Source organism: Streptomyces sp. NPDC056373 (genome assembly GCF_042262425.1).
In the GTDB taxonomy this organism is placed as follows: Bacteria; Actinomycetota; Actinomycetes; order Streptomycetales; family Streptomycetaceae; genus Streptomyces.
Genome location: NZ_JBHJPX010000003.1, coordinates 402,277 through 458,723, shown reverse-complemented (window position 1 = coordinate 458,723; position 56,447 = coordinate 402,277). Strand labels below are relative to the sequence as shown.

Genomic DNA, 56,447 nt, shown 5'->3' with positions numbered 1-56,447 from the left:
CACTCTCGTTGACACCCTCGCCGGGCGGGTGGTGGGCTCGTCGGGCCGGTCGAGCACATCTGGAGGGGGCCTGTGGGACTGCGGCGTGGGAAGCGGACCGTGGCCCTCGCGGTCGCCGTCGTCGCCGGGAGCCTCGTCGCCCCGCCCGCCGCCATGGCGGCTCCCTCTCCCCCGGGCACGGCCGCGGCGCCCGCCCCCGACACCGCCGGAGAGGATCTCTCCGTCTGGCCGCGCCCGCAGTCGCTGCGCGCGAACGGCGCCCCGGTCGCGGTGCCGGACGAGGTCGCCCTGGTCACCGACGGGCAGGTGGACCCTCCCCCAAGCTCTCGGCTTCGCTCGAGCAGGGGGGACCCCCATGCGGTCGAGACACTGCGCGGGCTGCTGCGAGAGGCCGGGGCGCGCCGGATCACGGACACGCCCGGCCCGGGCGCCCTGGTCGTGCACGCGCGTACGGAGCCCGCCCGCCGGGGCGACCGCCACGCCCTGCCCTCCGGGGGCTACGAGCTGTCCGTGGGCCAGGGCGGCGTCTCCCTCACCGGCACCGGCGAGGACGGTCTCTTCCACGCCGTCCAGACGCTGCGGCAGCTCCTGCGGCCCGGGGGCACGATCGCGTCGGCCGTCGTCCGCGACTGGCCCGGCACCGCCGTACGCGGCATCACCGAGGGCTTCTACGGCACCGCCTGGACGCACGGGCAGCGGCTGGCGCAGCTCGACTTCATGGGGCGCACCAAGCAGAACCGCTATCTGTACGCCCCCGGCGAGGACCTCTACCGGCAGGCCCGCTGGCGTGAGCCCTACCCGGCGCAGCAGCGGGCCCGGTTCCGGGAGCTGGCCGAGCGGGCGCGACGCAACCACGTCTCGCTGGGCTGGGCGGTGGCCCCCGGCCAGGCGATGTGCTTCGCCTCGGACGCCGACGTGCGGGCGCTGACGCGCAAGCTGGACGCGATGTGGGCACTGGGCTTCCGGGCGTTCCAGCTCCAGTTCCAGGACGTCAGCTACAGCGAGTGGCACTGCGGGGAGGACGCCGACCGGTTCGGCTCGGGCCCCGAGGCGGCGGCGCGGGCGCAGGCCCGGGTGGCGAACGCGGTGGCCCGGCACCTGGCGCGGCACCACCCCGGCGCGGCGGGTCTGTCCCTGATGCCCACCGAGTACTACGAGGACGGCACGACCGACTACCGGCGGGTACTGGCGAGCGAACTGGCCGCGCCCGTCGAGGTGGCGTGGACCGGCGTCGGGGTGGTGCCCCGCACCATCACGGGCGCCGAACTGGCCGACGCGCGCAAGGCGTTCGGGCATCCGCTGGTCACCATGGACAACTACCCGGTCAACGACTACGACCCCGGCCGCCTCTTCCTCGGCCCCTACCGGGGCCGTGAGCCGGCCGTCGCGACCGGTTCGGCCGCCCTGCTCGCCAACGCGATGCAGCAGCCGGAGGCGTCGCGCATCCCGCTGTTCACCGCCGCCGACTACGCCTGGAACCCGCGCGCCTACCGGCCCGGCGAGTCCTGGCGCGCCGCGATCGCCGACCTCGCGGGCGGGGACCGGAGCCGCGAGCAGGCCCTGGCCGCGCTCGCCGGCAACGACGCCTCGTCGGTGCTGGACGACGGGGAGTCGGCGTATCTGCGCCCGCTGACCGAGGCGTACTGGGCGTCCCGCACGGCGGTCGGCACCGCGACCGACCGCGAGGCCACCCGGCGGCTGCGCGAGGCCTTCACCGTGCTGCGCGAGCTGCCCCGGCGGCTGTCGGGAACCGGCCTCGGCTCGGAGGCCGCCCCCTGGGCGCGGCAGCTGGCGTCGTACGGCGAGGCGGGCACGGCCGCGCTCGGCATGCTGGACGCGCAGCGCGCCGGGGACGCGGCGGCGGCCTGGAGCGCGTACCGCAGGCTCGGCGCGCTGCGGGCCCGGCTGGGGTCGGCGCCGGTCGAGGTCGGCACGGACGTGCTGGACCCCTTCCTGCGCCGGGCTCAGAAGTCGTACGCGGCCTGGTCGGGCATCCATCACGAGCCGCCCCGCAATCCCGGCGACGGCCGTACCCTGCGCTTCCCGCGGGCGCGGGCGCTGACCGCCGTGACGGCCCTGACGGAGCCGGGCACCGAGGGCGTCGTCGAGGTGCACACGCCGGGGCGGGGCTGGCGGGAGGCGGGCCGGCTGGACGGGTCCGGGGCGACCGAACTGCGGCCGGCGGAACGCGCCGACGCCCTGCGGGTCACCGGCCCCGCCCCGTCCCGCGTCCACCACCTCATCCCCTGGTTCGGCGAGTCCCCCGCCACCTCCCTCGCTCTGCCCCGCGACCGGGCGGACGTCGAGACCGGCCGGACCGGGCGGCTGACCGCCCGGCTCGGGTCGCTGCGCCCCGCGGACGCCCGCGGAAGGCTCACCGCCGAGGCGCCCGAGGGCGTGCGGGTACGGGTGCCGAAGGGCGAACTGGCCGTGCGGCGCGGCACGACGGTGGAAATCCCGGTCGAGGTGACCGTGGAGCGCGGCGCCCCGATGCGGTCGTACGAGGTCCGGCTGGGGTTCGCGGGAGCGGACCGCACGCTCACCGTCCGTGCCGTCCCGCCCACCGGCGGCCCCGACCTGGCCCGCTCGGGCACCGCCCGCTCCTCGGGCGACGAGACGCCCGGCTTCCCCGCGTCGGCGGCGAACGACGGCGATCCGCGGACCCGCTGGTCCTCGCCGGTCGACGACGGCGCCTGGTGGCAGGTGGAGCTGGCCCGCCCGGCGCGGCTCGGCCGGGTCGCGCTGCACTGGCAGGACGCCCATCCCGCGGCGTACCGCGTCCAGGTCTCCGCGGACGGCCGCCGCTGGCGCACCGCCGCCACGGTGCGGGACAGCCGGGGCGGCCGGGAGAGCGTCCCGATGGACGAACGGGACGTGCGTTTCGTACGCGTGCAGGGTGACGAGCGGGCGACGCAGTACGGGTATTCGCTGTGGTCGGCGGAGGCGTACGCCGTCTCGGAGTGAGCATGCCGGGGTCCGGCGGAGGAGTTCCCCGCCGATCACTATTCACTCAGTACATGTACTCAGTGCATAATGATCGGCATGAGCACCCGCCACATCCTGCTGGGCCTGCTCGCGACGGGTCCCAGCCATGGCTACGACCTCAAGCGGCGCCACGACGAACGCTTCCCGCAGGCCCGCCCGCTGGCCTACGGGCAGGTCTACACGACCCTGCAGCGCCTCGTGCGGGACGGCCTCGCAGAGGTCGACGGCACCGGTTCGGACGGCGGTCCGGAGCGCACGGCGTACCGGACGACCGACGAGGGGGCCCTGGAACTGGCCCGGTGGGCCGGGGAGATCGCCCCGCCCGCTCCCTTCGTGGCGAACGAGATCTTCGCCAAGGTCGTGGTCGCGATCCTCTCCGGCGGTGACCCGGCCCGGTACCTCAGCGCCCAGCGCGCCGCGCACATGGAGCGGATGCGGGAGCTCACGGCGGTCAAGGCCGCCCGGGGAGCCGATCTCGCGACCGTGCTCTCGGCGGACTACGCCCTCAACCACCTCGACGCCGACCTCCGCTGGATGAACACCACGGCGGCCCGGCTCACCACCCTGACCGCGGAGGTCGACGCAGCATGAGCAGACCCGTGCCCCTTCTCACGGCCGCCGGTCTCACCAAGGCGCACGGCCGGACCCCCGCCCTGCGGGGCGCGTCGGTCGAGCTGCGCGCCGGCGAGATCCTCGCGGTGACCGGCGCGAGCGGCAGCGGAAAGTCGACGCTGCTGCACTGCCTGGCCGGCATCGTCCGCCCGGACACCGGCTCGGTGACCTACGACGGCCGGCGGCTGGAGGACCTGCCCGAGCAGCGGCTGAGCGAGCTGCGGCGCACCGAGTTCGGCGTGGTGTTCCAGTTCGGGCAGCTCATCCCCGAGCTGACGGTCCTGGACAACGCCGCCCTGCCCCTGCTGCTGGCGGGCAACGGCCGGGCCGAGGCGCGGGCCCGGGCCGGGGAGTGGCTGGAGCGGTTCGGGGTGCGGGGCCAGGAGGACCTGCGGCCGGGCGAGCTGAGCGGCGGACAGGCGCAGCGTGCCGCGCTGGCCCGGGCCCTGGTCACCGGGCCGAGGGTGGTCTTCGCCGACGAGCCGACGGGCGCGCTGGACTCCCTGGCCGGTGAGCAGGTCATGACGGCCCTGGTCCACACGGCCCGCGAGTCGGGCACGACCGTCCTGCTGATCACCCACGACGCCCAGGTGGCCGCGTACGCGGACCGAGAGGTCCAGCTGCGGGACGGCGCCGTGGTGGCGCTGGGGGTGACGGCATGACCTCGCTGAGAGCCGATCTGCGGCTGGCCTGGGACCTCACCCGGGGTTCCGACCGCGGCGAGTGGTGGCGCGTGGCCCTGACGGCGACCGGCGCGGCGCTCGCGACCGGGTTCGCCCTGGCCGCCGTCGCCCTGGCGTCGCTGCGCGGCCAGTACGACGTGCCCGTTGCCGCGGGTCTGCTGGACCAGCCCGGCACGCGGTCCGGCGTGATCGTCAGCCTGATCCTGCTCGTGCCGGTGCTCGGGTTCCTCGGGCAGTGCGCCCGCATCGGGGCGGTGCACCGCGACCGCCGGCTGGCGGGGCTGCGGCTGGCCGGGGCGGCACCCTGGCAGGTGCGGCGGATCGCCGCGCTGGAGACCGGCCTGGCCTGCCTGCTGGGCTCGGCGGTCGCCACCGTCTTCTCCGTGCTGCTCCTGCTGCGCCTGTGGGACCGGCCGACCCTCCTGGCCTGGGCGGGGATCGCCCTGGTCGCGGCCGGTGTGCCGCTGCTGGGCGCGGCGGCGGGCGCGCTGGCGTTGCGCCGGGTGGTGGCCTCGCCCCTCGGCTGGGTCCGCCGGACCGGGCCGCGCACCGGGCGGGGCCCCGGACTGCTGTTCCTGGCGGGGGTCGTGCTGGTCGGGGTGGTGACGCTGGTCGCCGTGCTCGGCGCGTCCTCGGCCGCCCCCCACCGGCCCTACGCCGGGCCGCCGCTGATCATGGTGGGCGTGGTGCTCGCGGTCGGCGCGGGCGCGGTGTGGCTCTCCGGGGCCGTGGCCAAGGTGACCGGACGGGTCCTCGCGGCCCGGGCCCGGTCGGCGGCGGCGCTGATCGCGGCGGAGCGGCTGCGCACGGACCCGTGGGCCGCTGCCCGTACCCACGCGGCGGTGCTGCTGGTGACGGTCGTCGGGGGCGGTTTCATGGGCGTACGCGCGGTGCTCCTCGACGAGGTGCGCTCCGGCAAGCAGCTCGCCGAGAGTGCGGACTACTACATCACCGGCCTCGATCTCACCGCCGTCGCCATCGTGGTCGCTCTCGCGATCACGCTGTCGGGCCTCGCCGTCGGCACCGCCGAGTCCCTGGCCACCCGCCGCCGCGGTCTGGCCGCGCAGGTCGCCGCCGGGGTGCCGCACGCGGTGCTCGGCCGGGCCCTGCTGCTGGAGACCGCGCTGCCGCTGGCACCGGCGGTGCTGCTCGCGGGCCTGGGCGGGACGGCCGTCGCCGCCTGGTACGCGCTGCTCGGCCACAGCCCGTTCCCCTGGGCGGCGGCCCTGGTGCCGGTTGCCGTGTACGCCGCCTGCCTGCTCGCCGCGGCGACCTCGCTGCCGCTGCTGGGCCGCTCGGTGCGGCCGGGGGAACTCCGGTACGCGTGACGCGGGACGGGTGAGGCGGCCCATGACCGGCCGGCCCCGGGGGAACAGGGGACCCCCGGGGCCGGCTCACCGCTCGTTCGGCAACACGAAGGCCCGGATCTCGTCAGGCGGAAATGCCGTCGATCCGGGCCATGGCGTCCTCCGCGCCGTACGGCTGCAAGTACGGCAGCCAGCGCGGGTCCCTGTGGCCGGTCCCGATGATGCGCCAGGCCAGGCCGGACGGCGGAGCGGGTTTGTGACGCAGCCGCCAGCCGATCTCGAACAGGTGCCGATCCGCCTTCACGTGGTTGCAGCGGCGGCAGGACGCCACCACGTTGTCCCAGACGTGCTTGCCCCCGCGGCTGCGCGGGATGACGTGGTCGACGCTGGTTGCGACGCCACCGCAGTACATGCACCGGCCCCCGTCGCGGGCGAAGAGCGCCCGGCGGGTCAGAGGAACGGGCCCCCGATAGGGAACCCGGACGAATCGCTTGAGCCGGACCACGCTGGGTGCGGGGACTGTGACGGTCGCGCTGTGCAGATAGGCGCCGGACTCCTCGAGGCAGACGGCCTTGTTCTCGAGGACGAGGACGAGCGCGCGGCGGAGCGGTACGACACCTAGCGGCTCGTACGACGCGTTGAGGACCAGGACATGCGGCACGGATGCCTCCTTGGACGCCGGCGGCGCGTGGCTCGCGCCGGGACGATTCGTAGCCAGTCTCCCCTCATGCCTGGTGGAAGCGCCACCATGTCCCCGTAACGGGCTGGGAGTGTTTTCGACCACATCCCATTCATCCCCCGGATCATGACCTGTTCAAGCCCAGGTGAGCACGGTCTCTCCTTCACACATCCCGCGGGAGCACACACAATGCCCCGTTAGTGTGGTGGTTCTGCCCCTTCGGTGACCCTGCCGTGACCTTGACCCCTGACCCACCGCACCGGGGCGGACCGCTGCACCTGGAGGTACCTGCCGTGTCCCTGTCCCTCGCGGACGCCGTCCTGATGGCCGCCGACCCGTCACCGTCGCCGACCCCCTCTCAGACCCCGTCGCAGAGAGTGCCTTCGCTCCAGGACGCCCAGGAGAGCGCGACGAACGCCGCCGGCTGGGTGGAGCAGAACTGGTCGACGTGGCTCGCGATCGGGTTGCAGGTCCTGCTGATCGTGGTGATAGCGGTGGTGCTGCGCGTCGCGGTACGCCGGGCGATCACCAAGCTCATAGACAGGATGAGCCGCACCGAGCAGACGGTGGACAGCACACCCCTGGGCGGCCTGCTGGTCAACCTGGAACGGCGCCGTCAGCGCTCCCAGGCGATCGGCTCGGTGCTGCGCTCGGTCGCCAGCTTCCTGATCGTGGGCACCGCGGCCCTGATGATCCTCTCCGCGTTCAACATCAACCTCGCCCCGCTGCTGGCGTCGGCCGGTGTCGCCGGTGTCGCGATCGGCTTCGGTGCCCGCAACCTCGTCACGGACTTCCTGTCCGGTGTCTTCATGATCCTGGAGGACCAGTACGGCGTCGGCGACACGATCGACGCCGGCGTCGCCTCCGGCGAGGTGATCGAGGTCGGCCTGCGGGTGACCAAGCTGCGCGGCGACGGCGGCGAGATCTGGTACGTCCGCAACGGCGAGGTCAAGCGCATCGGCAACCTCTCGCAGGGCTGGGCCACGGCCAACGTCGACGTCACCGTCCACGCCGGCGAGGACCTGGACAGGGTGAAGGCCACGCTGGACGAGGTCGCCGAGAAGATGAGCGCCGAGGAGCCCTGGAACGAGCTGCTGTGGGGCCCGATCGAGGTCCTCGGCCTGGACAGCGTGCTGCTGGACTCCATGGTCGTGCGGGTCACCGCCAAGACCATGCCCGGCAAGTCCCTGACCGTGGAGCGCGAGCTGCGCTGGCGGGTCAAGCGGGCCTTCGACGCGGCGGACATCCGGATCGTCGGCGGCGCCACGGCCCCGGCGGAGGAGCAGCCCGCCGACCCGACGGCGGGCATGGCCGCGCCGTCGGTGTACGCGAACGCGTCGTCCCCGCAGTCCGCGGCGGCGTCCCCGCTCGCGCCGCCGACGCCGGCGCCGACGAGCACCACGAAGTAGCAGCACCCCGACGTACACAGAGGGCGGTGTCCGGTTCTGCCGGACACCGCCCTTCCGCATGTCCGGATGACGGCAGGCCGTCCCCTATTGACGCCCGCGGGGCGCCCGGCCTACCTTCCTCCCACCGATAGGAAACTTTCCTAACAGTGACCCGAGGCGGTGGCCTCCCGATGGACTTCACCGCCTGATCACTGAGAAGCTGAGCAGCCGAAGGGCAGGTGTGGACACGCATGGCAGGAACCGCCGGCACGCCGGGCACCCCGCGCGTCCTGCGCGCCATGAACGACCGGGCCGCCCTGGACCTGCTGCTGGAGCACGGGCCGCTGTCCCGCACCCGGATCGGCAAGCTCACCGGCCTGTCCAAGCCGACCGCCTCCCAGCTGCTGGCCCGCCTGGAGGCGGCGGGCCTCGTCCTGGCCACCGGCACCACCGAAGGCCGCCCCGGTCCCAGCGCCCAGCTCTACGAGGTCAACCCGGCGGCCGGTCACGCCGCCGGACTCGACGTCACCCCCCAGCGGATCCTCGCCGCGGTCGCCGACATCACCGGCCGCACGATCGGCCGCCACGAGCTGCCCACCCCCGGCAGGCGCACCGGCACCCCGGTCGTCCAGCAGGTCACCGACGCCCTGGACGGCGCGGTGAAGGCGGCCGGTCTCGCCCGGGACGACATCCACCGCCTCGTCATCGGCACCCCCGGCGCCTTCGACCCCACCACGGGCCGGCTGCGCTACGCCTCCCACCTCCCGGGCTGGCACTCCCCCACCCTGCTGGACGAGCTGGCCGCCGCCCTGCCGATGCCCTTCGAGTACGAGAACGACGTCAACCTGGTCGCGCTCGCCGAGCAGCGCCTCGGGGCGGCCCGGGGCCACGCGGACTTCGTGCTGCTGTGGAACCAGGAGGGCCTGGGCGCCGCCCTGGTGCTCGGCGGCCGGCTGCACCGCGGCTGGACCGGCGGCGCCGGCGAGGTCGGCTTCCTGCCGGTGCCGGGCACACCCCTGGTCCGCCAGGTCACCAAGGCCAACAGCGGCGGCTACCAGGAGCTGGCCGGTTCCCAGGCCGTCCCGCGCCTGGCCCGCGAGCTCGGCATCGAGGACGTCCCGCCCGGGCCGTACGCCGAGGCCGCCGCCGAGCTGGTGGCCAGGGCGGCGCAGGCGGACGACGACGCCCACCGGCAGCTCCTGCGGACCTACGCGACCCGGCTGGCCACCGGTCTGGCCTCCCTGGTGTCGGTCCTCGACCCCGAGCTCGTCGTGCTGAGCGGCGCGGCCCTCGCCTCGGGCGGCGAGCCGCTGCGCGCCCTCGTCCAGGCCGAACTGGAAGAGCTGGCCGCGTCCCGCCCGCGTCTGGTCGTGGGCGACGTCCGTGAACACCCCGTGCTGCGCGGCGCGCTGGAGAGCGCGCTCGCGACCACCCGCGACGAGGTCTTCGACACCTCCCGCTGAACCGGCCGGGCTGCCGACCTTCAGGCCGCCCCCCTCTGAACCAGCCCCACCCCCCTCTGCACCACGCCCCACCCTCCTCCCCCGGTAATCCCTTCTTTCCCCCGTGCCTCAGGGAGCTCTGCCATGCCCGGAACATCCAGAAAAGCGACTTTCGCGCTCGTCGCCTCCGCCTCCATCGCCCTCCTCGCCACGGCCTGCACCGGCCGGCCGGACGCGGGCGCGAGCGACGACGCGTCCAAGGAGACGACCCTCACCTTCTGGCACGCCTGGAGCGCGCCCTCGGAGGTGAAGGCCGTCAAGGACCTGATCTCCGGATTCGAGAAGGCGCACCCCGACATCCACGTCGACGTCGTCGGCAACATGACGGACGACAAGATGAACCAGGCCCTGCGCACCGGCGGTGCCAAGGCCCCGGACGTGATCTCGTCGTTCACCACGAACAGCGTCGGGAAGTTCTGCTCCTCGGGCGCGCTGGTGGATCTCGACCCGTTCTTCGAGAAGTCGGGCATCGACCCGGAGAAGACCTTCCCGAAGGCGATGAACGAGTACACCCGGTTCGACGGCAACCGCTGCGCGGTCCCCCTGCTGGGCGACGCGTACGGCCTCTACTACAACAAGACGGCGTTCAAGAAGGCCGGCATCACCGCCCCGCCGAAGACCTGGTCGGAATTCGCCACGGACGCCGAGAAGCTGACGATCCCCCGGGGCGACACCTACAAGCAGCTCGGCTTCATGCCGGACTACCACGGCTGGGAGACCACCACCGAGCACTACCTCGGCCAGTTCTCCCCCACGTACTTCGACAAGGACGGCAAGTCGAACGTCGCCAAGGACCCCGCTTTCGCCCAGGCCTTCACGGTCCAGAAAAAGCTGGTCGACGAACTGGGCGGCTACCGGAAGCTGGAGACCTACCGCTCCGAGCTCGGCGACGAATGGGGCCCCAAGCACCCCTTCCACACCGGCCAGGTCGCCATGCAACTCGACGGCGAGTGGCGCCTGGGCATGGCCCTCGCCACCAAGCCGAAGTTCGACATCGGCGTCGCCCCGCTGCCCGTCCCCGACGACCAGGCCGACCAGTACGGCAAGGGCTACATCACCGGCACCATCGCCGGCATCGCGGCGACCAGCAAGAAGCAGAACGCCGCCTGGGAGCTGGTGAAGTACATCAGCACGAACACGGACGCGGTGGTGAACTTCTCCAACGCCATCCACAACGTGCCCTCGACGCTCGCGGCCCTGAAGTCCCCGAAGCTGACGTACGACCCGCGCTTCAAGACGTTCCTGGAGATCGCGGCGAACCCGGACTCCACCACGGCCCCCGCCTCCGTCAACGGCGGTGTCTACCTCACCACGATCCAGCAGTTCGGCTACGACTACGAGAGCGGCAAGGCGACCGACCTGAAGAAGGGCCTTCAGCAGACCGCCCGGCAGATCGACACGGACATCGCGCAGGCGAAGTGACCATGGCCACCTACACGTTGCGGGCGAAACACCGCCGCTCGACCCTGCGCACCCTCGCCTTCCTCTCCCCCTGGCTGATCGGCTTCACGGTCTTCTTCGCCTATCCCCTGCTCTCCACCGTCTACTTCTCCTTCATGCACTACGACGGCTTCAGGCCGCCCGTGTGGAGCGGCACCAAGAACTGGGTGTACGTCTTCGAGCACTACCCCCTCTTCTGGCCCGCCCTGCGCAACACCCTGTGGCTGGTCGTCGTCATGGTCACGCTCCGGGTCGCCTTCGGCCTGGGCGTGGGCCTGCTCATCACCAGGATCAAGACGGCCACGGGCGTCTTCCGCACCCTCTTCTACCTGCCGTACCTGGCCCCGCCCGTCGCGGCCACGATGGCCTTCGCGTTCCTCCTCAACCCCGGTACGGGCCCGGTCGACGCGATCCTGGAGAAGGCCGGCCTGCCCACCCCCGGCTGGTTCAACGACCCCACCTGGTCGAAACCGGCCCTGACCCTGCTGGCCCTGTGGGGCATCGGCGACCTGATGGTCATCTTCATGGCGGCCCTGCTCGACGTGCCGAAGGAGCAGTACGAGGCGGCGGAACTGGACGGCGCGGGCTCCTGGCAGCGCTTCCGCCACGTCACGCTCCCGAACATCTCGCCGATCGTCATGTTCGCGGTCGTCACGGGCGTCATCCAGACGATGCAGTACTACACCCAGCCACTGATCGCCGGAAAGGTCGCCTCGGGCGTGATCCAGGGCGCGGGAACGCTGTTCGAGCCCGGTTACCCCGACAAGTCGACCCTCACCCTCCCCCAACTCGTCTACAACCTGGGCTTCCAGCGCTTCGACTACGGCTCGGCCTGTGTGGTCGCCCTGGTCCTCTTCGCCCTCTCCATGGCCTTCACGGCCCTCCTGATGCGCCGCCGGGGCGGCCTGATCCAGGCAGGTGAACGATGACACAGGTGCTCGACAAGCCCCTGGAGCTGAAGACAGCCCCGTCGCCGGCGGAACGCACGGCCCACCGCAGGGCCCTGCTGGAGTGGATCGCGGTCCATTCCCTCGGCGTCGCGGCGGCCCTCTTCTTCACGCTCCCGTTCGTCTTCGTCCTCCTCACCTCCCTCATGAGCGACAGCCAGGCACTCAGCCGCGACCTGGTCCCGCACACCTGGGAGTGGGGCAACTACGCCCAGGTCTTCGACACCCCCGGCTTCCTCACCTGGTGGAAGAACACCCTCATCTACGCGGGCCTGGGCACGGTCCTCACGGTCGTCTCCTCGATCCCCGTGGCCTACGCCCTGGCCAAGTTCCGCTTCCGCGGCCGCAACCTGGCCCTGATGCTGGTCATCTCGATGATGATGCTGCCACCGCAGGTGATCGTCATCCCGATGTACCTGTTCTGGGCGAAGCAGCTCGACCTGTCCGGCACCCTCTGGCCGCTGATCATCCCCATGGCGTTCGGCGACGCGTTCTCCATCTTCCTCCTCCGCCAGTTCCTCACGACGATCCCCGACGAGTACGTGGACGCGGCCAAGGTGGACGGCTGCGGCGACCTGCGCACGCTGCTGAAGGTCGTTCTGCCGATGGCCAAGCCGGGCATTGCCGCAGTGGCCCTCTTCCAGTTCTTCTACGCGTGGAACGACTACTTCGGCCCCCAGATCTACGCCTCGGAGAACCCGGGCGCCTGGACGCTCTCCTACGGCCTGGAGTCCTTCAAGGGCGCCCACCACACCGACTGGAACCTCACCATGGCCGCCACCGTGCTGGTCATGGCCCCCGTGATCCTCGTGTTCTTCTTCGCCCAGAAGGCGTTCGTCGAGGGCGTCACGCTCACCGGAGTAAAGGGTTAGACATGAAACTCACCGTGGTCGGCGGAGGCTCGACCTACACGCCCGAACTCGTGGACGGCTTCGCCCGCCTGAGGGACACCCTGCCCGTCGAGGAACTGGTCCTCATGGACCCGGCCCGGGACCGCCTCGACCTGGTCGGCGGCCTGGCAAGGCGCATCTTCACCCGCCAGGACCACGCGGGCCGCATCACCACGACGACCGACCTCGACGAGGCGGTGGACGGCGCGGACGCGGTCCTCCTCCAATTGCGCGTCGGCGGCCAGGCCGCCCGTCAGCAGGACGAGACCTGGCCCCTGGAATGCGGCTGCGTGGGCCAGGAGACCACCGGAGCCGGCGGCCTGGCCAAGGCGCTGCGCACGGTCCCGGTCGTCCTGGACATCGCGGACCGCGTCCGCCGCACCAACCCCCACGCCTGGATCATCGACTTCACGAACCCGGTGGGCATCGTGACCCGGGCCCTGCTCCAGGCGGGCCACAAGGCGGTGGGCCTGTGCAACGTGGCGATCGGCCTCCAGCGCAAGTTCGCGGCCCTGCTGTCGGTCGAGGCCTCCGCGATCCACCTGGACCACGTCGGCCTCAACCACCTCACCTGGGAGACGGCCGTACGCCTCGGCGGCCCGGAGGGCGAGGACGTCCTGCCGAAACTGCTGGGCGAGCACGGCGACACGATCGCAGCCGACCTCCGCCTGCCCCGCCCGCTGCTGGACACCCTGGGCGTGATCCCCTCCTACTACCTGCGCTACTACTACGCGCACGACGAGGTCGTACGGGAATTGGGCACGAAGCCGTCCCGGGCGGCCGAAGTGGCCGCGATGGAGCGGCAACTGCTCACGATGTACGCCGATCCGGCCCTGGACGAAAAACCGGAGCTGCTCGCCAGGCGGGGCGGCGCCTTCTACTCGGAGGCGGCGGTGGACCTGGCGGCGGCCCTGCTGGGCGGCGGCGGTTCGCCGTACCAGGTGGTGAACACGTACAACCGGGGCACGCTCCCCTTCCTCCCCGACGACGCGGTGATCGAGGTCCAGGCGGCCGTGGGGGCCAAGGGCGCGACCCCGCTCCCCGTCCCACCCGTGGACCCGCTCTACGCGGGCCTGATGGCCGGCGTCACGGCCTACGAGGACCTGGCCCTCCAGGCCGCCCTGCACGGCGGCAGGGACCGCGTCTTCCGCGCCCTCCTCTCCCACCCCCTGGTCGGCCAGTACGCGTACGCCGAGACGCTCACCGACCGGCTGATCGCACACAACCGGGAGCACCTCGCGTGGGCCTGAGCACACGAGTCCTCGCCATCGACGCGGGCAACAGCAAGACGGACGTCGCGATCGTGACGGCGGACGGGGACGTCCTCGCCACGGCACGCGGAGGCGGCTTCCGTCCCCCGGCCGTCGGCGTCGACACGGCGATGGACGCCCTCGCCGAAACGGTGACGCGGGCCCTCACCACCGCCGGACTCAGCTCGGTCACCCACGTCTCGGCATGCCTGGCGAACGCCGACTTCCCCGTGGAGGAGGACCGGTTGGCCGCGGCCTTGCGGGCACGCGCCTGGGGCACGACGGTGACGGTCCGCAACGACACCTTCGCGATCCTGCGGGCCGGTGTCACCGAGCCCCGGGGCGTGGCGGTCGTCTGCGGCGCGGGCATCAACTGCGTGGGCATGCGCCCCGACGGCCGCACCGCCCGCTTCCCGGCACTGGGCAGGGTCTCGGGCGACTGGGGCGGCGGCTGGGGCCTGTCCGAGGAGGCCCTCTGGCACGCCTCCCGGGCGGAGGACGGCCGCGGCGCCCCCACCGCCCTGTCCCACACCCTCCCCGCCCACTTCGGCCTGCCCTCCGTGTACGCCCTCGTCGAAGCGCTCCACCTGGAGCACATCCCGACGCTCCGCCGCCACGAACTGACCCCGGTCCTCTTCGCCACGGCCGCCGACGGAGACCCGATCGCCCGCACGATCGTGGAACGCCAGGCGGAGGAGGTGGTCTCCATGGCGGTGGTCGCCCTGACCCGCCTGGACCTCCTGCACGAACCGACCCCGGTCCTCCTGGGCGGCGGCGTCCTGTCGGCCCGGCACGCCCAACTGAACGACCACATCGAACACTTGCTGACAGCCCGCGCACCGAAGGCGATGCCGCAGGTGGTGACGGCGAGCCCGGTGCTGGGGGCGGCACTGCTGGGCCTGGACAGGGTGGGCTCGGGCGAGGGGGCACAGGGGCGGTTGCGGAGGTACTACGGCGTGTGAGTCGCCAGGGCTGTCCCTCAACCTCTCAGCGCCACGATTGCCTGCAGCTGGGGCGGACGGCCCCACGCACCCGCACCCGCGGACGGCGAGAAGGGGCCGTGTCGGGGGGTGTCCGCCCGCAGCGGTTGTCGCGTCAACGAACAGTCAGTCGGCACGCAACCCCATCGCGACGTTCCGAGGACGGACACCCCCCGGCGCGGCCCCGACCCACCACCCGGCGAAGGCGAGGGACGCGCACCCCCACCCGGCAAGCCGCGCAGCCCTACCCGGCACAAGGCGAAAGCCACGCACCCCCACCCGTGGCACAAGCCGAAAGCCGCGCACCCCCACCCGGCACAAGGCGAAAGCGGCGCACCCCCACCGAAGCACCCACGGGGCCGCCGCAGCCATCTCCGCCACACCAAGGGAACCGAACCAGCCCTCCGTACGTGTTCCTGAACAGCGGGTGGCGCACCTGGGGGTGGTGCGCCACGCTGCGATCCGATCAAGATCGGGCCAAGGCCGGTGCGGATGTCGGTCCCGGCAGCGATACTTGCGGCGACGGATGACCACGGGGGAGGTCACAGTGACGCACACGCCGAAGAGCAGCCCACCACCAGGTGCGGCCCTGCCCGTCCTGCCGGCGGTCCCGGCGCAGGCAGCACCCCCCACCCGGCCCCCCGAAAACGCACCCGCACCCGCACCCCCGACGGGCCCCCGCCGCACCGCGTTCGCCGAGGGCCTCGACCAGCTCCGCTCCGCCGCCACCACAGAGCCCGGCCGCCTGCGCATCATCGGCGCCCTGCTGGCCCTCCTCGTCATCGCCTTCGGCGCCGTCACCGCCTGGCAGATGACCGACCGCGCGGCCGCCGCCGACGACGTCCTCACCCGCAGCCAGCCCCTCAGCTCGGACGCCGCCGACATCTACCGCTCCCTCGCGGACGCCAACACCGCCGCGTCCAGCGGCTTCCTCGCCGGCGGCCAGGAATCGGCCTCAACCCGCGACCGCTACGAGCGGGACATCCGCACAGCCGCGGAGAAGCTCGTCAACGCCGCCGCGAACGCCGACCCGGACTCTCCCTCCACGGCGACGATCGCCGAGCTCAACCGTCTCCTCCCGGAGTACAAGGGCCTGGTGGAGCGCGCCCGTACGTACAACCGGCAGGGCTTCCCCGTCGGCGGCGCCTACCTCCGCTACGCCAACGAGAAGATGCAGGAGCAGATGCTCCCGGCGGCGGAGGACCTCTACACGAAAGAGAACCAGCGCCTCAGCGCGGACTACGCGGCGGCCACGCCCTACCCCTGGGCGGCCATCGCCCTCGGCGTCACCGCCCTGGCGGCGCTCGCCTGGGCGCAGCACCGCAACTACCGGCGGACGAACAGGGTCCTGAACCACGGCCTGTTGGCCGCCACCGCCACCGCCACGGTCGTCCTGCTCTGGCTGGTCGTCGGCCACACCCTCGCCCGCGCGGGTCTGAACGACTCCTTCGACCACGGCGTCCGCTCCCTGAACGTGCTGCACGACGCGCGCATCGCCTCCCTCAAGGCCCGGGGCAACGAGAACCTGACCCTGGTGGCCCGGGGCGCGGAGACGAAGAAGGTCGGCGAGAAGACGTACGACGCCTACGACTACGACTTCGGCACGGACATCAAGAACCTGGCGAAGTATCTGGCGGCAGCCGAGAAGCTCGCCGACGACGACTCGGGCGAGCGCCCCGTCACCGCGGCCATGAGCAACATGCGGGTGTGGAAGGAGCGCCACACCGCGGCCCGCGACCAGGACGAGAACGGCAACTACCAGCAGGCGCTGGAACGGGTGATCGGCACCAAGGACGCGACCGGCGAGTGCTTCGACAGCGTCGACGAGAACCTGCGCACGGCACTCGCGCACGAGGAGACGGAGTTCAAGCGCGCGGCGGGCGACGGCCGTGACGCGCTGACCGGCATGCCGGCGGGCGTGGCCGTGCTGGCGGTGCTGGGTGCCGCGGGCGCGGTCGTGGGCATCGGCCGCAGGCTGTCGGAGTACCGGTGAACGGGCCAGGGGCGAGGGGAGGAACGACCGTGCGAGACACGCTCAGGGGCTGGGGCGGAGTGGCCGCGATGGCAGTCGTCTGCGCCCTGGTGGCGCTGGTGGCCCTCTGCCTGCCGCTCACCACGACCACGAAGACCGCCCAGAACACCACCGCGACCACCCGTACCGCCGTGACCGGGGCGGAGGAGGACTGCGAGGCCCCCGAGAAGCAGACCCTCTCCCCTTCCTCCGCCGACGGCGACACCATCCGGAAGATCAAGGACCGCGAGGGCGAGAAGCGCAAACTGATCGTCGGCGTCGACCAGAACAGCTACCGGTGGGGCTACCGCAACCCCAACAGCGGCAAGGCGGCGGAGCTCGAGGGCTTCGACATCGACCTGGTCCACCGCATCGCCGAGGACATCCTCGGCGACCCGGACGCCGTCCAGTTCAAGGCGATCCCCACCAACCAGCGCATCCCGGCGATCCAGGACGGCAGCGTGGACATGGTCGTCCGCACGATGACGATCAACTGCGAGCGCATCGCCGACGTGGCCTTCTCCGCGCCCTACTTCAAGACGGGCCAGCAGGTCCTGGCCCCGAAGACCTCGCCCGTCAAGGGCTACGACGACACGCTCGCGGGCCGCAAGGTCTGCACGGCCGCCGGCTCCACGGCCCACACCAGGCTGGAGGAGGACAAGAAGTCCGGCGAACTGCCCGCCGACACCGACATATCCACCACCGTCCCGAACCAACTCGACTGTCTGGTGCGGCTCCAGCTCGGCGAGGTCGACGCCGTGGTCACCGACGGCGCGCTCGCCGCGAGCCAGGCGGCACAGGATCCGACGGTCGAGCTCAAGGGCGACGCCTTCACTGCCGAGTACTACGGCGTGGCGATGAAGAAGGACGCGGACGATCTGGTACGCCGGGTCAACCAGATCCTGGTCGACTACCGCAAGGACACCGCGAACGGCTGGCAGGCCTCGTACAGCCGGTGGCTGTCGGCGACTCTGGGCAAGGATCCGAAGAAGTCGGAACCACCGGCACCGCAGTACCTCCGCACGAGCTGACGACCGGCACACAGCCGGACCCCGACCGAGAACGCCCCGACGGGCACGACCGCAGCGAGAGGTGATCGATGGGCGCCACGGGACCCACCGGGCCGGTGATGGACCGGGACGAGGTGGACCGTGCGCTGGCGCGGCTCGGCGCGGAGCACGAGGCGATCGAGACCTCGCTCCTCGCCCTGCAGGACCACGCGGGCCGCAGACTCCTGGAGGGCGCCGAGCTGACCGGCGTCACCCAGGAGCGCTGGACGTCCACGGAGGCGTCGATCACGCTGCTGTGGACCTACTTCGACGCGTACACCGACGCGCTGCGCTCCGCGCGCGACATCCGCTCGCGCCGCCGCTGGTCCAGCCGCGAGGACCTGGTGGAGCTGACGGAGCTCCTGAACGGCGACTCGGTCACCGTCGCGGGCAGCGCCGCGGCGACCGCCAACGCCCCGACGCTGCACTCCGGTCCGACCAGGCTCAGCGAACGCCACTCGCTCAGCGCCCTCGTCGACCGGATGAACGAGCTGTACGCGTCGAGCCTGGACATGGTGATCGCCGCCGACGTGGTCTGGTCGGCGCTGCCGGCCCGGATAGACCTGCTCGCGGCGGAACTCCAGCGCACCCGCCGGCTCGCGCACTCGGTCGGCGTGCGCCCCGGCGAGCACCCGGCCGGTGACGACCTGGAGCGCATCACGCGGGTACTGACCAAGCTGCGCGAGCAGGTGGTGTCGGACCCGCTGGCGTTCTGGCTGCCCTCGGAGGGCAGTTCGGCGCCGGGCGGCGGCAGACCGGACACGACGGTGTACGACCGCGAGGCCCGCGCCCTGGACGACGTACGCCGCGAGATCGACGCCGTCCTGACGGTCCGCCAGGACGCCGAGAAGCGGATCGTGCGACTGCGGGACATCCTCAGCCGCGCGGACCGCACGCTCGCCGAGGCGCGCACGGCACGCGGCGAGGTCCTCGCGAAGATCGCGGCGACGGAGGTGCCCGTGGTCAGCGGGCCGCCGACCGTGCTGCAGGAACAGGTGGCGGCGGCTGCCGAGTACCGCAGGCAGGCGCAGTGGCACCGGCTGTCCCCGCTGCTGGAGTCGCTGGAGCAGAAGGCCGAGGACGAACTGCTGCGCGCGCGCGAGTCGTTGACGGCGGTCACCGCGCCGCTGGCGGTCCGCGCCGAGCTGCGCGGCAGGCTCGACGCGTACAAGGCGAAGGTCGCCCGGCACGGCTTCGCCGAGGACAGGCTGCTGGTGGAGCGGTACGAGAAGGCGCGCCGCATGCTGTGGAGCGCTCCCTGCGACCTGCGCGCCGCCGAGCAGGCGGTACTGCGCTTCCAGCACGCGGCGGCGGAACTGCTCGGCGGGGGCCCGCGGCCGCCGGAGCAGAGCGTGCCGGAGGACGACCGGAGGGGGCCGGGCGCATGAGCGACGAGGGGGAGTCCATGAGTCAGGCGACGCACGAGCCGGCCGGCTCGCCACGCACCTGTCAGCGCCCCGCTTGCGAGGGCAGCTACGAGGACGTCGGCGGCGGTGAACTGTACTGCGACACCTGCGGCCTGGCCCCGGTCGTCGCGCCCGGGGGCCGCCCCTGCGGGGACGGGACGGTCGGTTCGCCTCCCACCGGAGTCACCGCCGGGGGCAAAGGCGGCTCCCGCGGGTCCGCCGGCAGCGGCAGTTCCCGCTCCAGCGGCCGAAGTTCGCGGACGTCGTCCCAGTCGTCGAAGTCCCGCCGCTCGGTGTCGGGGCGCCTGTCGCGGTCGCTGTCCGGCAAGTCGACGGGCCGCTCGGTGTCGGTGCGCAGTTCAGGTTCGGCCGCCGGTTCCGGGTCCCGGGGCCGGCTGGGCGCCGGTCTCGTGCAGGTGCCGCCGATCCCGCGGCCCGACCCGCGCGAGATGGTCCTGGACAACCCGGAGGTGCCCGAGCGGAAGCGGTTCTGCTCGCGCGCCGACTGCGGCGCCCAGGTGGGCCGGGCGCGCGGTGACCGGCCGGGCCGTACGGAGGGCTTCTGCACCAAGTGCGGGCACCCGTACTCGTTCGTGCCGAAGCTGAAGGCCCTGGACGTCGTGCACGGCCAGTACGAGGTGGTCGGCTGCCTGGCGCACGGCGGGCTCGGCTGGATCTACCTGGCCGTCGACCGGGCGGTCTCGGACCGCTGGGTGGTCCTCAAGGGCCTGCTGGACACGGGCGACCAGGACGCGATGGCGGCGGCGATCTCCGAGCGGCGGTTCCTCGCGGAGATCGAGCACGCCAACATCGTGCGGATCTACAACTTCGTGGAGCACCTGGACCAGCGCACGGGTTCGCTCGACGGCTACATCGTGATGGAGTACGTCGGCGGCAAGTCGCTCAAGGAGATCGCCAACGCCCGCCGCACCCCGCAGGGCAGGCGCGACCCGCTGCCGGTGGAGCAGGCCTGCGCGTACGGCATCGAGGCGCTGGAGGCGCTCGGGCACCTGCACAGCCGGAACCTGCTGTACTGCGACTTCAAGGTCGACAACGCCATCCAGACCGAGGACCAGCTCAAGCTGATCGACATGGGCGCGGTGCGCAGGATGGACGACGAGGAGTCGGCCATCTACGGCACGGTCGGCTACCAGGCCCCGGAGGTGGCCGAGGCGGGCCCGTCGGTGGCGAGCGACCTGTACACCGTCGCCCGCACCCTCGCGGTCATGACCTTCGACTTCCAGGGCTACACCAACGTCTACGCCGACTCCCTGCCCGACCCGGACCACATCGAGGTGTTCCGGCAGTACGAGTCGTTCTACCGGCTCCTGGTCCGTGCCACGGATCCCGACCCGGCCCGCCGGTTCGCCTCCGCGCAGGAGATGACCGAGCAGCTGACGGGCGTCCTGCGGGAGGTCGTCTCCCTCCAGACGGGCCGCGCCCGCCCCGCCCTGTCCACGCTGTTCGGTCCGGAACTGCGGGTCACGGACACGGAGTTGTTCCCGAGGCTCGACGGCGAGGTGTCCCGCCTGGGGGCCCGGGTGCCGCGGGCCCGGGCCCGCGCCGGTGCTCCCGCCGCCCTGCCCGATCCGCAGCGGCCCGGGCCCGCGCACAGCCTCGTCAAGCCCGTCGACACCCCCGCCGCCGCGTTCGCCCTGCCCGTCCCGCGTGTCGACCCGACCGACCCCAACGCCGGTTTCCTGGCCGGCCTGATGACCTCGGCGCCGGGCGAGCTGCTCGGCGCCCTGGCCGCCGCCCCCGCCCCGTCGATCGAGACGCGGCTGAGGCAGATCAGGGCCTGGCTGGAGACCGGCGATCCGGCCGCGGCGCTGCAGGCGCTGGTCACGCTGGAAGGTGAGCGGCCCGACGACTGGCGGGTGGTCTGGTACCGGGGCCTGGCCGCCCTGGTGACCGGCGACGACGAGGGAGCCGCCCTCGCCTTCGACGCGATCTACGACGCCTTCCCGGGCGAGATCGCACCCAAGCTGGCGCTGGGCCTGTGCGCGGAGGTGCTGGGCCAGCTCGACAACGCCGCCGAGTACTACCGGCTGGTGTGGTCGACCGACCCGAGCCATGTGAGCGCCGCGTTCGGCCTGGCGCGCGTCCAGTTGGCGACCGGGGACCGGCATGGCGCCGTGCGTACGCTGGAGTCGGTGCCGGAGTCCTCCATCCACTACACGGCCGCCCGGGTGGCGGCCGTGCGGGCGCGGCTGCGGCAGCGCACGGCGAGCGCCTCCGACGCGGCGTTCCTGGGGGATCTGACGGCGGCCGCCGCGCAGGTCGAGGCGCTGGAGGCGTACGGTCTGGATCCGGCGCGGCGGGAACAGTTGTCGGCCGAAGTCCTCGGTTGCGCGCTGGACTGGGTACTCTCCGGGGGCCAGGGTTCCGCCCCTCCCGCCGCCGGGGGACGGACGCTGCTCGGCAGCGGCCTGGACGAGCGGGGCCTGCGTTTCGGCCTGGAACGCTCGTACCGCACGCTGGCAAGACTGGCGCGGGGCGGCGAGGAGAGGATCGACCTGGTGGAACGTGCCAATCGTTACCGCCCCCGGACGTGGGTGTAGTTGATGTCGCAGATGCCCCAGCAGGCCGCTCTGTCGAAGTGTCCGAGCTGCGAGGAACCCCTCGAGTCGGGTGACCGTTTCTGTGGCGCGTGCGGATACGACCTGTCCGCCGTGCCGCAACGGCCGCAGGACAACCCGACCATCGCCATGAACGGCTCGGTGCCCGCGCAGGGCGCTCCGGCCGGTGAGTATCCCGAGCCGCCGTCGGCGCCCCCCGCCGGCACGGCCTGGCCCGGGCCGGACGGCGCGGATGCCCCGGACGCGGTGCACCTGCCGGCGGACCTCCCGGGCACGGACTCGGGCGGCTCCGCCCTGCCGCCGGAGACACCCCCGCCGCCGAGCGCCCCGCCGGCCGCGGGCGGGGGCGTGCGGTTCGACCGGCCCCAGGCCGACGGGTCCGCCGCGTCACCGGAGATCTACCAGACACAGCCCGACGAGTACCTCCTCCAGGCACCGGACCCACGGGCGTCCGCCGATCCGGCGGCCCAGGCCGCGGGCACCGGCGGCAAGGTCTGCGTCGCCTGCCGGGCCGGCCGCGTGGACGACGACGGCTACTGCGAGAACTGCGGCCACGCCCAGCCGCGCGAACGGGACCACATGGAGCAGGAGTCCGGCCCGGTGGCCGCGGTCAGCGACCGCGGCCTGCGCCACCACCGCAACGAGGACGCGTTCGCCATCGGCACCACCGCGCTGCCCGACGGCTCCCCGGCCTCCGTCGCGATCGTCTGCGACGGCGTCTCCTCGGCGACCCGCCCCGACGACGCCTCCGCGGCGGCGTCCAGGGCGGCGGGCGAGACGCTGCTGGCGGCCCTGCCGCGCGGCACGCACCCGCAGCAGGCGATGCACGACGCGATCCTCGCCGCCTCGCGCGCCGTCAACTCGCTCGCCGCGGAACCCGCCACGGCCCTCGAGCAGGCCCCCCACCAGAACGCCCCCGCGTGCACCATCGTCGGCGCCGTGGTGACGTCGGGCCTGCTGATCGTCGGCTGGGTCGGCGACAGCCGCGCCTACTGGGTCCCGGTCGACCGCAGCGCTCCCCCCGCCCGGCTCACCGAGGACGACTCCTGGGCCGCCCAGATGGTCGCGGCGGGCCTGATGAACGAGGCGGAGGCCTACGCCGACGAACGCGCCCATGCGATCACCGGCTGGCTCGGCGCGGACGCCTACGAACTGGAACCGCACACCGCCGCGTTCAAGCCGGACCGGCCCGGCGTGGTGGTGGTCTGCACGGACGGCCTGTGGAACTACGCGGAGGCGGCCGAGGAGATGGCCCGGGTCGTCCCGCTCGACGCGGCCACGCAACCGCTGCACAGCGCCCGGGTCCTCCTCGGCCACGCCCTGGACGGCGGGGGCCACGACAACGTAACAGTGGCGCTCGTGCCGTTCCCGGCCGTGCCCCAGGGGGCAGGATCGGCCTGAGGCCACGTACGGGGACGCCTCGGCGGACCGGAGGGGACCGGTCCGCCTAACCGTCATCACCCCGCCGCGGCGGGGGCTTTGGAGGGGGATCGAAGCAGGCATGGCCAATTTCTCGAAGTCGAACGTGCCCCAGTTCTCGGTGGACGTCTACCAGAACGAGTACCTGCCGGAGGGCGCCGGCGAGGTCAACGCCATCGTCACGGTGACGGCGACCGGCGGCGGCACGATCGGCAGCTCGGTCGCGGCGCCCCGCCTCTACTCGCCCGGCCAGGGCCCGTCCGCGGCCGTGGCGGTCATGGTCGACTGCTCCGGGTCGATGGACTACCCGCCGACCAAGATGCGCAACGCCCGCGACGCCACGGCGGCCGCGATCGACACCCTGCGCGACGGCGTGCACTTCGCCGTGATCGGCGGGACGCACGTGGCGAAGGAGGTCTACCCGGGCGGCGGCCGTGTCGCGGTCGCCGACGCCACCACCCGCGAGCAGGCCAAACAGGCGCTGCGCTCGCTGAGCGCGGGTGGCGGCACGGCGATCGGCACCTGGCTGAAACTGGCCGACCGCCTGCTGTCCTCCGCGGACGTCGCCATCCGGCACGGCATCCTGCTCACCGACGGCCGCAACGAGCACGAGTCGCCCCAGGACCTGAAGGCCGCACTCGACGCGTGCGCCGGGCGTTTCACGTGTGACGCGCGCGGCGTGGGCACCGACTGGGAAGTGAAAGAAGTCACAGGGATCGCCTCCGCCCTGCTCGGCACCGCCGACATCGTCGCCGATCCGGCCGCGCTCGCCGCGGACTTCACGCGGATGATGGAGACGGCGATGGGCAAGGAGGTCGCGGACGTCTCGCTGCGGCTGTGGACCCCCGTCGACACGACCGTGAAGTACGTCAAGCAGGTCGCCCCGACGGTCGAGGACCTGACCGGCCGGCGCACCGAGGCGAGCCCGCGTGCCGGCGACTACCCCCTTGGTTCCTGGGGGGACGAGTCGCGTGACTACCACGTCTGCATCGAGGTCCCGGTCGCGAACATCGGGCAGGAGATGCTGGCGGGCCGGATCTCACTGGTCGTTCCGCAGCCCGACGGCAGCGCCCAGAACCTCGGCGCGCAAGGCCTCGTGCGGGCCGTGTGGACGGACGACATGGTCGCCTCGACGTCGATCAACCCTCAGGTCGCCCACTACACCGGGCAGGCCGAACTGGCACAAGTCATCCAACAAGGCCTGGATCTTCGCAAGTCTGGCGATATGGATGGAGCAACGGCCAAACTGGGCCGGGCCGTTCAGCTCGCGAGTGCCTCGGGGAACGCAGATACTGCGAAACTGCTTGCGAAGGTGGTGGACGTGGTCGACGCCGCGACCGGTACTGTGCGACTGAAGGCGAAGGTCGCGGAGGCTGACGAGATGACGCTCGAAACCCGTTCCACCAAGACCGTTCGTGTCAAGAAGTGACCTAGAAGAGATCGAAGGAGGGACGCGCCGACATGCCGACCTGCCCGAACGGACACCAGTCGGGTTCCGACGACTGGTGCGAGGTCTGCGGTCACCGCATGGCGGGTGCCGTGCCTCCGCCTCCTCCCCCACCGCCCCCGCCCGGCGGCTACGGCTTCCCGCCCCCCGCCGGACCGGGCGGCCCCGGTGGTCCCGGTGGTCCTCCCGGCGGTCCTGGTGGGCCCGGTGGTCTCGGCGGCCCCGGTGGGCGCCCGCCGCACCTGTCCGCCGTGCCGAACGCCGAGCCGGAGCTCTGCCCGCAGTGCCGCACACCGCGTGAGGGCGGCGCCCCGTTCTGCGAGGAGTGCCGGTGGAACTTCCTGACGAACACGGCGACGTCCTACACCCCCGCGGCCCCGCCGCCCGGTCCGGGCGTGCGTTTCCAGCCACCGGGCCAGCAGGGCGGACCGCCCCCCGGCCCGTCGTACGGCGGTGGTGACTCCTACGAGTACCAGGGCTCGCGCCCGTCCCAGGTGAACCGCCCGGCCGAGCCGATCCCGCCGTTCGGCGGCGACCCCTCCGGCCGCCCCGGCCCCGGTGGCCCCGGCGGCCCTCAGGGCGGTGGCTACGGCTACCCGCAGCCCGGCGGTGCGCCGACCTCGCCCGGCCCCGGCGGTCCTGGCGGCCCCGGTGGTCCCGGCGGCTTCGGCGGCCCTCCCGGTCCTGGTGGCCCGGGTGGTCCCGGTGGTCCTCCCGGTCCTGGTGGTCCTCCCGGTCCTGGTGGCCCCGGTGGTCCTCCCGGTCCCGGTGGCCCCGGTGGTCCCGGGGGCTTCGGAGGCCCTCCCGGTCCCGGTGGCCCGGGTGGTCCCGGCGGCCCCGGTGGCTTCGGTGCCGACCCCTCGCGGCCGGTCCCGCCCCCGCCCGGACCCGGTGGCCCTGGTGGTCCCGGCGGCCCCGGTGCCCCGCAGGCGTTCCACCAGTCCGGCCCTCCGGCCCCGCCCGGGTTCCCGCAGGAGACCCAGCGGCCCCCGCAGCAGGGCGGTCCGTCCTTCGGCGGCGGTGACGACGACTGGGTGATCTCCCCGCCGACGTCCGGCCCGGGCGGTCAGGGTGGTCCTGGCGGCCCTGGTAGCCCTGGTGGCCCTCAGAGCGGTGGCTACGGCTACCCGCAGCCCGGCGCGACCCAGGCCCCGCCCGGCCCCGGCGGCTTCCCGCAGCAGCCGCAGGCGCCCCAGGGACCCGCGACGTGGACCGCGACCATCGGCCCCGACCGCGACTACTTCATGGCGATGATGCAGCGCTCCGGTCCCGAGGCCGCGGGCCTGAACCTGCCCGCGTACTCGCCCGAGCAGCAGCGCACGCTCACCGGCAACCAGCTCACGATCGGCCGCCGCCGGCACTCCACCGGCGACACCCCCGACATCGACCTGTCGACGCCGCCGGAGGACCCGGGCGTCTCGCACCAGCACGCGGTGCTGGTCCAGCAGCCGGACGGCAGCTGGGCGGTCGTCGACCAGAACTCGACGAACGGCACGACGGTCAACGGCTCGGAGGAACCGATCCAGCCCTTCGTCCCCGTCCCGCTCCAGGACGGCGACCGGGTGCACGTGGGCGCCTGGACGACGATCACGATCCGGCGCGGCTGAGACGCCCGCTCCGGCCGCGCGGACGATCACGATCCGCCGCGGCCGGGAGCCGGTGACGGACGGATCCGGTGCCGCAGTCCGCCGTGGAGGCGGGCTGCGGCACCGTCGCGTCCGGGGGGATCCCGCGGCGGAAGACCCTTCACGACGGGAGGGGCCAGGCGTACGGCCCCTCCGGGTCGTCCAGCCAGGCCCACTCCGTCTCCTCGCCGACCGTGATGCCGTAGCGCTCACGCTGGGGCCTGCCCTCCTGCTCCCACAGCGCGTGGGCCTCCTGCGGGTCCAGGCTGCCGCGGGTCAGGGCCAGCAGGAACCGGAACAGGTCGTCCTCCCGCGCCCGGTGCGGCACCCCGCCCAGCTGGACCGGCTCGCCCCCGGGCCGGCCGCCGCCGCGCAGCGGCACGAAGTAGGCGGGCGTGTGCAGGAAACGTCCCTCGGCGCGCCCCGCGCCGGTCACCGTGAGCACGATCAGGCCGGTGGCGAGCGGCATGAGGATCCGGCCGCCGGGGCGGCTCTGGCCGACCCAGGCGCGCGGGACTCCGCCCAGGGCGCAGGTGGCGATGATCCGGTCGAACGGCGCGCGCTCGGGCACGCCCCGGGCGCCGTCGCCGGTGACGACGGCCGGGTGGTACCCGGCCGCGGCGAGGTGCCGGCGGGCCGACTCGGTGATCTCCGGGTCGAGGTCGACGGTCGTGACCTTGTCGTCGCCCAGCCGGTGGGCCAGCAGCGCCGCGTTGTAGCCGGTGCCGGCGCCGATCTCCAGGACCGTGTGACCGTCCTCGACGCGCAGCGCGGCCAGCATGTCCGCCATCAGGGACGGCTGGCTGCTGGAGGACAGCAGCTCGCCGTCGCGCAGCCGGGTGGCCAGCGGGGTGTCCTCGTAGGCGCCGCGCAGCCACCGCTCCCGCGCCTCGGGGTCGGCGCTCTCGCCCCAGCGGCGTTCGTAGCCACCGGCGGCACCGATGTAGTAGTACGGCACGAAGAGGTGCCGCGGGACCGCCGCGAAGGCCTCGCGCCAGCCCGGGTCGACGGCCCAGGCCCCGCTCGCCTCGATCCGCCGCACCAGCGCCGCCCGCGCGACTGCGGCGAGAGCGTCGAGTCCACTGCCGGGTGCGTAGCCGCCCATGTCTCCACAGTAGGGGCAGGGTCCTAGGTCTTGAGTCCTATGCCGGGGCGTCTGAGACCATGGATCGCGTGAATGAGATTCGGCGCGGCACGCTTCAGGAGCAGACCTTCTACGAGCAGGTCGGCGGGGAGGAGACCTTCCGTCGGCTCGTCCACCGTTTCTACGAGGGAGTCGCCGAGGACCCGCTGCTGCGGCCGATGTATCCCGAGGAGGACCTGGGCCCGGCGGAGGAGCGCCTGGTGCTGTTCCTCATCCAGTACTGGGGCGGCCCCACGACGTACAGCGAGAACCGCGGTCATCCCCGGCTGCGGATGCGGCACGCGCCCTTCGCGGTCGACCGGGCGGCGCACGACGCGTGGCTGAAGCACATGCGCGTCGCCGTCGAGGAGCTCGGCCTGTCCGAGGAGCACGAGCACACGTTGTGGAACTACCTGACGTACGCGGCGGCCTCGATGGTCAACACCGCGGGCTGACGCCTGCGGGGCGTCGTCCGGGGGACGCTCGGGGGCTGCTCAGCGGACGCTGACGTCCAGCGCCCCGAGCCCGGCACGGCGTACGGCGACGGACCCGTACGGGGTGCGCAGCCTCAGCCACGCACCCGACGAGAACAGCGCCGGCGGCACACCGGGGCGCAGGAAGCCGAGGGAGTGGGCCGCGTGCACGGCCCGGACGGGCAGCCGGGTGTCCCCGACCGTGCGGGACCAGACATCCCGCCCGATCCGGTCCAGCTCGGCCCGCGTCCGCCCCTCGGGGGGCAACTCCTGCGTACGCGAGCGGAACTCGGCGATCACCGCGGCCACGAGCTCGCGCAGCGCCTCCGGCGCCGGCAGCCCCGGCTCGGCCCGCCAGTCGCCCCGGGGCGGCAGCACACCGGCCCACGGCGGCCCGGTCACCGGGCTCGGCACGACGGCCGTGGCGGCCTTCTCGTCCACCGTCTCCAGGAACTCACCGGCGGACACGGTCACGTCCAGCGTGGCCTCGAGGCCCTTCTCGTACGGCTTGGCCAGCCGCACCGCGCGCACGGCGAGCACCTCGAAGGACGGCGGGCGTCCGAAGACGGCCAGTGCGGTGCCGGCGGCCTGAAGACGCACGGCCGCCCCGCGGTCGTAGTGGAGCAGCCGGGAGAGGAAGGCAGCGAGGTCCGCCGCCTCCCCCTCGTCGGCGAGGTGGAGCACCGTCATGCGGCGACGGCCTCCTCCTCGGCGTCATCCATGTACTCGCGCAGGAACTCCCGCTCCTCCGCGGTGATCCGGCGCGGGCGCTGCACCTCGAAGTCGAACGGCACGATCACCGTCGAGGCCCGCACGTAGACCTGGTCGTCGTCCTTCACCTCGTAGGTGAGGGTGAAGGACGCGGCCCTTATCTCGGTGACCCACAGCTCGATGTCGACCGGGTGGTGCCGGTGGACGAGCTGCCGCTTGTAGTCGATCTCGTGGCGCGCCACCACGGACCCCTGCTTGAAGTCCTTGTCCGGGCGGAACAGGAAGTCGATACGGGCTTCCTCCAGGTAGCGGAGGAACACCACGTTGTTGACGTGGCCGTACGCGTCCATGTCCGCCCAGCGCAGCGGGCAGCGGTAGATGTGCCGCAAGATCGATCAGCCCCGGGTCAGCTTCTTGTAGGTGGCGCGGTGCGGACGGGCGGCGTCCGGGCCGAGCCGCTCGATCTTGTTCTTCTCGTACGACTCGAAGTTGCCCTCGAACCAGAACCACTTGGACTCGCCCTCGTAGGCGAGGATGTGCGTGGCCACGCGGTCGAGGAACCACCGGTCGTGGGAGACGACCACGGCCGCACCCGGGAACTCCAGCAGCGCGTTCTCCAGGCTGGAGAGGGTCTCGACGTCGAGGTCGTTGGTCGGCTCGTCGAGGAGCAGCAGGTTGCCGCCCTGCTTGAGGGTGAGCGCGAGGTTCAGGCGGTTGCGCTCACCGCCGGAGAGCACGCCGGCCGGCTTCTGCTGGTCCGGGCCCTTGAAGCCGAAGGCGGACACGTAGGCCCGGGACGGCATCTCGACCTGGCCGACGTTGATGTAGTCGAGCTCATCGCTGACCACGGCCCACAGCGACTTCTTGGGGTCGATGTTCTCGCGGCTCTGGTCGACGTAGGAGATCTTGACGGTGTCGCCGACCTTGATGGCGCCGGAGTCCGGCTCCTCGATGCCCTGGATCATCTTGAACAGGGTGGTCTTGCCGGCGCCGTTCGGGCCGATGATGCCGACGATGCCGTTGCGCGGCAGCGTGAAGCTCAGGTCGTCGATGAGGAGCTTGTCGCCGAAGCCCTTGCTGAGGTTGCTGACCTCGACGACGACATTGCCCAGACGCGGGCCCGGCGGGATCTGGATCTCCTCGAAGTCCAGCTTCCGCATCTTGTCGGCCTCGGCGGCCATCTCCTCGTAGCGGGCCAGACGCGCCTTGGACTTGGCCTGGCGCCCCTTGGCGTTGGACCGCACCCACTCCAGCTCTTCCTTGAGCCGCTTCTGCCGCTTGGCGTCCTTCTGGCCCTCGACCTTGAGGCGGGCGGCCTTGGTCTCCAGGTACTTGGAGTAGTTGCCCTCGTAGGGGTAGAGGCGACCGCGGTCGACCTCGCAGATCCACTGGGCGACGTTGTCGAGGAAGTACCGGTCGTGGGTGACCGCGACGACGGTGCCCGGGTACTTGGCCAGGTGCTGCTCCAGCCAGTTCACCGACTCGGCGTCGAGGTGGTTGGTGGGCTCGTCGAGCAGCAGCAGGTCGGGCTGCTCGAGCAGCAGCTTGCACAGCGCGACGCGGCGGCGCTCACCACCGGACAGGTTGGTGACGGGCCAGTCGCCGGGCGGGCAGCCCAGGGCGTCCATGGCCTGCTCCAGCTGGGCGTCGAGGTCCCACGCGTTGGCGTGGTCGAGGTCCTCCTGGAGCTTGCCCATCTCGTTCATGAGCTCGTCGGTGTAGTCGGTCGCCATCTGCTCGGCGATCTCGTTGAACCGGTCGAGCTTGCCCTTGATCCCGGCGACACCCTCCTGGACGTTCTCCAGGACGGTCTTGTCCTCGGTCAGCGGGGGCTCCTGGAGCAGGATGCCGACCGTGTAACCGGGCGTGAGGAAGGCGTCACCGTTGGACGGCTGCTCGATGCCGGCCATGATCTTCAGGATCGTCGACTTGCCGGCGCCGTTCGGGCCGACGACGCCGATCTTCGCTCCCGGGAGGAAGCTCGTCGTCACGTCGTCGAGGATCACCTTGTCGCCGTGCGCTTTGCGCGCCTTGCGCATGGTGTAAATGAACTCAGCCAAGAGAAACCGTCCGGCAGCTTGAAACTGGCAGTGGGCAGATACACCCCATCTTGCCGTACCGCCAGGGCTGGGCGGAAACGCGTATGGGCGGGGGGCTGTGACCTGGCTCTTCTCGGATGTCGACTGCCAGGCGACTGTCACGGTCGGTCGCCTTTGGTCAACCTCGGGCACCCTCGCACGGCCCAGGGACGGCCCAGAGATGATCACTGAGAGGCAGTCTGCATCGGGTCGGGCCGCCCATGGTCCGCGGCCTGCCGGCGCTACCGCATCCAACTCATGAACTACCTGTGGGATGTTCATCTGAGCAACGTCACGGACACTGCCCGGGATGAGTTGGAAGCAGCACGGCACGCCCATCATGCCGCGTTCGCGGTGGAGCTGTGACGCCCGACGCCCCAGAGACGGCCCAAACAGCCTGACACGGCCCCTCATCGGCAGGAAAGCCGCTGGTGAGGGGCCTTTCACGCCCTCTCGCGGCAAATAACACCCCATCTTGCCGCACCGCCGGCCCTGGGTGGAAGCGCGCACGACAACGACAGCAGTGCCCGGATACCGGTCACCCAGGGGCGAAAATCAGCCAACAATCACTGGTGCTTCACCCGAGCTTCACATACGACGCACCTTCAACTACCGAGGTACCCAGCAAATACGTCCAACCCTGCGACCTTCTTCCCTCATGAACCGTTCAGGCCATCCCTTCCGTTGACCAACATTTATCACTGCACTTCGGCTCGGGTTTATGCCTATTGTGATGCCTGCATGAGGCGGCCCGGCCAAGCTGCCCGGCCAGGCGGCCATTCAACGACCGGGAAGCCATTACCAGGGGGACACATCGCTCATGCCTTCTCGCCGGTCTTTCGTGCCCGGTGATGCGACCTTCGAGGTCCTCCGCCGATGTGCACCCATGCCCAACTCTTATTGAGCGCCACAAAATGACGCGTACGGTCGTGAACCTGCTCTCTCTCGAATAGGAAACCTGACTTTCCATGCGCAGACTGATACGTGCAATTTCCCCGACAGCGGCCCTTGTCTCCGTTCTCGCCGTCACTCCGCAGGCCATGGCGGACGACCACACTCCCGCGGGCAGCAGCATGATCGTCCCCGGTACCAGTGTGAAGTTGTCCGAGAACGGATTCAACGGCGCCCGTACGCGTGCTGTCGCGGCGGAGAACCCTGCCGCCGTCAGCGCCACTGCAACACTGTGCGGATCCGGATACGAACTCGAGCTCGCCGAGCAACTCCCGGACGCCCGTCGATTCGGCACCCTGTTCACGTACACGAGATCCACGACCAGCGTGTCGGGGGCTTGCGCGGTGTTCGACAACAACCTCGGCACGGCGAAGCACATGAAGCTGAAGCTGTGCCCGAACAAGGCCGGTGTGGCCTGCAAGGTGGACGAGGGGACCTTTTCGCAGTACGCAGGCCCGGTCAAAGGCGAGGGCAACCACGACGCCGGCTGGAACAATTGCTCCCGGGTGACCGCGATCATGTGGTCGGGCAGCGTCGCGATCATCGACCGAGTCAAGTATGTAGCACCCTGCGACTGACCATGTTCGGGCTTCTGCGCACCGGCGTGCCACCCGTTACGACCTTCGCACCGGCAAGCGCCTTGTTCTTGACCGGGTGCGGATCCGACCACATCGACGCGTAACAGGGCGGGGCCGATCAGGTAAGCCCTGCCGACCGGGGACGGGAGTCCGGTGAGCCCGTCGCCGTCAGCCCCGCCTCTCCTGTCTCATCGTGCTTGGCCCTCACCCGAGTACCTCATGGCGAACGGAACCGACGGCGGCGGAGCTGACCGCACGGCGCCGAGGCATCCCCGTCACCGCCGAGAGGCTTGAGCGTACAGAACGCAGCCATTCCTGAGCCCGCTCGCGGTTTGCGTCGCCTTTTGAGCGCCGTGCGGTTGCGCCTGCTCCACCTCCCCGACTGCGCTCATGACAGTTCGGCTGATTCCCGAGGCGCCTCTCGACTCGATGTGTCAGCCATTCCTCAGCACCACTCCCTCAGCACCACGTACGACGTCCCTGCGCGGCTAGGCGCTTACGTGTCTCACGGTGTTCGCACCCGCAGCGTCCGAATGCCCGACAGGGAGAACGTCTCGTGCATTGGCCGACGTCGGCGGCCTCCCTCCCCCAACCCGTCAAGCAGTCCAGGAGATCCGGCATGGCCGATGCGAAAGTCCTCGAAGCACAGAAGTGGCTCAACTCGACCTACGGCAGCGTTTCCGGTTATCAGAAGTGCCCGGAAGACGGCAAGACCGGCTGGCCCACGATGTATGCCTTCATCATGGGGCTGCAGAAGGAGCTTGGCATCAGCCCCGTCGTCGCGAACTTCGGCGATGGAACCGTGTCCAAACTCGCCGCGCTCGGCGAGCTCGGACACGGCTGGTCAAAGAACAACAACATTGTAAAGATCATCCGTTATGGGCTGTTCTGCAAGGGTTACACCGGCGGGTACTCCGACACCGGCTTCTACGACCCGGACATCGCGCTTGCCGTCAAGAAGATGCAGAGCGACATGGGCCTCTCGCAGACCGGCACCCTCCAGGCGAAGGTGTTCAAGGCTCTGCTCAACATGGACGCCTACGTACTCACCGCCGGCGGGTCGGAGGAGGTTCGCTCCATCCAGCAGTGGCTGAACGGGCGCTACTGGACGAAGAAGACGGTCGATATCGGCCCGGCCGACGGCCACTACTCCCGCAATGTCCAGCAGAACCTGATGAAGGCCATCCAGCTGGAAATCGGCATCGCCGAAGCGGATGCCACCGGCAACTTCGGGGCCGGAACACAAGCCGGCATCAAATCCAAGGCCGGCGTCTCGGAAGGCTCGTCCGGCATATTCGTTCAGTTGTTCTCCGCCGCGTGTGTCTTCAACCAGCCGATCGTCACCGTAGACGCAAGCGGCGATACCGTCCAGACGAACACGGTGTTCAAGACGACATTCGACGGAAATCTGACGACCTTCGTCACCACCTTCCAGCGGTTCTCCGAGATATCCGCCAACGGGCGCGGTGACTACGCGACATGGGCTCAACTCCTGGTATCGATGGGAGACCCGGAGCGGCCGGTCACCGCATCCGATACCGCCTACACGATCACCGCGTCACGTTCCAAGAGAATGTACACCGACGGCTACCGATACGTCGGCAGATACCTCAACGAAGCGTCGGCCGGCGGTGGCTCGAAGATGCTTGAAGAAGGTGAACTCTCCAACATCTTCAATGGCGGGCTTCGGGTCTTTCCGATCTTCCAGGACAACGGCAGGTCGCTGTCCGAGTACTACTGGGGGAACGGGTACGCCCACGCGAAGAAGGCCCACGACCAGGCGGTGCATTTCGGTTTCAACCGAGGAACGATCATCTACTTCGCCGTCGACTACGACGCCACGGATGCCGATATGCCGCAGATCCTCGAGTACTTCCGAGGCGTCGCGTCCGGGCTCGGGAGCAAGGGTAAGCGGTATGTGCACGGAGTATACGGATCTCGACACGTGTGCGCCGAGGTCACGAAGGAGACCTACGCCCGCTACTCGTTCGTGTCCGGCATGTCCTGGGGTTTCTCAGGAAACCTTGGATATCCCCTGCCGGCCAACTGGTCCTTCAATCAGATCAAGGAATACAAGGTCACCGACGGAACAGACACCTTCTGGCTGGACCGAGACGCTCATCGAATCGGTAGCGACCCCGGGCAGAGCAGCGTCAACAGGCCGTCGTCGCCCGCGGACGAATTCGTCAACTACATCAAGTCCCTCTACGACCTGGCCAAGGCATACGGCAAGGGAAACCCGAACCAGCTCGTCATGGAATACCTCCGCAGCGACAGGTACGACGACAACCAGTGGCGGGCACTGATCGGGAAAGTGGACGCCGGCTTCGTCTCCTATGTGAACAACCGCAACATGAGTATCTGGTCGGAGTTCAAGGACCCGTTCACCGGCCAGCACCTTGGAATCGAACACTTGATGGCCACGGCGAATGGCCAGTTCGTCAAGCCCAACCCGGCGGGAGACATCAGTCTTGGTGACGTCGCCGGCTGGGGCGGCGACCTCATGACCCTCTATGGCGAATGGCGGCGGGACCACGACTCCTACGCCTCCGGAGCTACCTACATCAACGACAAGATGGGCAAGATCGGGGTCGCGTCCAGCTTTGGTTTCACCGACCTCGTCGAGGACGCCGACGGATACCTCATCGCCCAGGCCGTGCGTGGCGGCAAGACCATCGTCGAGGCGGTCCGCGATCACTACCAGGGCAGCAGCGGCCTCACCCGGTTCAGGGACTACGTGAACCAACGGTTCGGCGGCACCATCAGCAAAGCAGCCGCTCAGGCGAAGAAGATCCTCACGGACGAGCCCACCAGTACGGACGGGATCATCCTCGTGGGCGGCCGCGCGACCCTGATCCAAACATTCGGCGGCATACCGACCCTGATGCCTCACCTCCTCCCTTCCGACCAGCTCAATGCCTGGTGCGACGCGTTCGGCAACAACCTGGTCCAGCACGCCGCCACGGAAACGCTCCGGCGAGCTCAGTACCAGGCCAACCAAAAGCGTCTCCTTGGGTCGAAGTAGCGTCAGGACGCATGGCACTCTTCGCGCTCTTCGGCCCGCCCGCAATCACGCTCCTCCTCTTCATCATCGGAGTGTTCCCGTACGCACTGTGGGTGACCAGGAAGAAGCCCTCACGGAGGGCCCGTCTGGCTGCGGTTGGAAGCGCAGCGGCTCTCGCCGCCTACGGTGCCGGAACCTTCTACGGTCTCGCCTACACCTCCCCGTTCGATCTCTGTGCCACGAAGACCGCCAGTGGCGACTACGTCGACGCCGGGCGGGACTACAGCCTGGTGTCGGCGACCGTCCATCACTTCCCCCCATCCGTTACCTGCCATTGGAGCAGCGGATACAGCACCAACGATGTGTCGTTCTGGACCACGCCTCTGCTTTACGCAGGGCTGGCCTGCGCCATCGTCTGTTTCACCTTGATACTCATCAACCGCTCGAAGCGCAGAAGGGTCCCCCATGACAACGAGCTTGACACGTAGACGGGTTCTCGGTCTCGGCCTCGGGACCGGGGCAGCATTAGCCGTCGCGACCGCCGGTCCAGCACAGGCCGCCCCCGCCGCCGACGCGCGCGTCTGGACCAAGCGCGAATCTGCAAACGGCTGGCCCATCCTCGATCAGGCCGGCAAGTTCCGGGTCGAAGGCACCAACGTCGAAGTCTCCTTGGCGGAGGGGGACGTCGCCACCGTTCTGCTTTACGTTGCCCGTCGGTTCGCCTATGAAATCGACATTCTCATGCCTGGCGACCTCCAGGGCCACACGACGGAGCGTGAGATCGGCTCGGCATTCGAGTCGAACTACCTGTCGGGCACGGCCATCGCGATCCGGCCCCTGCACTACCCGCTGGGAGCTGATGTGAAGAACACCGGCATGAGCGAAGCAGAGCAGATCGTCGTCACAGACATCCTCGCCGACTGTGAGGGGATCCTCGCGTGGGGCGGACATCTGCAACCAGTGAAGCAGTCCCACTTCCAGCTCGCCGTCGGGCCTGGAGATTCCCGTCTCAAGAATCTTGCCGACCGCATCCGGGGATGGAACGACACACCGGGCAGGGGCGCGGGAACGATCGATGCCTTCGCGCCGGTGAGGCGTCGCCGGTCAGCCCGATTCCTGTAGGTCTGCACTCCCTGTCACGTGCCGGCCCGACACGGCGGCAGCCGGCTCGCCCAGCCGATGATAAGGGGGGCCGTTGCCGGGCCGGACAAACGGTCCGGACGGCTCGGGGTAACGCTCTCAGCTTGGGAAGCTGTGATGATCTGGGGCGGATTCCTGGCCTGACCTGCGCGGATGGATGGCTCGGGGGCTCGGCCAGGCGTTCAACGATCAGGCATGCCTCTCCGCGTTTACACGCACCTCATGCCGTCCAGCGAGATCCGCACCCGGAAAGCCATCTCGGCGATGTACCGGGCAGCCGGTCACCCTCATGACGGCCCGGAGACGTCCGACGGCCCCGAGACGGGCCAGGCTGCCTGACACAGCCCCTCATCGGCAAGGAAACCGCTGGTGAGGGGCCTTTTCATGTCCTCTCGCGGCAAGTAACACCCCATCTTGCCGTACCGCCAGGGCTGGGCGGAAACGCGTCTGCGCAGGGGTCGCTGACCTGCTACTTCACGCTGAGGGCTGCCACTCGGCTGTCGCCGTCGGTCGCCTTCGGCCGGCCTCGGGCACCCTTGCACGGTCCGCGTCGCGCCACCGCGACGCCGATCGGAACGAAAGCGGCTTCGATCTGTTCGCGGTGGAACGGGGACTCGAAGTGGTCGCGCTCGTCCTGCTGATGCACGGAGCGCTGATCCGCTTCTGGAACTACGCGTGCTACAGCGCGGCCATCGCCGCGGGAGCGCTCATCCTGGTCGGCCTGCCGCAGCCCTCCGACGATGCCGCCGAGGGCTACCGGGTGCTGTGGACGCTGTGCGGCGTGGGAATCGGTCTGTCCGTGATGCTGCTGGCCGGCCTGCTCTCCAGACGCACCACCAGGACGTCCTCGTGACAAGCCTGACGCGGGGCTGCTGACCGCGTCCCGAGGAAGCCGACCGGTGTCCGCGCAGTGTCAAGGACCGCCAGGACCGGACCCAGGCGGGCCCGGGCGGTACGGAGCAGCCGAAGGCCGGCCGCCTTCATGACGCCGTTCTGCCCTCTCGCGGCAGGTGACGCCGCCGCGGACCTCACCACGCGCACCCGGCACCTGATCGTGATGCACTGGACATATGGGAGGTGTGCCATGTCAGGGAGCGCCGGTAAGACCCGCAACATATTTCTCGTCTGGCTGATCTGGCCGCTGATCACACTGGGGATCTACCACCTGGTCTGGTACTACAAGATCAATCGCGAAGCCCGGGACTTCGACCAGCGGATCGAGGTCAATCCGGCCGTGTCGGTCGTGGCACTCGCCCTCGGCTGGGTGCTGATCGTTCCCCCCTTCATCTCGGTCTACAACACCGGTGTGCGCATAGCCCGTATGCAGCGCTCCGCCGGGATGGAGCAGGAGTGCAACCCCTGGATCGGCCTCATCCTGTTCATCGTGGCCGGTCTGTACCCGCTCTACTACCAGCACGAGCTGAACCAGATCTGGGCGCACTACCAGGTCCCGGCAGAGGGTGAGCAGGTGCCTCTCGCCGCCTGACGTGGCACCGCGGACCCGGTAACGCCCCCCGGGGAACCGGACGTCGTTCGCCCGGGTCACTCCCCCGCCGTCTGCTCCCTGCGTCGCAGCACGATCAGCGTCGCCCCGCCGATCAGGACGAAGCCGATGGCCACGCCCGCGATCAGGGGCGTGATGTCCGAGCCGCCCGTCTCGGCGAGGTTGGTGTCCGTGGCCGCGCCACCCACCGTCGCCGGTACGGGGTCGCTCAAGGTCTGAGTGGCTGTGCCGGTGTCGCTGCCGCGGGTCTGGCAGTCCAGCATGCCGGTGAAGCGCTTCTCGAGACCGCCGGGGCCATGGATCGTGAAGTCGTAGGCCTGGTCCTCCTGGAGCGGGACCGTCACCGTGCGGGACTCGCCGGGGGCGATGGTGTGCCGCAGCCCGGCCAGCTCGAAGGTGAACGGCTCGTCGCCCTTGTTGGACGCGATGATGTCGACGCCGCCCTGGGCGCAGTTCTTCGCCGCCGACAACGCCGGGACCGGCCCCTGGTTCGCCCACGTCGCCCCGGCCGTCGCGGACACCGTCGACTCGCTGGAACCGGCCAGGATCTGCGTCTGGCTGCGGCTCTCGGAGGCGAAGGCCCGGCCGACCGGCACGGTGGTCGAGGCCTGCACGGTCAGTTCCGATGTACCCGCCGCCGCGTCCTCCGGCACGTCGAAGTACACCTGCCCGCCGTCGGACGTGGAGGTGACGGCCTTGCCCTGCTTGTCGACGACCCGCACCCCGCTGGTGGCGGCGTCGGCGGGCGGGGTGACGGTCGCGCTGCCGGCGTTGGTGTGCACCGTCACCGGTCCGAGCAGCTCGCCCGGCCGGCCGGAGACCGCGGGCGGTTCGAGGGTGAGCGAGGCACGGGGCTCGGGCAGGGTGCGGGCGCTCTTCTCCAGGTAGTCCGCGAGTTGCTCGGCCTGCGGGTCGAGGGCGTCGACGGCCACGTCGTCCGAGTAGCGCCAGATCGCGACCTGCGTGCCGGCCGCCGCGTCCTGCTCGGTCAGCGCGCCCCGCACGCCCGCCTTGCGTGCCAGCGTCGCGAGGTCGTTCACCTGGGGGTAGGAGTTCTGCAGGATCCAACGGATCTTGCCGGCGTCCTTGTTGGCCCCGAGGGACGTGCCGCTCCAGGGCGTCTCCTGGTACTTGGCGTCCCGCTGCGTGGGGTTGTGGAGGTCGACGCAGTACGTCTGCAGCATGCCGCCGCCGTCGACGGACATCTCGAACAGGCCCGCCGAGATCTCCTGGTCACCGGTGCCGGCGTGTATGACTGCGGCGCCGAACGTCTTGAGGCCGCCTATCGTCGCGGTCGCCCCGCCCTGACTCTGCGTCGTGTCGTCGGCGGCCGCCCGGCCGGCACCGGCCAGCCCGCCCGCGGCGACCAGCCCGGACACCACCGTCGCGGTGGCGAGGCGGGCCGCGCCTCGCCTGCGTACGAACAGCTCAGAGAACGAAGCAAACACCAAATTCCCCTTCGAGCAGGACCCGTTGACGTGGGGAGACGGTCCCACCTGCAGAATCAGAAGCCTCACCGGACACAAAAGTCCCGAGAGCCATGTCCGGCATCCTAGGGACGCGGAAGACGCCGCCCGCCGGTCAGACGGTCGGACGAGTGATCCGAATCGGAATCGTTATCGCCAACACCCCTGACGAGCAGGGCTTATCGACAAATCACCCCTGGTCGTTCGGTGCGCACTCGCCGATAAGCCACAGTTCGGACGCTCTCGTCGCATGACGTCACGTCAGAACAACTGCTGCGGGGCCTGATTGTGCGCGAGCGGCCGCCTCTTCCTCCGAACCCTCCGGCGGTGTCTCCCAGTTGGGCTCGGGTTGCGCCTGCGAGGGGGCGGCGGCCTCCGTCCTGCTCGCGCGCCGGAAGGCCGCGGTGCCCCACGCCAGATCATGACCGATCGCCACCGCGTCGATGTCCGCCGACGTCCAGCTCTGCCCCTCGCGTACGTCGGTCCGTACCTTCAGCCTGCCCTGCACGATCACCGGCTCGCCGACCGTCAACGACGCCGCCGTGTTCGTGGCCAGCTGGCGGTTGGCCCACACCGTGAAGAAGTTCGTGTGCCCGTCGGTCCACGTGTTCTTCTCCCGGTCCCAGTAGCGCGCGGTCACCGCCAGCCGGAACCTCGCCGACGGGCCGGACGCCATCTCCCGGTACACCGGCTGCGTCGCAACCCTGCCCACCGCGCAGACCATCGTCTCGTTCATCGCGAACCTCCCTCGCCCGGACTACGGCTACGCACCGGGCCGACACGCGTACGGGCCCGTCCCGTACGGCTGCGTCTGCCAGACTGCCGCCGCCGGGCCGGGCCCGCTGAGCGCTGTGGACCACCACGGACCTGTGGACAACGCCGCCACTCGCAGGGGTGAGGGGTGGGGGCGCCGTAGGAGCCCGCCACTCGCAGGGGTGAGGGTGGGGGGCGCCGTAGGAACGACGGCGACACCGGCGGCCGGTCACAGCCGCAACCCCACCCCCGGTGCCTCTCTTCCTCCGACGCCTCGCCCCGACGCCTCACCCCAGCGTCACCGTCCCGCTCCCACCACCCTCGCGTACTGCTCCCTGACCTCCCGGTAGCGCAGGAGCTCCGCCGCCACCGGGTCCAGTACCCGGGCCCTGCCGCAGCCGGACGCCGCCTCCCGCAACCGGCGTTCGGCCTCCATGCCGTAGCGCCGGGCCGGGCCGCGGGCCGCCATCCGGCAGCTCCACTCGATGAGCGGGCCGCCGACGATGCCGATCACCATCAGCAGTACCGGCACTCCGAGGTTGGGCGACACGACCCCGATGATCTGGCCCAGCAGCCAGAGTCCGCCCAGGAACTGCAGGATCGTCATGGACGCCTGGACAAGTACGGCCACCGGCCACCACCCGGGCCGCGGCGGCCGGCCCGTCGGCACCCCCGCACGCACGGTCAGCTCGTCCAGCGCCTCCGGCAGCCCCTGCGAGCCTCGCACGGCCGCCTCACGCACCGCCTGTGCCCAGGGCACGGGCAGCCCGGCCGACGCCCGGTCGGCCACCGTCCGCACCGCCTGCTCGACCCGCTGACGGGCGGTCGTCTCCTCGTCGGCCTGCGTGCGCCCGGGGAGCCGTCCCGTGGTGGGCTCGCCGCGGTCCTGGTACCAGCGCCACAGCCGCAGCCAGGGCGTACCGCAGGCCCGGTTGGCGTTGCGCAGCCACGCCCGCTCGGCCGCCTCGCCCGCCGCCGTGGCTCCCACCGCGTCCGCGAGCCGGTCGGAGAACTCCTCCCGGGCCTGTTCGCTGAGCCCGGTCCGCCGCTGGGTGGCGTAGACGGGCCACAGCCGGGCCGCGGCGATGTCCACGTCGGCCGAGATGCGACGGTTCGCGGCCCCGCGCTCCGAGACGAACTGCCCGAGGGTCTCACGCAGTTCGCCCACGCCGTCCCCGGTGAGGGCGGACAACGCGAGTACGGTCGCGCCCGGTTCGCCGTACTCCCCGAGGGCGATGCCGTCCTCGTCGAGGAGCCGCCGCAGATCGTCGAGGACCTGTTCGGCGGCTTCCCCGGGCAGCCGGTCGATCTGGTTGAGGACGACGAACATGACCTCGGCGTGGGCCGCCATGGGCCGCAGATAGCGCTCGTGGAGGACGGCGTCGGCGTACTTCTCCGGGTCGACGACCCAGATGACCGCGTCCACGAGCGCCAGGATGCGGTCCACGTGCCGGCGGTGCTGTACGGCGGCGGAGTCGTGGTCGGGCAGGTCGATCAGGACGAGTCCGCGCAGCGGCGACTCGCTGTCCCCGGTCGGCAGCGGCCGGCGGCGCAGCCGGGGCGGGATGCCGAGCCGTTCGATGAGGCCGGCTCCGCCGTCGCTCCAACTGCACGCGATGGGCGCCGCGGTGGTGGGACGGCGTACGCCCGTCTCCGAGATGGTCACCCCCGCGAGCGCGTTGAACAGCTGCGACTTGCCGCTGCCGGTGGCGCCGGCGATGGCGACGACGGTGTGCTGCCCGGAGAGCCTGCGCCGCGCGGACGCCTCGTCGAGCACCCGGCCGGCCTGCGACAGCGTCCGGCTGTCGAGCCGGGTACGGGAGAGCCCCACCAGTTGGCGCAGTGCCTCCAGCCGGGAGCGCAGCGACCCCTCGTACACCAGTGGGGTGACGGTCGGCGGGGCGGTGGAGCGGCTGTCCGTCATGGGGAACCGGTCTCCTTCGGCTGTCTCGTTGACGCGGCGCGCGATGAGCCCGTCGTCCCAGGTTTCCGCGGAGTCGGTGCGCGTCGCGCGTTCGCCGCCCGGGGCACTCCGGTCGGTGGTGCCTGCCGCTTTGTGGCCGTCGTCGTCCGGCTGGTCGGCGTGCTCGGTGGGGTCCTGGTCAGTGACGGCGGTCACCGGTCACCTCTCCTTCTGCAGTACGGACAGCGCGGCGATGAGTTCGGCCTGTGGCTCCGGGTGGATCTCCAGCGCGTCGAGCGGGGCGAGCCGACGCTCGCGTTCGGCGTGCAGGACGCGGTCCACGTGCTCGGCGAGCAGCCGCCCGGCCCGGTCGCGCAGCCGCAGCGCGCCGTGGGCGCCGATCCGCTCGGCGAGCCCCTCCCCTGCCATCCGGCCCCGGCGGCCGCCCAGCAGGGAGGTGGCGACCAGGGCGGCGATCAGTTCGGGGTCGGGCGCAAGGTTGCGGTCGAGCTCGCGCACCTCGTCCTCGGCGTGCTCCTCCAGCTCCCGCCGCCATCGCCGTACGGCCAGCCCGATGCGTTGCTCGGCGCTGTCCGCGTCGGCATCGCGTGCGGCGAGTTCCGGGGCGGCGGAGGCCGGTTCGCGCCGCCAGGCGTCGTCGACGCGCTCGTCGGCGGCGGTGACGGCACACAGCAGCAGCGCGCTGAGGCTCTCCACGAGCGCGTCGAGCAGTTCGGCGGCGGTGCAGTCCAGGGGAAAGGCGCGCCACCGCTTGAGGGCGTCCCCGGCGAGGACCGCCCCGCTCTGCAACCGGCCCCGCACGCGCGCGTGCTCGCTGTCGTACGCCCCCTCCACGGCGGAGGTGAGACGTAGCGCGGCGGCGTACTGCGCGGCGGCGGCACCGGCCAGCTCGGGCATGCGCGACTTGAGGGAGTCGAGGATGCCGTACGCCGTGCGGGCGAGGACGTGCTGCCGGGCCGCGGGGTCCTGGGCCTGGTGGATGAGCCAGGTGCGCAGCTGGGCGACGGCGGAGGCCGGCAGGAGCCCGCCGCCCCAGGCGGACTCGGGCAGCTCGGGCACGGTGAAGCGCGGTACCTCGCCGAGCCCGGCTTTGGTGAGCAGAGCCCCGTACTGCCGTGACACCTCGTTCACCACCTGGTGGGGCACACGGTCGAGCACGGTCACGAGGGTGACGTCGTACTCCTTGGCGGTGCGCAGCATGTGCCAGGGGACGGCGTCGGCGTAACGGGCGGCGGTGGTGACCATGACCCAGATGTCGGCGGCGCAGATGAGTTCGGCGGCCAGGACCCGGTTGTCGGAGACGAGGGAGTCGATGTCCGGCGCGTCGAGGAGGGCGAGGCCGGGCGGGAGGGTCTCGGCGGCCTCGACGCGCAGCACGCGCGCGGGGTTCTCGCCGGGGAGCAGCAGGTCTTCGGTGGACTCCTGCTCGGACACCCACACGCGAGTGAGATCGGGCAGCACCCGCATACCGCTGAACCAGTGGTGGTCCTCCGGATGGCAGACCAGTACGGGGGTGCGTGTCGTCGGCCGCAGCACGCCCGCCTCGCTGACCCGCCGTCCCACGAGGGAGTTCACCAGTGTCGATTTACCGGCTCCGGTCGACCCGCCCACGACGGCCAGAAGCGGCGCTTCGGGGTCCCGCAAGCGGGGCACCAAGTAGTCGTCGAGCTGCGCGAGGAGTTCGTCGCGGTTGGCACGCGCGCGTGGGGCCCCCGCCAGGGGCAGCGGGAAGCGTGCGGCGGCGACACGGTCGCGCAGGGCGGAGAGTGCGTCGAGCAGCTGAGGCCGTACGTCCAAGGTCACCACATGTGAAGAATGCCCAATTTTAGGGGAATTCTGAAGCATATGAGCATGTCTGCGCGCCGACAGAACACAAGGGGCGGAAGGGACGACTGGGACACAGGCACACTCCAGGCATAACGAGTGCACAACACCCGATGCCTCTGACGCCAAAAGCGGTGCACGATTCGTACCTGCCTGCGATTATCAGGACCGCTTCACCGAACCTCCACATCGAGCCACGGAGGCGAAGCAACAGGGGCAAGGACGCGGGAGCCCTATCCTTGTCCCCGGCAACGTCACGGTTCGGCCCACACCCGGGCACCACGACAGAGGCCACCACACCCGGCCCCCGTAGCTCAGTGGATAGAGCAGGCGCCTTCTAAGCGCTTGGCCGCAGGTTCGAGTCCTGCCGGGGGCGCCCCTAGCCTCTCACCTGCAGAAAAGCGTGAGAGGCTTCTCAGTGTCCGGATGCCCGTCGCTTCGACGGCAAGCGCCTTGACTGTCCACGATCGTGGACAGCACCCGGCATCAGGAAGCCAGTTCGAGCCGGCGGACGCCTGGCTACCGCTCCTCGTCCAGCACCTGGGCGGCCGCGCGCGGGTCCATGAGGTTGGACCAGGCCTGTTCGGCCGGGAGCAGTTCCCGCTCCGGAAGGGCGTACTCGGGATACCAGTCCTCAGCCTCACAGCCGGGGACGTTGCGCAGGATCAGCACAGTCAGGTTCGGCGGTACCGAGCCGGTGATCCGAACGGCAAGGTAGGTCTCGTGGCCGTCGTCCGCCCGCATCTGGAGGCCAAGGGTGAAAGTGTCGAACTCGCGTGTGTGCTCACGGCCGTCGCGCAGCGTGGCGTGCGCCAGGTCCAGCAGAATCGCCCGCAGTTGGCGCACGAAGCGGGCACCGGCCTCGGCGCGGTACCGGACGTGGTCCTCGCGTGCGGGCAGAAGGTGAGCCGTGTGCGTCGCGGTCTTCAGGCCGTCGGAATTTTCCGCCTTGTAGCGAGCCCGGGCGGCGCGGCCGTCGGCCTCAAGGCTTGCATAGAAGTCATCGGCCGAGCCGTCCTCCCGCCGACCCGCCGCGACCAGCCACGACAGGTCGGCGTCCAGCCAGACCGCGCCGCGCCATCGCTGCACCTTGACCTTGAACAGCACCTGGTCGTCCACGGACCGGATGCGTTCGTGCTTGCCGTCCTCGTCCGCGAACTGCTCGGACACCTTGGCCAGCACCGGGTGGTCGATCTCGTCCAGCGGCGCCGTGACCGGCGGCACCACGAGGTGCAGATCCTCGCGTAAGCAGCGCAGCGCAGGGCGGGCCGGCGCAGGGAGCCGGGTTCACTCATTCCTCGATTCCCCCGACCGCTTCGATCTCATCCGCGGTCAGCCCGGTCAGCAACATCACATCCGATTTCAGTGAGCCATCCAGCACACTGAGCGCCTCCACCATCCCGGACCGCAGATCCTCACGACGCTGCTCCAGATACGCCCGGACCGCCTCGGCCACCAGGTCCTTCTTCGTGAGCCCCAGGAAATGAGCACCCTGGCTGATCAATTTGTCCGTCGCCGGGTCCACCTTCAGCGGGGACTGGCGTACCGACTTCGCCGCCGTCGTCATCGTCAACACCTCCGCATCCATGGCACCAAATACCTCACGGTGTACTTGCTCTGCGTCACCACCGTCGAACACCCTGGCTCCAGCCGACGGACCGCGCGATCCTCGAAGCGGAGACCTGGGCCCCTGAGCAGGTACGGAACCACTACCCGGCGCGTGAACTCGTGCTCACCTGGATCCGGAACCAGAAGGGCCGGCCGAGCCGCAACCTGGCGGACCTGGCCAACAGGCTGCATGTCATCTGCGCTGGGTACTCTCGACTGCGTGGCACTGAACGCACAGGAAGCGAAGATGGCGCATCCGCGCATGGCAGCGGGTGTGCTCTTCTTTGATGCCGCAGGGCGGGTCCTCATGGTGGAACCCACGTACAAGGACTACTGGGAGATCCCCGGCGGGTACGTCGAGACCGGCGAATCGCCCCTTCACGCGGCCGTCCGCGAGGTCGAGGAGGAACTGGGCTTCGCCCCACCCCTTGGACGTCTGCTCGCGGTCGACTGGGCCCCGAACAAGGCTGAGGGCGACAAGGTGCTGTACGTGTTCGACGGCGGTCAGCTCGGCAAGGACGACCTGGCCCGGCTCAGTTTGCAGCGCGAGGAGCTGAAGAGCATCGCCTTCTTCACTCCCGAGCAGATCTCCGAGCACACCATCCCGCGATTGGCCCGACGCGTCATCGCAGCAACACAGGCCCGTGAGGCAGCTGCGCCGGTCTACCTGGAGCACGGGCAGGCACCCGGCACCGAGGCGGCGTGAGTACGCCCCGCAGCATGAGTCGAGCGGATGGCATCCACCTCGTGCAGCGGCTCATGAACGCCGAATACGCCGACGAGGCCGAAGCCGACGAGACCATCACAGCACTGGTGCGTGCAGCGCTGGCTTGCTGGGCCGCCTCTCGGCCGTCCGACGGCGCTCAGTAGTGACTGGTGGCGACTACTGACGACAGTCGTCGCGAACGGCAGCCGCAGGTCACCCGATTGGATCTGCGGCAAGATGCGCCAGGAGGGGTTGCGGCGGACAGTCAGCCGCTGAACGGGGCGTGAGGCATCTGGGCGGGGCCGAGCCCCAGTACCGCATGGCGCGGTGGCCGGGGGCGGGGCGGACATCGGGCAGGGACACGCCACACCGCGCCGAACCGGAACCCGACGCACTGGTCACCCACGCCGACCACCTTGTGCAGAACGTCAAAGTGCGACCCACGGGTTTGTACACATACGGCTCATGACGGGGCTCCGGGAGAATCCCCTACTCTGGCCTCATACGTCAGGCACTCCTGAACTCACGTGCAACTGAGGGCAGTTGAGAATCGCCCGAACCGTGAAATCGGGGTGTCAGGATGCTTACAAGGGCGGCTGTCCGGCCCCCTTACGTCCCACGATCCGACGCCACGACGCAGCACGTCGGTCGCGCATGCCCGCCCGGAATCTCACCGGACGCCGGCGGGCAGGCCCCGATCCTCGGAAGGCACGGCAATGACACTGCACATGGATGGCACAGCAGTCCTGATCCTGCTGGTCGCGACGGCGACGGCGGTGGCCGTGTACCGCCTCAAGGAGCAGGCCCCGACGGGCGGCGGCCCGCATGCACGCGATCTCGTGGGCGCGATCTGCGTCTGGGGGACGGTGGTCGCCGCGTTGGTGGCCCTGTTCGCGTTCTCACCCCCGGCGCCGACGGACGGCGACTCACGGGCGCCGACGCAGACCACGTCCTCCGCCCCGTGAGTTCCGCGGGCCCGCTCGCCGGGGAACCAGTGGCTCGTACACACAGCGGTGGCACCCGGGGCGGCCGCTTGTCAGCATGCCCGCCGTCCCCTCGCGGCGTGTGCGCGTGCGGGCAACCTCGCGAGCGTCTGGCGTCGGCGGACCGAGCCGGTCAGCAGTCACGGAGGCGTCCGGCGCCTATCGCCCCTCGAAGAAGCCGGACTTCAGGTCCTCGATGACGGCGTTGAGTGGATGCCCACTCACGATGAACGGGCCACCCCATGGCGCGCTGAGTGCGAAGAGCAACGCCAAGCTCAGCCCGACCACACTCGCGACGCCTACGATGAGCAGCGACGTTCGCAGGCTGCTGCGGAAGACCAGGGCGCCGGAGTTCACGATCAAGGCGAGTCCGCTGACCACGAGCGTGACAACGTAAAGTGACGGAACATCACGCGAGGCGGCCGCGACGCGGGCGCGACGGCTACTGGTGACACCGTCCAGGGACGTCAGCAACTCCGTCCCTGCCGCACCTCCCACCTCGGGCCGGGCCGCCTCGGCGCGAACATTCCGCTCCATCCGTGCGATCGCGCGAGCGGTGGCCGGGTCATCACCGGACGCCGCTGCTGTGCCACCCCACTCCCTGGCACGGGTGGTCTGCAGATAGTCCAGAAGTGCCACATGGATCGGCTCCGACTGGACTCGCGGACTTGTCGCCGCCCATGCCAGGCGGGAGGCCGCGGCGGCCTCGTCACTCACCAGTCCCTCGGCTGCCCGCAGGTAGCCGGCCTCGCTGGCCAGTGAGAGTGCGGCGAAGATCGCGAAGGCAGCACCGAGTGTCGGCATCAGAGGTGTGGCGATCTGCGGCACCCGATCCCGCTCCCCGACGGGTACCAGCATCCGGACGCCGACGCGCGCCGCGGCCGCGACCAGCAGGGCGAGGGAAAGTCCGCCCACGACCAGCACCACCGCCGGCAACGAGGTCAACCAGTTCATCAGATCACCTACAGCGTGTTTCCACCCGCGCCCCACGGCGGCGCCGCTTCGGCACCCGCGACCAGTAATTTCTCGTCGATCACTTTCAGCGAACGCCTCATGATCACAGGACGAAGCCCTTTTGACGCTCTCGACGCCCGGTACGGCATCTCGTTTCGTCGGCCGGACAGCCGCAGTGCACGCCACCAGCGTGCTGCCGCCTCGATCGAGGAACTGTGCACCCGGCGCGGGCGCTGTACAGCGGCGGAGTACCGCGACCACTGCGACCGCAGCCGGTGGGCACCGGGTGCGCCCACCTCTCGCCAGCAAAAACGCTCCCGCGAGGATCTCCCCCGCCGGGTCGCGCCGGTAGCGGCCCCCGGCTCAGGGGCGGTTCCGGGGGAGGACTGTCATGCGCAGGGCGCGCGGCCGTACGGTGAGCCGGGCGACCTGTCGGACGGCCTGGCCGTCGGCGAGTTCCAGCCGTACCGAGCGCAGCATCGTCGCCAGCGCCGTGACCATCTCGGTGCGGGCGAAGCGGTCTCCCATGCACTTGTGCTTGCCGTCCCCGAAGGGCAGGAACGCGCCTGGCAAAGGCTCCTGCGCGGCGTCGTTCCACCGGTCCGGGTCGTAGGTGAGCGGATCGGGGAAGCGCTCGGGATCGCGGTGCAGAGCGTGCTGGCAGTAGGCCAGTTCGGTGCCGGCCGGCAGCGTCCACTGGCCGAGACGGGTCTCCTCGGTGGTACGGCGGGTGACCAACCAGCCGGGGTGGTGCAGCCGCAGGGTCTCGGTGATCACCCGGTTCAGGTACGGCAGCCGGGCGACGTCGTCGAGGGCGACGGGCCGCTCGCCGAGGACCTCGTCCAGCTCGGCCAGGACCCGGGCCTCGATGCCGGGGTGGCGCGCGAGTTCGTACAGGGTCCAGGACAGCACCGACGCGGTGGTCTCGGTGCCCGCCACGGCCAGCGTGAGGATCTCGGAGCTGATCTGATGCCCGGTCAACGGCTCGCCGGTCTCCTCGTCGATGGCGCGCAGCAACATGGAGAGCATGTCTCCGGTGTCGTGCCCGGAGGCCTGCAGCTCCTCGACGGCGGTGTTGACGGTGGCGCGTACACCGGCCCGGGCCCGGTCGAAGCGGCGGTTGAAGGGCAGCGGCAGGCGTTCGGCCCAGTCGGGCAGCATGAGGCGCACACCGACGCCGTTCATCACCACCGACAGGTCGCTGCGCAGCCGGCGGAAGACGGCGTCGTCGAGGCTGCCGGCGAACACCGTCTTGGCCAGCATGTCGAGGCTGAGTCCGACCATCGCCTCGCGTACGTCGAGGGGCCGCCCGGGTTCCCAGCCGGCGACCGTGGCCGTGACTTCGGCGCGCATGATGTCGACGTACCGGCTGATCTCGGTGTGGGCGAAGGCAGGTTGCAGCTGGCGGCGTTTGCGTACGTGAGGCCGGCCGGTGGCGGTGACGACGCTGTCGCCCAGCAGCTGGCCCAGCTTGTCGTAGAGGCGGCCCTTGTCGAGCGTGGGTGCCAGGGCCTTGAGCATCTGGTGGATCAGGGCCGGGTCCTGGACCACGACGGTGCGCGTTCCGGGTTGCAGGACGATCTCCACGAGCGGTTCCCGTGTGTCGCGCAGCGAGTCGATGAAGCCGAGGTTGTCACGCATTCTCAGGGCGTGGCCGATGAACGGAAGCGATCCGGCAGCCCGAGGTATGGGGAGAGGCGCAGCGGACGTCACGGGTCATCCTTTCGCGGCAATCAACGGCGCCCCTATGGCTTCCCTGACCCTTCCCCGGCGCAATCCTGACATGAACGTGTCCTGTGCCACGCGGAACGAGTCGTGGAGGCCGACAGGCCGACCCGCGCCCCGTCCAGGCACTTCCGCGCACCGAGACAGGGCATGATCGTCCGCTCGGCTTCGTTTCCGCGAAGCGACAGTAGGGTTCCCCCCATGACCGAGGCGGAGAAGGCCCTGAGCGCGCACGAACGGCTCACCGCGCTGCGGGACGTGTACGACCTCCTGGACGAGGTACGGCTGCGGCCGGGCATGTGGGTGCGTGACGGGTCGCTGCGGCACCTGGATTCCATGCTGGTCGGATACCGGATCGCCCTTGCCGTGCACGGCGTCGAGGAGCCGTTCGACTTCTGGAGCCCTGGAGGTCGGAGTCCCTTCAGCCGGTGGCTGGAGCGGCGCATGGGTGAACAGACCTCTCTGGGCTGGTCGACCGTGATCGAGCGCAGCGCCGAAGCCACCGGCCGGCCCGCGCTGGAGCTGTTCTTCGAGTTGCTCGATGAGTTCCGTGACGAGTGCCGCGGTGGGTCGCGCAAACGCGTCCCGAGGTGAGTTCCCCGGCGGACAGGGCCGGTCGCAGCGCTGGTCCAGACCGGGACCACCTTGCGTCGAGGGCCCACCTCCGGCGAATCCAGGACCGAGACGAAGGCTCAGGGGTCGGTGGCGAGGCGGCGTCGAGGTTCTGTGGCTTTCCGCAGCCCCGGGGCACGCGCGATCATGGACCCCGAACGCCGACCCGAATCCGAACCCGGACCCTGCGCCGTGAAAGGGGCAAGCCGTGCGGCTGCGCTGCGCTGTACTGGACGACTTCCAGAAGGTGGCGACCGAGGTCGCCGACTGGGCGGGGGTCGCGGACGACGTGGAGGTCGTGACCTTCGATCGGCACATCGAGAGCGAGGACGACCTGGCCGCGGCGCTTGCCGGTTTCGACATCGTCGTGACCCTGCGCGAACGCGTGCCGTTCCCCGGGTCGTTGATCGCCCGGCTGCCCCGGCTGAAACTGATCGTCGCCTCCGGCATGCGGAACTCCGTCATCGACTACGCGGCCGCCGAGGCCCACGGCGTCACGGTGTGCGGCACGGCCAGTTCCTCCACCCCACCGGTCGAAATGACCTGGGCGCTGCTGCTCGGCCTCGCACGCGGCCTCGTCGAGGAGAGCAACGCCCTGCGCTCCGGCGGCCCCTGGCAGAGCACCGTCGGTGCCGATCTGCACGGCCGGCGTCTCGGACTGCTCGGCCTGGGGAAGATCGGCAGCCGGGTCGCCCAGGTGGGGCTCGCCTTCGGCATGCGGGTCGGGGCCTGGAGCCAGAACCTCACCCGGGAGCGTGCCGACGAGGTCGGCGTGGAACTCGCCGCCTCCAAGGAGGAGCTGCTGGCGGACAGCGACTTCGTGTCGGTCCACCTGGCCCTCGGTGACCGCACCCGCGGCCTGCTCGGCCGGTCCGAACTCGCCCTCCTCAAGCCGTCCGCCTACCTGGTCAACACCTCACGCGCGGCGATCGTCGACCAGGACGCCCTCCTCGACGCCCTGCACGCGGGCCGCATCGCCGGCGCCGGCGTGGACGTCTTCGACATCGAGCCCCTGCCCGCGGACCACCCGATGCGGACGGCACCCCGCCTCCTCGCCACGCCGCACCTCGGCTACGTCTCCCGGGCCAACTACGCGACGTACTACGGGCAGGCGGTCGAGGACATCCGTGCCTTCCTGGCGGGCGCGCCCGTACGCCGGCTGCCTTGACACGCCGGCCTACCTGACGCGACGGCTGCCTCTACGCGACGGCCGCCCCTGCGGGATGCCTCCCCGGCACGGCGGCCGCCCCGACACGACGGCGCGCGCGTCCGGCGGCGCGCTGTTCATCGGGGGTCTTCGGCCACGGGCCCACGGCACGCACATGGCCGGGACCCGGTATCGGGTCCCGGCCATCGCGGGCTGTGCGGCCGGACTCGAGGGCGCCGCCATGAACGAGGCGCCTCGGTCTCGGCGGAAGTCAGGCCTTCTTGCCCGGAACGACGGTGTTGCTGACGCAGGACACCTGGCTGTGCGAGGTCGGGCACTGCTGCGTCGAGTCGTTGACGACCGTGACCTTGCCCTGGTCGGTGGTGTACGTGTACTGGCTCAGTTCCACGCAGCGCACGTGACCGTTGCCGTCGTCGACGCACTTGCCGGGGCCACCGTCGGCAGAGGCCTGGGCGGCACCGACACCGATCAGAGCGAAGCTCCCCAGGACTCCCGCTACCGCTGCGATCTTCTTCGAAGTGAGCATTTACCTTTTCCTTTACGGTCGACCCGCCGCCACCGGGCAGCGGAGTCGTTCCGGACGCATTAGCGGCAAAGAAGCCAAAGGGCAGGCCCCGCGGCTCGGACACCTGGTTCGAGCCCCGGGGCCTGCCTGCATCACCTGGTCGGTGATTACTTGCCCAGGGTGAAGGCCTGCGAGCAGGTCACGGACTCGCGCTCGCTGTTGTCCTGGTTGGCGAGACCCAGGATGGCGAGGTTGACGTTGACGTCGTCGATGTTGATGAGGCCCTCACGCGAGTCGTTCTGCTCGCACGACTGGGCCTGCTTGTTGTCGATCTTGACGTGCTCGTCCCCGTCCGAAGCGTGACCAACGCCAGCGCCAAGGAAGCTGACGCTGCCGAGCATGGCCGCGACGACCGCGGCCTTCTGGTACTTGCGCATTACTTCTCCGATTTCTCGAATGGACACAGACCGTAATGGACTGGTCACCGACAGTCGCAAAGCCTAGGCGGCTTGTGCGCCTTTCGCCCGGGCGAAACGCCCGACTGCGTAAGTTTCTGGAAAAGACGTTTTGTAGTTCCGCGCACCGACGCGCGGTGGGTGGCCGCACCCCGAGCCGCCGCCGGGGGCCGCCCGCACCCAGGGGCGGAGCGAGCCCGCACCGGCCGGCGAGGCGTCAGCTCCCCGAGGCGGGAACCGCGACGCTGTCGACGCAGCTGACCTGACTGCGCGACGCCGGACAGGCCTGCGTCGAGTCGTTGACGACGGTGACGTCTCCGCGCTTGTCCTTGATGACCTGGTACTCACTCATCTGCACGCACCGGACACGCCCCGCACTGTCCTCGACGCACGTACCGGGGCCACCCTGGGCCGACGCCTGGACGGCCCCGAGGCCCATCAGAGCGAAGGTTCCCAGCACCGCCGCCACCGCCGCGGTCTTCTTCGAGTCGAACATCTGCCTTTTTCCTTCAGTAAGGCGGCAGGCCCCGGGGCTCGGACGCATGGTTCGAGCACCGGGGCCTGCCTGGATCAACCTGATCAGTGGCCGCCACGCAGCGAGAAGGCCTGCGAGCAGGTCAGGGACTCGCGCTCGCTGTTGTCCTGGTTGCCCAGACCCAGCAGGGCGGCAACGTTGACGTTCACGTCGTCGACGTTGACCAGACCCTGGGTCGAGTCGTTCTGCGAGCAGGCCTGCGTCTGGTCGTTGTCGAGCTTGAACTTCTCGTCCCCGCCCGCAGCGTGACCAACGCCAGCGCCGAGGAAGCTGACGCTGCCGAGCATGGCCACGACGACCGCGGCCTTCTGGTACTTGCGCATTACTTCTCCGATTTCTCGAGTCGACACAGACCGTTGTGGTCCGGTCACTGACAGTCGCTAACATAAGCGGCGTTTGCGGCTTTTGCCACGCGAAACGCCCCGCAGCGTGGCTTTCTTGTGAAAGTGGCACGTCACAGCGGAGCCGTGCGTCCCCGGATGGCCCCGTGCCGGACGGCCCCCGGACTCGCCGCCGTCCCCACCACTACAGCCGAGAGAGGGCCGGGAGCCAGCGGAGGCCCTCGATCAACACCCGTTTGGCGGAGCCGCTGTTCAAGACGGGTGATCCGGAGAAGATTTCTCGTGACCGGTTCCGGGTCGTCGCGTTGAACGGGCAGTGCGGCCGCTCGTACTGCTGCCGCACTTACCTAGTCAGTAAGGGAGAACGTGATGTCTCGCATCGCGAAGGTTGGCGCTGTTGCTCTCGGCACGGGCGCCGTGGTGCTCAGTGGAGCCGGTCTCGCCGCCGCGGGCGCGGGCGCCAACGGCGCTGCCATCGGCTCGCCCGGCGTCCTGTCCGGCAACGTGGTCCAGGTTCCGGTTCACGTGCCGATCAACGTGTGCGGCAACACCGTCAACGTGATCGGCGCGCTGAACCCGGCCGTCGGCAACGAGTGCAAGAACGAGGACGGCAAGAACCACCACGACAAGAAGAGCAGCAAGAAGAGCGGCCACCGCCACTGACTTCTGCGGTCGTGAACCCGAGAGCCCCGGCCCTCCAAGGCCGGGGCTCTCCCCGTGTCGGTGACGATCCGTGTCACTCACGCGTAGCGGTAGATGCGGCCCACGTCCTCCAGCTCCGCCGGCGTCACGTCCCACGGCGGCAGGCTCTGGTGCCGTGCCACGATCCGGCCGTGCTGCCGGTCCCCCCGTCGCGGCGGTGTCGCGGGCAGGTAGCCGGCACCGCGGTGCCGGCGCTGCCAGCGGTACCACTGCAGGTCGATGAAGGCGTGGTGCAACCAGAACACGGGGTCGTTGACGGATGCGCCGCCGAGCATGTCCCCACCCACCCAGCCGTGCACCCGATTGTGGTTGCGCCAGGCCGTGTTGCCGCGGCCGGTACCCCAGCCCTCGAGCTTGTTGCGGAATCCCCGGGTGACCGTCGAGTCCCAGGGCGCCACGTCGTAGACAGGGTCCTCCAGCGCCCGCTCCAGCTCGTTCTTCGTGGGCAGGCGGACCGGGTCGCGGGGGCGTCCGAGGTTCCGGGTGAGGAACTCCCGGTCGGTCACGTTCACCTTGATGGTCCAGTTGCCTTCCCGGTAGGCGAACGGACCGGTCATCACCTGGTGATCGGAACGGCGCCCGTCGCCCCCGAGGAGATGGGCCGTCCAGGGCGCGGAGGTGCTCCTGCGGTCGCGCGTCCAGTCCCAGTACGGCACCGTCACCGAGGGGTCCACCCGGCGCAGGGCGTGCTCCAGGTCGAGCAGGAACCGGCGGTGCCAGGGCAGGAACGACGGCGCCATGTGCGCGGCGCGCAGCCCGTGCTCGCCGTCGCCCGAGAAGTACTCGATGTGCGTCCGTACGAACTGGTCGTACTCGCCCCGCCGTTTGACCTCCAGCAGCGCCTTGACGAACCGTCGCTGCTCGGCCCTGGTGAGCGTGCCGGCGTCCCTACGTACGTACGCCACGCCGGTTCTCCGTGTGGACGTGGCCCGTGGCCGGGACCGGCTCACGCAGGTGCCGGCCCGGGCCGAGTTCGTCGACGGCGGCGCGGGCGGCCTCGATCGGTGAGGGATGCGAGCAGTAGTGGTCGACCATGCTCAGCCAGGTGCCGTCGGCCCGGCGCATCAGATGCAGAGGCCGGCCGTCCACAGTGACGTGCCACCGGCCCTGCCCGGCCACCGGGTCGCTGGGTGGGTGCCACACCACGACGATGCGGCGGCCGTGACGGGTCTCGGTGGAGACGGTGGCGCTCGGGGCGTCCCCGTCTCCGGTGCTCCGTGACCGGAGGGCGGCGGCCACCGGGGCGGCCACGGCGGCGGCGAAGGCGCAGACACGCAGGCCACGCGCCACCTCCCGGCGCGTACGGCCCCGTCCGGGTCGTGCCGGGGCCGTCGGTGCCCCGTCTCCCGTCTGCCCTCCGTCGATGCCGACGGCCATGGTCCACTCCTCGTCCGGTTGCGGTGTCGTAGCCGTAACCGGCGGACATCCCGCGCGGTCACCGCCGTGCGGCCAGACAAGTGACCGCCGTTCCGCCGGAGGGAGGAAGGAGGAGGAGGGAGGAGGGAGGAGGGGGAGAGAAGGAGGAAGGAGAGAGCGGCCGCGTCACCGGGTGCAGACGTACGGAGGGCCGGTCCTCGGACTTTCCGAGGACCGGCCCTCCGTACGGCGTGGTTGCCGGCTCAGAACCACAGGTTGCCGTGCATCGGCTTGACGTCGTTGACCGCGGACGCGGCGTTCTTCGCCGTGTGGACCACCGATTCCTTGCCCTCGGCGGTGACGTCCAGGGGAACCTTGGTGCTCACACCGCCGGTGAAGTCGGTGGACGCCAGGTCGCGCGTGCTCTGCGCGGCCGGGGCGGGCTGCGGGGCGGGGGCCGGGGCCGGCTGGGCGACCGGGGCGGGCTGGGCGACCGGAGCGGGCTGGGGGGCGGGGGCCGGAGCGGGCTGAGCGACCGGAGCAGGCTGAGGAGCCGGAGCAGGCTGAGCCATGGGGGCGGGCTGGGCCATCGGGGCGGGCTGGGCAACCGGGGCGCTCTGATAAGCCGGAGCGCTCTGGGCGACGGGAGCACTCTGAACCGGGGCGGCCTGAGGAGCCGGAGCAGCCTGAGCCATCGGAGCGGCCTGCACGTCCGGAGCGCTCTGAGCGGCGGGCGCGCTCGGAGCCACCATGACGTCCTGGGCGAACGCGGGCGTGGCGGAACCGGCGGCGATCAGGGATCCGGCAAAGACGGCGGCAGCCTTCAGAGACTTCATCGTGTTCCTTTCTTCGGCAACGCGCGTCGCCGGAGGGGATTCTGTCGCCGTGCCTAACGAGCCCTGGCCTGGGCGGAAACCGGAGATGCCGAAGATTGCCAATACCTCATACGAAATCTATTAAAGGACCGATGAACAAACGGTCGTGGGGGGGGGGGCCCCCGGGGGGCGGGCGCCCCCCACTTCGGGGGGGGACGGGTGAGGAGTTATTCCGTGCGCAGGCCGTCCGGGCG

Annotated in this window: 52 protein-coding genes and 1 tRNA gene; 33 read left to right on the top strand and 20 right to left on the bottom strand. The window is 70.8% G+C overall.

Features of this window, described 5'->3' with window-relative positions; genetic code table 11:
* Positions 1 to 72: 72 nt before the first annotated feature.
* From ACFCXS_RS08870 to ACFCXS_RS08855, 4 genes are all read left to right on the top strand, one after another.
* Positions 73 to 2,964: a beta-N-acetylglucosaminidase domain-containing protein gene (locus tag ACFCXS_RS08870; protein ID WP_376642349.1), complete on the top strand. Its 2,892-nt coding sequence runs from the start codon at positions 73 to 75 to the stop codon at positions 2,962 to 2,964.
* Between the two features lie 78 nt (positions 2,965 to 3,042).
* The gene (locus tag ACFCXS_RS08865; protein WP_376642348.1) at positions 3,043 to 3,576 is read left to right on the top strand and encodes a PadR family transcriptional regulator; all 534 of its coding nucleotides are present in this window, start codon (positions 3,043 to 3,045) and stop codon (positions 3,574 to 3,576) included.
* Positions 3,573 to 4,259: an ABC transporter ATP-binding protein gene (locus ACFCXS_RS08860; RefSeq protein ID WP_376642346.1), complete on the top strand. Its 687-nt coding sequence runs from the start codon at positions 3,573 to 3,575 to the stop codon at positions 4,257 to 4,259. Before ACFCXS_RS08865 ends, ACFCXS_RS08860 begins: the two co-directional genes overlap by 4 nt.
* Positions 4,256 to 5,608 (top strand): FtsX-like permease family protein, encoded by a 1,353-nt coding sequence (locus ACFCXS_RS08855; protein ID WP_376642344.1) that lies wholly within the window; start codon positions 4,256 to 4,258, stop codon positions 5,606 to 5,608. Before ACFCXS_RS08860 ends, ACFCXS_RS08855 begins: the two co-directional genes overlap by 4 nt.
* A 103-nt stretch (positions 5,609 to 5,711) precedes the next feature.
* Here the strand turns inward: ACFCXS_RS08855 and ACFCXS_RS08850 are convergent, their stop codons facing one another.
* Positions 5,712 to 6,248 (bottom strand): HNH endonuclease, encoded by a 537-nt coding sequence (locus ACFCXS_RS08850; protein ID WP_033314199.1) that lies wholly within the window; start codon positions 6,246 to 6,248, stop codon positions 5,712 to 5,714.
* Between the two features lie 341 nt (positions 6,249 to 6,589).
* Between ACFCXS_RS08850 and ACFCXS_RS08845 the strand changes: the two genes are divergently transcribed.
* From ACFCXS_RS08845 to ACFCXS_RS08780, 14 genes are all read left to right on the top strand, one after another.
* Positions 6,590 to 7,675 (top strand): mechanosensitive ion channel family protein, encoded by a 1,086-nt coding sequence (locus ACFCXS_RS08845; protein ID WP_376642423.1) that lies wholly within the window; start codon positions 6,590 to 6,592, stop codon positions 7,673 to 7,675.
* A gap of 230 nt (positions 7,676 to 7,905) precedes the next feature.
* Positions 7,906 to 9,117 carry an ROK family protein gene (locus ACFCXS_RS08840; RefSeq protein ID WP_376642343.1) on the top strand — a complete coding sequence of 404 codons (1,212 nt, stop codon included), beginning with the start codon at positions 7,906 to 7,908 and terminating at the stop codon, positions 9,115 to 9,117.
* 123 nt (positions 9,118 to 9,240) lie between these two features.
* Positions 9,241 to 10,578, top strand: coding sequence for an ABC transporter substrate-binding protein (locus ACFCXS_RS08835; RefSeq protein WP_376642342.1), 1,338 nt, complete (start codon positions 9,241 to 9,243; stop codon positions 10,576 to 10,578).
* Positions 10,579 to 10,580: 2 nt separating this feature from the next.
* Entirely contained in the window at positions 10,581 to 11,525 is a 945-nt protein-coding gene (locus ACFCXS_RS08830) for a carbohydrate ABC transporter permease (protein WP_376642341.1), read from the top strand.
* Positions 11,522 to 12,415, top strand: coding sequence for a carbohydrate ABC transporter permease (locus tag ACFCXS_RS08825; RefSeq protein WP_376642340.1), 894 nt, complete (start codon positions 11,522 to 11,524; stop codon positions 12,413 to 12,415). Before ACFCXS_RS08830 ends, ACFCXS_RS08825 begins: the two co-directional genes overlap by 4 nt.
* A gap of 2 nt (positions 12,416 to 12,417) precedes the next feature.
* Positions 12,418 to 13,683 (top strand): 6-phospho-beta-glucosidase, encoded by a 1,266-nt coding sequence (locus ACFCXS_RS08820; RefSeq protein ID WP_376642339.1) that lies wholly within the window; start codon positions 12,418 to 12,420, stop codon positions 13,681 to 13,683.
* A complete protein-coding gene (locus tag ACFCXS_RS08815; protein WP_376642337.1) occupies positions 13,674 to 14,645 on the top strand; it encodes an N-acetylglucosamine kinase in 972 nt (323 codons plus the stop codon). Before ACFCXS_RS08820 ends, ACFCXS_RS08815 begins: the two co-directional genes overlap by 10 nt.
* Before the next feature lie 565 nt (positions 14,646 to 15,210).
* A complete protein-coding gene (locus ACFCXS_RS08810) occupies positions 15,211 to 16,656 on the top strand; it encodes a hypothetical protein (protein ID WP_376642336.1) in 1,446 nt (481 codons plus the stop codon).
* Between the two features lie 59 nt (positions 16,657 to 16,715).
* The gene (locus ACFCXS_RS08805; protein ID WP_376642422.1) at positions 16,716 to 17,705 is read left to right on the top strand and encodes a glutamate ABC transporter substrate-binding protein; all 990 of its coding nucleotides are present in this window, start codon (positions 16,716 to 16,718) and stop codon (positions 17,703 to 17,705) included.
* A 68-nt stretch (positions 17,706 to 17,773) separates the two neighbouring features.
* Positions 17,774 to 19,111, top strand: coding sequence for a hypothetical protein (locus tag ACFCXS_RS08800; RefSeq protein ID WP_376642335.1), 1,338 nt, complete (start codon positions 17,774 to 17,776; stop codon positions 19,109 to 19,111).
* A 17-nt stretch (positions 19,112 to 19,128) separates the two neighbouring features.
* A complete protein-coding gene (locus ACFCXS_RS08795) occupies positions 19,129 to 21,690 on the top strand; it encodes a tetratricopeptide repeat protein (RefSeq protein WP_376642333.1) in 2,562 nt (853 codons plus the stop codon).
* A 3-nt stretch (positions 21,691 to 21,693) separates the two neighbouring features.
* Positions 21,694 to 23,109, top strand: a complete 1,416-nt coding sequence (locus tag ACFCXS_RS08790) for a PP2C family serine/threonine-protein phosphatase (protein ID WP_376642332.1) — start codon at positions 21,694 to 21,696, stop codon at positions 23,107 to 23,109.
* Positions 23,110 to 23,209: 100 nt separating this feature from the next.
* On the top strand, positions 23,210 to 24,556 hold the full coding sequence (locus tag ACFCXS_RS08785; protein WP_376642330.1) for a VWA domain-containing protein: 1,347 nt from the start codon (positions 23,210 to 23,212) through the stop codon (positions 24,554 to 24,556).
* Positions 24,557 to 24,588: 32 nt separating this feature from the next.
* Complete coding sequence (locus ACFCXS_RS08780) at positions 24,589 to 26,181, top strand: FHA domain-containing protein (RefSeq protein WP_376642329.1); 1,593 nt, start codon at positions 24,589 to 24,591, stop codon at positions 26,179 to 26,181.
* 139 nt (positions 26,182 to 26,320) lie between these two features.
* Here ACFCXS_RS08780 and ACFCXS_RS08775 read toward each other — a convergent pair whose 3' ends face one another.
* Positions 26,321 to 27,304 (bottom strand): methyltransferase domain-containing protein, encoded by a 984-nt coding sequence (locus ACFCXS_RS08775; RefSeq protein WP_376642328.1) that lies wholly within the window; start codon positions 27,302 to 27,304, stop codon positions 26,321 to 26,323.
* A gap of 59 nt (positions 27,305 to 27,363) precedes the next feature.
* On the opposite strand from ACFCXS_RS08775, the gene ACFCXS_RS08770 reads away from it, so the two are divergent.
* Entirely contained in the window at positions 27,364 to 27,777 is a 414-nt protein-coding gene (locus tag ACFCXS_RS08770; RefSeq protein ID WP_053671759.1) for a globin, read from the top strand.
* A 39-nt stretch (positions 27,778 to 27,816) separates the two neighbouring features.
* On the opposite strand, the gene ACFCXS_RS08765 is transcribed toward ACFCXS_RS08770, so the two are convergent.
* The 3 genes from ACFCXS_RS08765 to ettA are packed head-to-tail and all read right to left on the bottom strand — an operon-like array spanning position 27,817 to position 30,566.
* Positions 27,817 to 28,485, bottom strand: coding sequence for a hypothetical protein (locus tag ACFCXS_RS08765; RefSeq protein ID WP_376642327.1), 669 nt, complete (start codon positions 28,483 to 28,485; stop codon positions 27,817 to 27,819).
* Positions 28,482 to 28,895 (bottom strand): acyl-CoA thioesterase, encoded by a 414-nt coding sequence (locus tag ACFCXS_RS08760; RefSeq protein WP_376642326.1) that lies wholly within the window; start codon positions 28,893 to 28,895, stop codon positions 28,482 to 28,484. The genes ACFCXS_RS08765 and ACFCXS_RS08760 overlap by 4 nt, the downstream gene beginning before the upstream one ends.
* A 6-nt stretch (positions 28,896 to 28,901) precedes the next feature.
* Positions 28,902 to 30,566 carry an energy-dependent translational throttle protein EttA gene (gene ettA / locus ACFCXS_RS08755; RefSeq protein ID WP_352099377.1) on the bottom strand — a complete coding sequence of 555 codons (1,665 nt, stop codon included), beginning with the start codon at positions 30,564 to 30,566 and terminating at the stop codon, positions 28,902 to 28,904.
* 1,058 nt (positions 30,567 to 31,624) lie between these two features.
* Here ettA and ACFCXS_RS08750 point away from each other — a divergent pair.
* From ACFCXS_RS08750 to ACFCXS_RS08720, 7 genes are all read left to right on the top strand, one after another.
* Positions 31,625 to 32,113 carry a hypothetical protein gene (locus ACFCXS_RS08750; RefSeq protein WP_376642325.1) on the top strand — a complete coding sequence of 163 codons (489 nt, stop codon included), beginning with the start codon at positions 31,625 to 31,627 and terminating at the stop codon, positions 32,111 to 32,113.
* Positions 32,114 to 32,732: 619 nt separating this feature from the next.
* Positions 32,733 to 35,138 carry a glycoside hydrolase domain-containing protein gene (locus tag ACFCXS_RS08745; protein ID WP_376642324.1) on the top strand — a complete coding sequence of 802 codons (2,406 nt, stop codon included), beginning with the start codon at positions 32,733 to 32,735 and terminating at the stop codon, positions 35,136 to 35,138.
* An 11-nt stretch (positions 35,139 to 35,149) separates the two neighbouring features.
* Positions 35,150 to 35,605: a hypothetical protein gene (locus ACFCXS_RS08740; RefSeq protein ID WP_376642323.1), complete on the top strand. Its 456-nt coding sequence runs from the start codon at positions 35,150 to 35,152 to the stop codon at positions 35,603 to 35,605.
* Positions 35,583 to 36,239: a hypothetical protein gene (locus ACFCXS_RS08735; RefSeq protein WP_376642322.1), complete on the top strand. Its 657-nt coding sequence runs from the start codon at positions 35,583 to 35,585 to the stop codon at positions 36,237 to 36,239. Before ACFCXS_RS08740 ends, ACFCXS_RS08735 begins: the two co-directional genes overlap by 23 nt.
* A gap of 213 nt (positions 36,240 to 36,452) precedes the next feature.
* Complete coding sequence (locus ACFCXS_RS08730) at positions 36,453 to 36,596, top strand: hypothetical protein (RefSeq protein WP_376642321.1); 144 nt, start codon at positions 36,453 to 36,455, stop codon at positions 36,594 to 36,596.
* A 262-nt stretch (positions 36,597 to 36,858) separates the two neighbouring features.
* Complete coding sequence (locus ACFCXS_RS08725; RefSeq protein WP_376642320.1) at positions 36,859 to 37,110, top strand: hypothetical protein; 252 nt, start codon at positions 36,859 to 36,861, stop codon at positions 37,108 to 37,110.
* Between the two features lie 231 nt (positions 37,111 to 37,341).
* Positions 37,342 to 37,743, top strand: a complete 402-nt coding sequence (locus ACFCXS_RS08720; protein WP_376642319.1) for a DUF4234 domain-containing protein — start codon at positions 37,342 to 37,344, stop codon at positions 37,741 to 37,743.
* 56 nt (positions 37,744 to 37,799) lie between these two features.
* Here the strand turns inward: ACFCXS_RS08720 and ACFCXS_RS08715 are convergent, their stop codons facing one another.
* The 4 genes from ACFCXS_RS08715 to ACFCXS_RS08700 all read right to left on the bottom strand — a co-directional run bounded on the left by ACFCXS_RS08715 (position 37,800) and on the right by ACFCXS_RS08700 (position 43,710).
* Entirely contained in the window at positions 37,800 to 39,209 is a 1,410-nt protein-coding gene (locus ACFCXS_RS08715; RefSeq protein ID WP_376642318.1) for a Cys-Gln thioester bond-forming surface protein, read from the bottom strand.
* A 274-nt stretch (positions 39,210 to 39,483) separates the two neighbouring features.
* Positions 39,484 to 39,963, bottom strand: a complete 480-nt coding sequence (locus tag ACFCXS_RS08710; RefSeq protein WP_376642317.1) for a single-stranded DNA-binding protein — start codon at positions 39,961 to 39,963, stop codon at positions 39,484 to 39,486.
* A gap of 315 nt (positions 39,964 to 40,278) precedes the next feature.
* Positions 40,279 to 42,099 carry a GTP-binding protein gene (locus ACFCXS_RS08705; RefSeq protein WP_376642316.1) on the bottom strand — a complete coding sequence of 607 codons (1,821 nt, stop codon included), beginning with the start codon at positions 42,097 to 42,099 and terminating at the stop codon, positions 40,279 to 40,281.
* A 3-nt stretch (positions 42,100 to 42,102) separates the two neighbouring features.
* The gene (locus ACFCXS_RS08700; protein ID WP_376642315.1) at positions 42,103 to 43,710 is read right to left on the bottom strand and encodes a dynamin family protein; all 1,608 of its coding nucleotides are present in this window, start codon (positions 43,708 to 43,710) and stop codon (positions 42,103 to 42,105) included.
* A gap of 321 nt (positions 43,711 to 44,031) precedes the next feature.
* Here ACFCXS_RS08700 and ACFCXS_RS08695 point away from each other — a divergent pair.
* A tRNA-Arg gene (locus ACFCXS_RS08695) sits at positions 44,032 to 44,104 on the top strand.
* A gap of 143 nt (positions 44,105 to 44,247) precedes the next feature.
* Here ACFCXS_RS08695 and ACFCXS_RS08690 read toward each other — a convergent pair.
* Positions 44,248 to 44,955, bottom strand: coding sequence for a hypothetical protein (locus tag ACFCXS_RS08690; protein ID WP_376642314.1), 708 nt, complete (start codon positions 44,953 to 44,955; stop codon positions 44,248 to 44,250).
* Positions 44,956 to 45,019: 64 nt separating this feature from the next.
* Positions 45,020 to 45,316, bottom strand: coding sequence for a hypothetical protein (locus ACFCXS_RS08685; RefSeq protein ID WP_376642313.1), 297 nt, complete (start codon positions 45,314 to 45,316; stop codon positions 45,020 to 45,022).
* Between the two features lie 240 nt (positions 45,317 to 45,556).
* Between ACFCXS_RS08685 and ACFCXS_RS08680 the strand changes: the two genes are divergently transcribed.
* The 3 genes from ACFCXS_RS08680 (at position 45,557) to ACFCXS_RS08670 (ending at position 47,007) form a co-directional block, all read left to right on the top strand.
* Positions 45,557 to 46,042 (top strand): NUDIX domain-containing protein, encoded by a 486-nt coding sequence (locus ACFCXS_RS08680; RefSeq protein WP_376642312.1) that lies wholly within the window; start codon positions 45,557 to 45,559, stop codon positions 46,040 to 46,042.
* A gap of 14 nt (positions 46,043 to 46,056) precedes the next feature.
* Complete coding sequence (locus ACFCXS_RS08675) at positions 46,057 to 46,206, top strand: hypothetical protein (RefSeq protein WP_376642311.1); 150 nt, start codon at positions 46,057 to 46,059, stop codon at positions 46,204 to 46,206.
* A 564-nt stretch (positions 46,207 to 46,770) separates the two neighbouring features.
* Positions 46,771 to 47,007, top strand: a complete 237-nt coding sequence (locus ACFCXS_RS08670) for a hypothetical protein (RefSeq protein ID WP_376642310.1) — start codon at positions 46,771 to 46,773, stop codon at positions 47,005 to 47,007.
* A gap of 177 nt (positions 47,008 to 47,184) precedes the next feature.
* Here the strand turns inward: ACFCXS_RS08670 and ACFCXS_RS08665 are convergent, their stop codons facing one another.
* Together ACFCXS_RS08665 and ACFCXS_RS08660 are read right to left on the bottom strand one after the other, a co-directional pair.
* Positions 47,185 to 47,979, bottom strand: coding sequence for a hypothetical protein (locus ACFCXS_RS08665; RefSeq protein ID WP_376642309.1), 795 nt, complete (start codon positions 47,977 to 47,979; stop codon positions 47,185 to 47,187).
* Between the two features lie 363 nt (positions 47,980 to 48,342).
* Positions 48,343 to 49,692, bottom strand: a complete 1,350-nt coding sequence (locus tag ACFCXS_RS08660; protein ID WP_376642308.1) for a cytochrome P450 — start codon at positions 49,690 to 49,692, stop codon at positions 48,343 to 48,345.
* 213 nt (positions 49,693 to 49,905) lie between these two features.
* Between ACFCXS_RS08660 and ACFCXS_RS08655 the strand changes: the two genes are divergently transcribed.
* Positions 49,906 to 50,298 (top strand): hypothetical protein, encoded by a 393-nt coding sequence (locus tag ACFCXS_RS08655; RefSeq protein ID WP_376642307.1) that lies wholly within the window; start codon positions 49,906 to 49,908, stop codon positions 50,296 to 50,298.
* Positions 50,299 to 50,524: 226 nt separating this feature from the next.
* Positions 50,525 to 51,484 (top strand): D-2-hydroxyacid dehydrogenase family protein, encoded by a 960-nt coding sequence (locus ACFCXS_RS08650; protein WP_376642306.1) that lies wholly within the window; start codon positions 50,525 to 50,527, stop codon positions 51,482 to 51,484.
* Positions 51,485 to 51,734: 250 nt separating this feature from the next.
* On the opposite strand, the gene ACFCXS_RS08645 is transcribed toward ACFCXS_RS08650, so the two are convergent.
* The 4 genes from ACFCXS_RS08645 to ACFCXS_RS08630 all read right to left on the bottom strand — a co-directional run bounded on the left by ACFCXS_RS08645 (position 51,735) and on the right by ACFCXS_RS08630 (position 53,302).
* Positions 51,735 to 52,010, bottom strand: a complete 276-nt coding sequence (locus tag ACFCXS_RS08645; RefSeq protein ID WP_376642305.1) for a hypothetical protein — start codon at positions 52,008 to 52,010, stop codon at positions 51,735 to 51,737.
* Positions 52,011 to 52,156: 146 nt separating this feature from the next.
* Complete coding sequence (locus ACFCXS_RS08640; protein WP_344453725.1) at positions 52,157 to 52,426, bottom strand: hypothetical protein; 270 nt, start codon at positions 52,424 to 52,426, stop codon at positions 52,157 to 52,159.
* A 235-nt stretch (positions 52,427 to 52,661) separates the two neighbouring features.
* A complete protein-coding gene (locus ACFCXS_RS08635) occupies positions 52,662 to 52,940 on the bottom strand; it encodes a hypothetical protein (RefSeq protein ID WP_376642304.1) in 279 nt (92 codons plus the stop codon).
* Positions 52,941 to 53,023: 83 nt separating this feature from the next.
* Complete coding sequence (locus ACFCXS_RS08630; protein ID WP_376642303.1) at positions 53,024 to 53,302, bottom strand: hypothetical protein; 279 nt, start codon at positions 53,300 to 53,302, stop codon at positions 53,024 to 53,026.
* Between the two features lie 387 nt (positions 53,303 to 53,689).
* Between ACFCXS_RS08630 and ACFCXS_RS08625 the strand changes: the two genes are divergently transcribed.
* The gene (locus ACFCXS_RS08625) at positions 53,690 to 53,983 is read left to right on the top strand and encodes a chaplin (RefSeq protein WP_376642302.1); all 294 of its coding nucleotides are present in this window, start codon (positions 53,690 to 53,692) and stop codon (positions 53,981 to 53,983) included.
* A 77-nt stretch (positions 53,984 to 54,060) separates the two neighbouring features.
* Here the strand turns inward: ACFCXS_RS08625 and ACFCXS_RS08620 are convergent, their stop codons facing one another.
* From ACFCXS_RS08620 to ACFCXS_RS08610, 3 genes are all read right to left on the bottom strand, one after another.
* Positions 54,061 to 54,927 (bottom strand): tyrosinase family protein, encoded by an 867-nt coding sequence (locus ACFCXS_RS08620; protein WP_376642301.1) that lies wholly within the window; start codon positions 54,925 to 54,927, stop codon positions 54,061 to 54,063.
* Entirely contained in the window at positions 54,911 to 55,399 is a 489-nt protein-coding gene (locus ACFCXS_RS08615) for a tyrosinase family oxidase copper chaperone (RefSeq protein ID WP_376642300.1), read from the bottom strand. Before ACFCXS_RS08615 ends, ACFCXS_RS08620 begins: the two co-directional genes overlap by 17 nt.
* A 242-nt stretch (positions 55,400 to 55,641) precedes the next feature.
* Complete coding sequence (locus tag ACFCXS_RS08610) at positions 55,642 to 56,214, bottom strand: hypothetical protein (RefSeq protein WP_376642299.1); 573 nt, start codon at positions 56,212 to 56,214, stop codon at positions 55,642 to 55,644.
* Positions 56,215 to 56,447 lie beyond the last annotated feature (233 nt).

Excerpts from the sequence above, each read along its gene's own strand:
- ACFCXS_RS08865 (WP_376642348.1), top strand. The coding sequence starts at position 3,043 with ATGAGCACCCGCCACATCCTGCTGGGCCTGCTCGCGACGGGTCCCAGC.
- ACFCXS_RS08730 (WP_376642321.1), top strand. The coding sequence starts at position 36,453 with ATGCCTCTCCGCGTTTACACGCACCTCATGCCGTCCAGCGAGATCCGC.
- ACFCXS_RS08610 (WP_376642299.1), bottom strand. The coding sequence starts at position 56,214 with ATGAAGTCTCTGAAGGCTGCCGCCGTCTTTGCCGGATCCCTGATCGCC.
- ACFCXS_RS08800 (WP_376642335.1), top strand. The coding sequence starts at position 17,774 with ATGGGCGCCACGGGACCCACCGGGCCGGTGATGGACCGGGACGAGGTG.
- ACFCXS_RS08625 (WP_376642302.1), top strand. The coding sequence starts at position 53,690 with ATGTCTCGCATCGCGAAGGTTGGCGCTGTTGCTCTCGGCACGGGCGCC.
- ACFCXS_RS08795 (WP_376642333.1), top strand. The coding sequence starts at position 19,129 with ATGAGTCAGGCGACGCACGAGCCGGCCGGCTCGCCACGCACCTGTCAG.
- ACFCXS_RS08825 (WP_376642340.1), top strand. The coding sequence starts at position 11,522 with ATGACACAGGTGCTCGACAAGCCCCTGGAGCTGAAGACAGCCCCGTCG.
- ACFCXS_RS08640 (WP_344453725.1), bottom strand. The coding sequence starts at position 52,426 with ATGCGCAAGTACCAGAAGGCCGCGGTCGTCGCGGCCATGCTCGGCAGC.
- ACFCXS_RS08710 (WP_376642317.1), bottom strand. The coding sequence starts at position 39,963 with ATGAACGAGACGATGGTCTGCGCGGTGGGCAGGGTTGCGACGCAGCCG.
- ACFCXS_RS08765 (WP_376642327.1), bottom strand. The coding sequence starts at position 28,485 with ATGACGGTGCTCCACCTCGCCGACGAGGGGGAGGCGGCGGACCTCGCT.
- ACFCXS_RS08630 (WP_376642303.1), bottom strand. The coding sequence starts at position 53,302 with ATGCGCAAGTACCAGAAGGCCGCGGTCGTCGTGGCCATGCTCGGCAGC.
- ACFCXS_RS08775 (WP_376642328.1), bottom strand. The coding sequence starts at position 27,304 with ATGGGCGGCTACGCACCCGGCAGTGGACTCGACGCTCTCGCCGCAGTC.
- ACFCXS_RS08745 (WP_376642324.1), top strand. The coding sequence starts at position 32,733 with ATGGCCGATGCGAAAGTCCTCGAAGCACAGAAGTGGCTCAACTCGACC.
- ACFCXS_RS08785 (WP_376642330.1), top strand. The coding sequence starts at position 23,210 with ATGGCCAATTTCTCGAAGTCGAACGTGCCCCAGTTCTCGGTGGACGTC.
- ACFCXS_RS08615 (WP_376642300.1), bottom strand. The coding sequence starts at position 55,399 with ATGGCCGTCGGCATCGACGGAGGGCAGACGGGAGACGGGGCACCGACG.
- ACFCXS_RS08635 (WP_376642304.1), bottom strand. The coding sequence starts at position 52,940 with ATGTTCGACTCGAAGAAGACCGCGGCGGTGGCGGCGGTGCTGGGAACC.
- ACFCXS_RS08860 (WP_376642346.1), top strand. The coding sequence starts at position 3,573 with ATGAGCAGACCCGTGCCCCTTCTCACGGCCGCCGGTCTCACCAAGGCG.
- ACFCXS_RS08750 (WP_376642325.1), top strand. The coding sequence starts at position 31,625 with ATGGCGGACGACCACACTCCCGCGGGCAGCAGCATGATCGTCCCCGGT.
- ACFCXS_RS08665 (WP_376642309.1), bottom strand. The coding sequence starts at position 47,979 with ATGAACTGGTTGACCTCGTTGCCGGCGGTGGTGCTGGTCGTGGGCGGA.
- ACFCXS_RS08685 (WP_376642313.1), bottom strand. The coding sequence starts at position 45,316 with ATGGATGCGGAGGTGTTGACGATGACGACGGCGGCGAAGTCGGTACGC.
- ACFCXS_RS08835 (WP_376642342.1), top strand. The coding sequence starts at position 9,241 with ATGCCCGGAACATCCAGAAAAGCGACTTTCGCGCTCGTCGCCTCCGCC.
- ACFCXS_RS08845 (WP_376642423.1), top strand. The coding sequence starts at position 6,590 with ATGGCCGCCGACCCGTCACCGTCGCCGACCCCCTCTCAGACCCCGTCG.
- ACFCXS_RS08740 (WP_376642323.1), top strand. The coding sequence starts at position 35,150 with ATGGCACTCTTCGCGCTCTTCGGCCCGCCCGCAATCACGCTCCTCCTC.
- ACFCXS_RS08720 (WP_376642319.1), top strand. The coding sequence starts at position 37,342 with ATGTCAGGGAGCGCCGGTAAGACCCGCAACATATTTCTCGTCTGGCTG.
- ACFCXS_RS08770 (WP_053671759.1), top strand. The coding sequence starts at position 27,364 with ATGGATCGCGTGAATGAGATTCGGCGCGGCACGCTTCAGGAGCAGACC.
- ACFCXS_RS08840 (WP_376642343.1), top strand. The coding sequence starts at position 7,906 with ATGGCAGGAACCGCCGGCACGCCGGGCACCCCGCGCGTCCTGCGCGCC.
- ACFCXS_RS08855 (WP_376642344.1), top strand. The coding sequence starts at position 4,256 with ATGACCTCGCTGAGAGCCGATCTGCGGCTGGCCTGGGACCTCACCCGG.
- ACFCXS_RS08675 (WP_376642311.1), top strand. The coding sequence starts at position 46,057 with ATGAGTCGAGCGGATGGCATCCACCTCGTGCAGCGGCTCATGAACGCC.
- ACFCXS_RS08655 (WP_376642307.1), top strand. The coding sequence starts at position 49,906 with ATGACCGAGGCGGAGAAGGCCCTGAGCGCGCACGAACGGCTCACCGCG.
- ACFCXS_RS08645 (WP_376642305.1), bottom strand. The coding sequence starts at position 52,010 with ATGCTCACTTCGAAGAAGATCGCAGCGGTAGCGGGAGTCCTGGGGAGC.
- ACFCXS_RS08780 (WP_376642329.1), top strand. The coding sequence starts at position 24,589 with ATGCCGACCTGCCCGAACGGACACCAGTCGGGTTCCGACGACTGGTGC.
- ACFCXS_RS08830 (WP_376642341.1), top strand. The coding sequence starts at position 10,581 with ATGGCCACCTACACGTTGCGGGCGAAACACCGCCGCTCGACCCTGCGC.
- ACFCXS_RS08670 (WP_376642310.1), top strand. The coding sequence starts at position 46,771 with ATGGATGGCACAGCAGTCCTGATCCTGCTGGTCGCGACGGCGACGGCG.
- ACFCXS_RS08820 (WP_376642339.1), top strand. The coding sequence starts at position 12,418 with ATGAAACTCACCGTGGTCGGCGGAGGCTCGACCTACACGCCCGAACTC.
- ACFCXS_RS08735 (WP_376642322.1), top strand. The coding sequence starts at position 35,583 with ATGACAACGAGCTTGACACGTAGACGGGTTCTCGGTCTCGGCCTCGGG.
- ACFCXS_RS08790 (WP_376642332.1), top strand. The coding sequence starts at position 21,694 with ATGTCGCAGATGCCCCAGCAGGCCGCTCTGTCGAAGTGTCCGAGCTGC.